Origin of the sequence: Streptomyces sp. NPDC002669, assembly GCF_042889165.1 — a bacterium.
Lineage (GTDB): Bacteria > Actinomycetota > Actinomycetes > Streptomycetales > Streptomycetaceae > Streptomyces.
Genome location: NZ_JBIAQQ010000003.1, coordinates 169,889 through 226,509, shown reverse-complemented (window position 1 = coordinate 226,509; position 56,621 = coordinate 169,889). Strand labels below are relative to the sequence as shown.

Sequence of the window (56,621 nt, the reverse complement as noted above, 5' to 3'; positions counted from 1 at the left end):
GCCGTCGCCCAGGGCTTCTGGCAGCCCGAACAGGCCGACCTCGTACGCGACTACGTGCCCCGCTTCTACCCCGAGGCCACCGCCCTCGCCGCCCGCCGGGGCCCCGCCATCGCGGAAGCCGCGGGACGCCACGCCTTCCCCGCGTACGCCATCGACACCGACAACCTCCGACTCGGCGAGCAGGCCCTCGACGACGAAGCCCTCACCCCCGCCCTGCGCCGCAAGCTCGTCGACCAGATCGACGACCTGCGCCGGGCCCTCACCGTACGCACCACCCACTGACCCACTGACCCACTGACCCGCCGGCCCCACCGGGGCATGGAGCGGTCGGGCCCCGGGCCGGACATTCCCCACCCGGCCCACGGACCCCACAACTTCACACCGGACCCACCCGTGCCCGGCGTCCCTCGTACAAGGAGACGCCGGGCACACCCATGTCCGACGACTCGATACCACCGAAACACCCGAGAGCAGCGCCAAACCCCCGCACCCGTCCCCCTTTCGGGTTCAGATCACCGAACCCCAGGCCGCGCACCGGAAAACCCGGACAGGCTGGCATGCCCACCCATGCCCAACCCCGCGCACCCGAAAGGGCCACCCCACCCATGCCCACCCCACCCCTCGCCGGATCCACCGACGGCCCCGCCGCACTGCGCCCCCTCCTCGACACCGTCCTCACCGCACTCCACGACGGAAACCGCCGCCGCGACGGCCCCCTCCCCGCCGGCGGACCCGACGCCGTGACCCCCCGCACCCGCGCCGCCACCCACCCCGTCATCCCCGACCACGGCACCGGCCCCCACGACGCCCTGCGCACCCTCGTCACCGCACTCGCCGAAGGCGCCGCAGACCCCGCACACCCCCTCTGCACCGCCCACCTCCACACCCCACCCCTCGCCCTCGCCGCCGCGGCCGACCTCGCCGCCAGCGCCCTCAACCCCTCCATGGACTCCTGGGACCAGGCCCCCGCCGCCTCCGCCCTCGAAGCCGACGTCACCGCCGCCCTCGCCGCCGAGATCTACCCCCACCGACCCACACCCGACGCCCTCATCACCACCGGCGGCACCGAAGCCAACCAACTCGCCCTCCTCCTCGCCCGCGAACGCAACGGCCCCGTACAGACCATCCACGCCACCAACGCACACCACAGCATCACCCGCGCCGCCTGGCTCCTCGGCCTCCCCCGACCCGTCGTCATCCCCGCCCCCACCGGCGTCATGGACCTCACCGCCCTCGACGAGGCCCTCACCCGACTTCAGCCACCCCTCCTCGTCACCGCCACCGCAGGCACCACAGACACCGGCCGCATCGACCCCCTCGCCGACATCGCCGACCTCTGCGACCACCACGGCGCCGAACTCCACATCGACGCCGCCTACGGCGGACCCCTCCTCCTCAGCCCCACCCACCGCGGCAAACTCCACGGCCTCGACCGCGCCCACAGCGTCACCCTCGACCTCCACAAAATCGGCTGGCAACCCGCCCCCGCCGGCATCCTCGCCGTCCCCCACCGCCACCACCTCGACCCACTCCACCACCACGCCCCCTACCTCAACGCCGACGACGACACCGAAGCCGGCCTCCCCGACCTCCTCGGCCGCTCCCTGCGCACCACCCGCCGCCCCGACGCACTCAAGATCGCCGTCACCCTCCGCGCCCTCGGCCGCACCGGACTCGCCCACCTCATCGACCACACCCTCACCACCGCCCACCACCTCGCCGACCTCATCACCAAAACCCCCACCCTCGACCTCTACGACCGCCCCACCATCAGCACCGTCCTCTTCCGCCCCACCGACGCCGACGACCACACCGTCGCCACCATCCGCCGCACCCTCCTCACCCGCGGCCAAGCCGTACTCGGCCGCGCCCACACCGACAACCGGCTCTGGCTCAAAGCCACCCTCCTCAACCCCCACACCACCCCCGACGACCTCCGCACCCTCCTCGACCTCGTCGACCGGCTCACCCACGACCTCGCGGAAGGCAACACCCCCCGATGACCGACCTCCCCACCCCCCGCCCCGACCAGCCGCACGACCTCGTCGGCGTCGGCATCGGCCCCTTCAACCTCTCCCTCGCCGCCCTCGCCCACAACACCCCCACCACCCACCCCCTCACCACCGCCTTCTACGAACAACGCCCCGCCTTCCACTGGCACCCCGGCCTCCTCATCGAAGGAGCCAGCCTCCAAGTCCCCTTCCTCGCCGACCTCGTCACCCTCGCCGACCCCACCAACCCCTGGACCTTCCTCAACTACCTCCGCAGCCGCGACCGGCTCTTCCCCTTCTACTTCGCCGAACGCTTCCACATCCAACGCGCCGAATACGACGCCTACTGCCGCTGGGTGACCCACCAACTCCCCACCCTCCACTTCAACCACCAGATCGACGCCATCCGCTGGAACCGACAACACCAACTCTTCGAAATCGACTTCACCCAACTCGACACCGACGGCGAAGCCGAAGCACTCGGCCGCACCCACGCCCGCAACATCGCCCTCGGCATCGGCACCGAACCCCACGTCCCCGAACCCCTCCGCCCCCTCGCCGAAGCCGAGAACACCCCCGTCATCCACTCCGCCGACTACCTCCACCACCGACAGAAACTCCTCGACGCCGAACACATCACCGTCATCGGCTCCGGACAATCCGGCGCCGAGATCTTCCTCGACCTCCTGCGCGCCCGCCCCCACGGCCACGAAAACCTCCACTGGCTCACCCGCACCCAGGCATTCGCCCCCATGGAGTACTCAAAACTCGGCCTCGAACACTTCACCCCCGACTACACCCACTACTTCCACGCCCTCCCCGAAGCCGTACGCGACGAACTCGTCCCCCGCCAATGGCAACTCCACAAGGGCATCGACACCGACACCATCACCGCCATCCACGACGAGCTCTACCACCGCACCCTCCACGGAGGCTGGCCCGACACCACCCTCACCCCCGGAGTCTCCGTACGCACCGCCGGACGCGTGGCCAACACCCGCATCGAACTCCACCTCGAACACACCCAACAGAACACCCGCACCCGCCTCACCACCGACGCCGTCATCCTCGCCACCGGCTACCGCGAACGCCCACTCGGCCGCATCCTCGCCGGACTCGAACCCCACCTGCGCCGCGACGCCTCCGAACGCCCCCGCATCGACGACCGCTTCCGCCTCGTCCTCGACCCCGCCATCACCGGCCACGTCTACGTACAGAACGCCGAACGCCACACCCACGGCGTCGGCGCCCCCGACCTCGGACTCGCCGCCTGGCGCAGCGCCACCATCCTCAACGACCTCACCGGCACCAACCCCTACCCCCTCCCCGAACGCACCGCCTTCACCACCTTCGGCCTCACCCCCCGAACCCCCCGCATCCCCACCCAGGACCCCGACCTCACCCCCCTCGCCCACGGCAACTGACCCCCCACACACACACGCAGAAGGCGGCCGCCCCCTCCACCAGGAGAGAACGGCCGCCCCACCACGAAACCACCCGGAACACCGGACCACACAGGACGCCGAAACGCCCGGAACGCCTAGAACACCGGCGTACCCTCACGCGTCAGGCGCCAGTCCACCGAAGCGAACTGCGCACTGTCCACCGAACCCTTCGCCTGCACCCAAGCAATGATCGTGTTCCGGATCTCCTCCGAATTCGCCCACAACTGCTTGGCACCCGCCACATGCGGGAAGTTCCCACCACCACTGGCCCGGTAATTGTTCACCGCCAGCACGAACTGCGCCGCCGGATCCACCGGCTTCCCCTCGAACGCCAGATTCACGATCCGCGAACCATTCGGCTTCGCAATATCGATCTCGTACGTCAGACCCGACACCGCGTCGTAGTTGTAATCCGGAGTGTTGTCCGCATTCGTCAACTTCGCCGTGTCCACCGGCGCACCCACCGGCGTCTGCACGTAATACCGCGCCGAGAACTCCAGGTAATCCCGCAACTGCGCACCCGTGAGCAACCGCGCCTCAAGCGTGTTCTCGAACGGATACAGACCCGCCGCGTCCCTGATCGTCACATCACCGGCCGGAATCTGCGCCGTACGCGAGAAACACGACGCCTGCGAGAGCACCGGAAGCGCCGCGTACTCACCACCCGCCAACGCCGCCTTCACGGTCTCCGCCTGGACGACATTGATCAGATCGATGATCGGCTCGTCCTTCCAGGCCGCCTCCGCCGTCGTCATCGCCGCCGTGGACGTACCGATCACCTGATTGACGTACGCCACGACCTTCTCGTGCTCGTCCGCCAGCAGCCCCGTGATCTTCGGGTCCTCCTCCACCGTGTTGGAGTTCAGCACCCGCGAACCCGCCTTCTCCACCACCCAGCGGCCCTTCTCCCACACCAGGTCGAAGTCGAACAGCGTCAGCCGCTGCCCCCACTTCAACGGCTCGGAGAGCACCACCTTCTTGCCCGTCCGCTTGTTCTCCACGAAGTACTCGGGAATCTCCTGGTGCGCATGCCCCACCAGAATCGCGTCGATACCCGGCACCTGCTCCGCCACCAGACCCGCCGCATTCTCCACGTACGGCAACTGGTCACCGTACGACGACGTACCACTGCTCCCCGAATGCGCCGAAACAATCACCACGTCCGCACCCATGGAACGAAGCCGCGGCACGAACTTCGCCGCCTGCTCCTCCAACCCCGGGAACACCATCTTCCCGCTCACATTCGCCTTGTCCCAGATCGCGATGCCCGGATTGGTCAGCCCCAGAATCGCGACCTTCACGTCCCGGCCGTGCGGAGTACGCATCCGCTTGATGACATACGGCGCGAACGCCGGCCGCAACGACTTCGCATCCAGCGCATTCGCACCCAGCAGCGGGAAATCACACTGCTCCTCGAACTTCCGCAGCACCGGAATACCGTAATTGAACTCGTGATTCCCCAGCGCCGCCGCGTCATAACCGATCGCGTTCATCGCCTGCGCCATCGGATGCACCGGACCACGCCGCGCCGTGATCGGGTCGACCTTGGCGTAGTAGTACGACAGCTGGGTCCCCTGGATCGTGTCACCCGCGTCGATCAGCAGCGTGTTGCCACGCCCCTTCTCCTCGCGCACCCGGTCCACCAACGTCGAGATCTTCGCCAGACCCACATCGTTGTGCGCCTTGTCGTCGAACTCCTTGTCCGTGAAGTAGTCCCAGTTGAAAACGTTTCCGTGCAGGTCCGTCGTCCCCATCACGGTGAACGAGTACCGCTTCGGCGGACGCCCGTGGCCGTGCCCATGGCCATGCCCATGAGCGGCGGCGGGCGCCGCGGAACCCCCCGCGATCGCCACACCCGCACCGGCGGCCGCCGATGCGCCCAGGAACGTCCTACGGTTCAGCGGCATTTCTTCTCCCACATCTCAGTTCTCGTGCGAAGCTCGGTACCCGTACGGCCCGACTCCCGCCCGACGCGGGGACAGACCGTACACAACGCGCGTAGATAATGACCCAGGAGCCACACCCGGCAACACCCCTCCCGGGTTTCGATCTGGTGACCAACCACTGTCACACCCCGGTGCGACAGTGGACCCATGACCGACACCCCCCTGTCCTACGGCACCCCCGAACACCCCCGCCTCGCCGTCCGCGGCGAAGCCCGCCTCGAATTCGACCCCGAAACCGCCCGCATCGGCATCACCGTCAGCGCCCGCGGCAAGGACCGCCGCAACGCCCTCGAAGACCTCACCCGCCGCAACGACCGCGTCCTCGAAATCGCACGCTCCTACGGGCAAGCCGTGGAAAAACTCGAAACCGGCGCATTCTCCATCACGCCCGAACTCGACCAACAGGGCCGCAACGAGAAAATCCGCGCATATCACGGCCGCGTCCACATCACCGCGGTCCTCAACGACTTCACCACCCTCGGCGAATTCACCACCCGCATCGCCGACCTCGAAATGACCCACATCAACGGCCCCTGGTGGAGCCTGCGCCCCGACTCACCCGCCCACGCCGAAGCCCGCCGCCAGGCCGTCCGCGAAGCCGTCCAACGCGCCCGCGAATACGCCGGCGCACTCGACACCCACCTCACCGCCCTCGTCGAACTCGCCGACATCGGCGCGGAGAACACCCCCACGGCCCTGCCCGCACCCCCCGGCGGCGCACGCACCGCCGCCTACGGCGCGGCAGCCCCCCAACCCCCCGCCCTCAACCTCGAACCACAACGCCAGACCGTCTACGCACGAGTGAACGCCCGCTTCATCATGGCGCCCCCGAAGCTCTAAAAGAATGCTCATCCGAGCACCCCGCCGCACAATTCAACAGTTGTCAATAACCCTTCACCCAAAGGTTGTTGAGCGGACATGGCGAGCGAAATAACTACCCGTAGGTAAGGCTTAGGGTCGAACCATGCGCCGAGCAAAAATCGTTTGCACCCTGGGCCCCGCCACCGACACATACGACCAGCTCAAGGCACTGGTCGAAGCCGGAATGGACATCGCCCGCCTCAACCTCAGCCACGGCACCTACGCCGAACACGAAGAGCGGTACCACCACGTACGCAAAGCCGCCGACGAAGCAGGACGAAGCGTCGGAGTCCTCGCCGACCTCCAAGGCCCGAAGATCCGACTCGGCCGCTTCCGCGAAGGACCCGTACTTCTCGAACGCGGCGACACCTTCACCATCACCGTCGAACCCATGGAGGGCGACCGCCACGGCTGCGGCACCACCTACGACGGACTCGCCACCGACGTCACCCCCGGCGAACGCATCCTCGTCGACGACGGCCGCGTCACCCTCGAAGTCACCGAAGTCGACGGCCCCCGCGTCCGCACCACCGTCATCGAAGGCGGCATGGTCTCCGACCACAAGGGCCTCAACCTCCCCGGCGTCGCCGTCTCCGTCCCCGCCCTCTCCGAGAAGGACGTCGAAGACCTCCGCTGGGCCCTGCGCACCGGTGCCGACATCATCGCCCTCTCCTTCGTCCGCAGCGGACGCGACATCGAGGACGTCCACCGCATCATGGACGAGGAGGGCCGCCGCCTCCCCGTCATCGCCAAGATCGAGAAGCCCCAGGCCGTCGAGAACATCGACGGCATCGTCGCCGCCTTCGACGGCATCATGGTCGCCCGCGGCGACCTCGGCGTCGAAATGCCCCTGGAACAGGTGCCGATCGTCCAGAAGCGCGCCGTCAAACTCGCCAAGCGCAACGCCAAACCGGTCATCGTCGCCACCCAGATGCTCGACTCGATGATCGACAACTCCCGCCCCACCCGCGCCGAGGCGTCCGACGTCGCCAACGCGGTCATCGACGGCACCGACGCGGTGATGCTCTCCGGCGAGACCAGCGTCGGCAAGTACCCCGTCGAGACGGTGCGCACCATGGCCCGCATCGTGGAGGCCGCCGAGGAGGACATCCTCACCAAGGGCCTCCCGCCCCTGACCGAGCGCAACAAGCCCCGCACCCAGGGCGGCGCGGTCGCCCGCGCGGCGGCCGAGATGGGCGACTTCCTGGGCGCGAAGTTCCTGGTCGCCTTCACCCAGAGCGGCGACACGGTCAGGCGCCTGTCCCGCTACCGCTCGCCCATCCCGCTCCTGGCCTTCACCCCGGACCCGGCCACCCGCTCCCAGCTGAACCTGACCTGGGGCGTCGAGACCTTCCTCGGCCCGCAGGTGGACTCGACGGACGCGATGGTGGCCCAGGTCGACGAGGAGCTGCTGCGGATCGGCCGCTGCGAGAAGGGCGACGTCGTGGTCATCACGGCCGGCTCCCCGCCGGGCGTCCCGGGCTCGACGAACCTGGTGCGGGTGCACCGCATCGGTGAGGACGACAGCCCGAAGTAGGCGATCGTCAGTACTTCGGCCCGACATGGGCGTCCATCAACGCGACGGACGCCCGTCGGGCGACGGAGATGTTCCGAGCGTTGGCCTGTTTCCACTCGACGCCCACGCGGTCCAGGGCTTCGGTGAAGAGCCCCAGGATGTCGGCCGACAGGTTGGTGAAGTAGTAACGCGGGTACTCGTAGCGCTTGCGCACCCCGCCGATCACCCGGGTCGTCCAGTTCGTGTTCCGGCAGCCGTCGGAGTGGATGAGACCGCGGACGAAGTCCCACGGGTGGGCGTCGACGATCCCCTGCTGCCAGGCGGCCAGGACGATGGGGCGCTCGTGCTTCTTGCCGGGGCCGTGCTGGGGGAAGAGACACGGCCAGTGCCGTCCGTAGCTGGTCACCATGACACAGCCCTGGCGTTGGAGCACGCAGATGCGATCCTCGGGGCGCACCCGGGCGATTGCGGTTCGGCAGCTCTCGATCAGACCGGGCCAGGCATCGGCGCACGCGATGCGCAGTTGATGGCCACCGCGCGGCTGGGGGCTGATGCATCCGTCACCGAGGTAGAGGCCCAGCAGATAGGCGTACGCGGCGGGGTCGTCCGGAACGCCAGGCACAGGTGAACACCGTGGGCATGGCTTGGCCTGCCCGAGCAGGCGGGGCAGTGGCTCGACGCGGCGTTGCCACTGTCGAAGTGCCCACCGGGATATGCCGGTCTGCTTGCTCACGGAGTTGAGGCTGTGGCCCTGGGCCACGAGGGCCAGTGCTCGCTCGCGGACTTCGATGCTGTACACGCGGCCGATTCTGCGCTGGCGTGCGGAGGCAATCGGCTGTACAGATCCCGTTCACGCGATGAGGTGAATGAGGCCGAAACTCTTGCAACCTTGGAATCTAAGGAAATGTGCCCCGGGTGGGACTCGAACCCACACTGTATGCTGTTTGAGAGCATCGCCTACTGCCAATTGGGCTACCGGGGCCCAATGAATCGAAGGTTTACCTCGACCCGCTGCGAGTCCACCATACCGCAGCTAGGTAGGCTCTTGGCAGCTGTACCTGCCTTTGAACGAGGAGCTTCCGTGGCCACCCCCGAGTCGCCCCAGCCCGCCGACGACGACAAGTCGCACATTCCGCCGCTGACGACCCGTGTCGTCATCGCCGAGGACGAGGCGCTCATCCGTCTCGACCTCAAGGAGATGCTGGAGGAAGAGGGCTACTCGGTCGTCGGTGAGGCCGGGGACGGGCAGCAGGCCGTCGAGCTGGCCCGGGAGCACCGGCCGGATCTGGTGATCCTCGATGTGAAGATGCCGGTCCTCGACGGGATCTCCGCCGCGGAGAAGATCGCCGAGGAGTCCATCGCGCCCGTGCTGATGCTCACCGCGTTCTCGCAGCGCGATCTCGTCGAGCGGGCGAGGGACGCCGGGGCGATGGCGTATCTGGTGAAGCCGTTCAGCAAGAGCGACGTGGTGCCGGCCATCGAGATGGCGGTGTCGCGGTTCGCGGAGCTGAAGGCGCTGGAGAGCGAGGTCGCGGACCTCGCGCAGCGGCTGGAGACGCGGAAGCTGGTGGACCGGGCGAAGAGCATTCTGCAGACGGACTACGGTCTGTCGGAGCCGGCGGCGTTCCGGTGGATCCAGAAGACGTCGATGGACCGGCGGCTGTCGATGCAGCAGCTGGCCGAGGCGTTGATCGCGGATGCCGAGGAGAAGAAGCGGGCGGCGGAGTAGCCGGTCCGTACGGGCACATGGTTGAGGCCCGCACCCCGGTCGACCGGGGTGCGGGCCTCAACCATGTGCGTGGGAGGGGGTCAGTCCTCGCCGAGGTAGGCCTTGCGGACGGACTCGTCGTGGAGGAGGTCCGCTCCGGTGCCGGAGAGGACGATCTTGCCGACCTCCATGACGTGGCCCTGGTCGGCGAGGGAGAGTGCCGCCTGGGCGTTCTGCTCGACGAGCAGGATGGTGGTGCCCTGGGCCTTGAGCTCGACGATGGTCGCCATGATCTTCTGCATCATGATCGGGGAGAGGCCCATGGAGGGTTCGTCGAGCATCAGGAGTTTGGGCTGGCACATGAGGGCCCTGCCCATGGCGAGCATCTGCTGCTCGCCGCCCGAGAGGGTTCCGGCGGCCTGCTTGCGGCGTTCCCCGAGGATGGGGAAGAGGTCGTAGGCGCGCTGGATGTCCTTCTCGATGCCGGCCTTGTCGCTGCGGAGGTATGCGCCGAGTTGGAGGTTCTCGGCGATCGTCAGCCGGGGGAAGATGTGGCGTCCCTCGGGGGAGTGGGCGAGGCCCAGGGAGACGACCTTGTGGGCGGGGACGTTGGCGAGTGGTTTGCCGTCGAAGACGATGCGGCCGCCGGCCGGTTTGAGGAGGCCGGAGAGGGTGCGCAGGGTGGTGGTCTTGCCGGCGCCGTTGGTGCCGATGAGCGTGACGACCTGGCCGGCTTCGACGGTGAAGGAGATGCCCTTGACGGCTTCGATCTTGCCGTAGGCGACGCGGAGGTCCTCGACCTCCAGAAGTGCGGTCATCGGGTGTCCTCCTCCTCGGTGCTGGTGGTGGCTGTTCTGGCGGCGTCGGCGTCCGCTTCGGCGGCTTCGACCTCGGCGGCCTCCTCGGCGCCGGGGGCGCCTTCGAAGGGGGTGCCGAGGTAGGCGGCGACGACGCGTTCGTCGCTCTGGACCTCGCCCGGGGTGCCTTCGACGAGTTTTTCGCCCTGGACGAGGCAGGCGACGCGGTCGCAGAGGTTGAAGATGAACCGCATGTCGTGCTCGATGACGAGGACGGCGATGCCCTGGTCCCGGATGGCGAAGATGAGTTCTTCGGTGACGCGGGTTTCCTGGGGGTTCATGCCGGCGGTGGGCTCGTCGAGGAGGAGGAGTCCGGGGTCGCTGGCGAGTGCGCGGGCGATTTCCAGCTTGCGCTGGTCTCCGTAGGGGAGGTTGCGCGCGAGGTGGTCCGCCTTGTTGGCCAGGCCGATGAACTCCAGGAGTTCCATGGCGCGTTCGCGGCTGGCGTTTTCGGCCTTGGTGAAGCCGGGGAGCCGCAGGAGGGCGGACCAGAGCCCTTCTTTGGTCCTGGTGTGGCGTCCGACGAGGACGTTCTCCAGGACGGTCATGTTGGCGAAGAGCCGGATGTTCTGGAAGGTGCGGGCGATGCCTGCCTGGGTGACGAGGTGGGGCTTGGGCGGCAGGACGGTGCCCTTGTAGCGGACCTTGCCCTCGGTGGGGACGTACAGGCCGGTGAGGCAGTTGAAGAAGGTGGTCTTGCCGGCTCCGTTGGGGCCGATGAGGCCGACGATCTCGCCCGCGTTGACGGTGAGGTCGACGCCGCGGACGGCGGTGAGGCCGCCGAAGCGCATGGTGACCCCGTTGGCGTCCAGGACGGTGGTGGCGGTTTTCGTGGTGGTCATGGTGGTCACGCCCCCGCCTTGGCGATGCCGGCGCCGGTTTCCTCGGACTGCCGTGGTTCGGGTACGTCGGGCTGGTCGTTCTCGTGGAATTCGAGCTGCTTCCTGCGGTCGGCGACCAGTCCTTCGGGGCGCATGCGCATCAGGAGGATGAGGGCGACGCCGAAGAGGAAGAGCTGGTAGTCCTGCATGAACTGCAGCTTGGCCGGGATGAGGTAGAGCAGTGCCGCGCCGACGAGGGGTCCGCTGAGGGTTCCCATGCCGCCGAGGATGACGGCGGCGAGGAGGAAGGCGGAGTTGGGCGGTACGGAGCCGGCGAACTGGTACTGCTCGGGCGTCACGGTGTAGTTGACGTGTGCCTGGACGGTTCCGGCGAGTCCGGCGAGGGTGGCGCCGAGGGCGAAGGCGATCAGCTTGAGGCGGAAGGCGTTGATGCCCATGGCGGTGGCTGCGGTCTCGTCCTCGCGGATGGCGACCCAGGCCCGGCCGATGCGGGATTCGCCGGAGCGGCGGAAGACGAGGACGACGACGGCGGTGAACAGGAGCATCAGCAGGTAGTAGTTTGCGGACCTGCCGAGGGTGAAGCCGAGGACGTCGTGCTTGGTCCCGAAGTCGAACCCGAAGAAGTTGAGGTCGGGGATGCTGGGGATGCCCTGGGAGCCGTTGGTGAGGTCGGGGCCGCTGTTGCCGTTGAGGTTGTTCACGGTGAGGCGGAAGATTTCACCGAAGCCGAGGGTGACGATGGCGAGGTAGTCGCCGCGCAGTCGTAGTGTCGGTGCGCCGATGAGGACGCCGAAGACGAGTGATGCGGCGGCTCCGGTGAGTACGGCGGCCCAGAAGGGGAACTCGACGCCGATGGCCGACATGGTGGAGCCGGAGACCAGGGCGGCGGCGTAGGCGCCGACGCCGAGGAAGGCCACGTAGCCGAGGTCGAGGAGGCCGGCGAGGCCGACGACGACGTTGAGGCCGAGGGCGACGGTGCCGAAGATGAGGATGTTGGCGCCGATGAGCGCGTATTCCTCTTTCTGCTGGGTGAAGGGGAAGCAGACGGCTGCGACGAGGGCCGCGGCGAGGGTGATGTTGCGGTGCTTCGTGGTCAGCGCGGTGAGGCGGGAGATGAGTCCGGCCCGGTGGAGTGCGGTGAAGGCGAAGCCGACGGTGATGAGGAAGCCGATGAAGAGTTCGGTGTATTCGGTGTCGATGCCGTAGGTGAAGACATGGAGGCCGATGCCGAACGCGGCGACGATGATGAGGATCTCGGTCCAGGAGGGCAGGGCGTTGGCGCGGGGGGCCGAGGGTGCGGCGAGGCCGTTGCGGAAGCGCTGCCAGGCGTTGGTCGAGGGTCCGGTGAGTGGCTGGTCGTCGGGGAGTCCGAGGGCGGCGACGGTGGCGAGGAGTGCGCCGATGCCGCTGACCCAGGCTCCGGGTTCCAGGTTGACGACGCCGCCGAGGTTGTAGGAGATGGCGCCGATGGTGTAGCCGGTGGTGCCGAGGGTGCCCAGTGCCAGGAGGCGGACGGGGCTGTTGGTGCCGCCGGGGGTGAGCCAGCGCAGTCCTCGGATGCCGTAGCCGGACAGGGCGAGGAGCAGGGTGAGTGCGGCGCTGGTGAGGGTGAGGACCTGGAGGCCGCCGGGGTAGCCGGTGACGGTGAGGTCGCCGGGGAATTCGGAGGTCCAGGTCCAGGCGAGGAAGGTGCCGGCGAGTGCGACGGCGGCGCCCGCGACGGTGCCGATGCGGGCCGCGGCGGCGGGGATCGGCAGGAGGGAGGTGGTGGGGTTGGTGGTCATCGGTATCACGCCCGATCCGCGACGCGTTCGCCGAGCAGGCCCTGGGGGCGTACCAGCAGGACGACGATGAGGAGGACGAAGGCCCATACGTCCTTCCAGGCGCCGCCGCCGAAGAGGTCCATGCCGGGGACGTTGCTCATGTAGCCGGTGGCGAGGGATTCGGCGATGCCGAGGACGACGCCGCCGAGCATGGCTCCGTAGATGTTGCCGATGCCGCCGAGCACGGCTGCGGTGAAGGCCTTGAGGCCCATGATGAAGCCCATTTTGAAGCCGATCTGGCCGTTTTTGAGCCCGTAGGCGACGGCGGCGACGGCTGCGAACGCGGCACCGATGGCGAAGGCCATGACGATGATGCGGTCGGTGTTGATGCCCATGAGCTTGGCGGTGTCGGGGTCCTGGCTGGTGGCCTGCATGCCGCGGCCGGTGCGCGTCTTGGAGACGAAGAGGCCGAGGGCGAGCATGCAGATGGGTGCGGTGATGAGGACGAAGAGGTCACCGCGCTGGATGTGGGCGCCGAAGATGTCGATCGCTTCGCCCTTGAACTGGGGGAAGGAGCGGTCCTTCTTGGCGTCGGGGTACCACTTCCAGATGGCCTGCTGGAGTGCGAGGGAGAGTCCGATCGCGGTGATCAGCGGGGCCAGTCGTGGGGCGGTGCGCAGGGGCCGGTAGGCGAAGCGTTCGGCGGCTGCGCTGACGGCGACGGAGCATATGACGCCGCCGATGATCATGATGGGGATGATCGCGAGGAGGGAGACGCCGGCCGGCATCCAGAGGTACACGGTGAGAGCTCCGAAGCCTCCGATCATGAAGATCTCGCCGTGGGCGAAGTTGATGAGCTGGATGATTCCGTAGACCATCGTGTAGCCGATCGCGATGAGTCCGTACATCGCGCCGAGGATGAGTCCATTGGCCAGCTGTTGCGGCAGTTCGTTCACCGCAGGGCCTCCGTGGAGTGGTTCGGATATGGCACCGCGCGGGAGCGCTGGTAGCGCTCCCGCGCGGTCTGGGTCAGGCTTGGGGGCCGGGAGGGCCGGTGGGGGTCAGGGCTTGTAGACCTCGCTGAGCTTGGAGGTCCACTTGCCGCCGTCGACCTGGTAGGCGGTCATCATGGTGTTGGTGGTGTCGCCGTACTGGTCGAAGGAGACGGGGCCGGTGACGCCGTCGAACTTGACCTTGGCCATGGCTTCGAGGACCTTGACGCGGCCTTCGTCCCCGCTGGGGAGCTTGCCGTCGTTCTCGGCGACGGCGAGCTTGACGGCCTCGATGATGGCCCAGGTGGCGTCGTAGGTGCCGCCGCCGTACGCCTCGTAGGCGTCCTTGTATCCGGCGGTCTTGTAGTCCGCGATGAACTTCTTGGCGGAGTCGAGTTCCTCGACGGGCTTGCCGACGGAGGTGGCGATGTCGCCCTGGGCCTTCTTGTTGAGCTTGATGAAGTCGGCGCTGTACATGCCGTCGCCGCCCATGAGGGGGATCTGGACGCTGTCCTTGAGCTGCTGGCTCAGGGGGGCGCCGGCGGGGTACTCGCCGCCGTAGTAGACGGCCTTGGCGCCGGACTTCTTGACCTTGGTGACGACGGCGTTGAAGTCGCGGTCGTCGGGGTTGACGTGGTCGGAGCCGACGATCTTGCCGCCGAGGGTGGTGAAGGTGTTCTTGAAGGAGGCGGCGAGACCGGCGCCGTAGGGCTTCTGGTCGTCGATGAGGTAGACCTGCTTGATCTTCGCGTTGTTGTAGAGGTACTTCGCGGCGAAGGCGCCCTGGATCTGGTCCGTGGTGGCGGTGCGGAAGTAGGTCTTGAAGGGGCGCTTCTTGTCGCCGGTCTTCCAGTTCTCGCCCTGGGTCAGCTCGGTGCCGGTGTTGGCGGGGGAGACCTGGGTGAGGTTGGCGTCGTTGAGCGGCTTCTGCATCGACTGGGAGACGCCGGAGTTCAGGGGGCCGACGACGCCGACGACGGTCTCGTCGTCGATGAACTTCTGGGCGTTCTGCTGGCCGACGGAGGGCTGTGCCTGGTCGTCGAGCGGCTTGACCTCGAATTTGATGCCGGGGACGGTCTTTTCCTTGTTGGCCGTCTTGACGGCGAGGTCGGCAGAGTTCTTGATGCCGAGGCCGAGGGCGGACAGGTCGCCGGTGATCGGCGCGTCGACGCCGATGACGACGGTCTGGGTGTCGCCTCCGCCGCCGCTGTTCTTGCTGTCGTCGCGCGACCCGCAGGCGGTGAGGGTCAGTGCTCCTGTGGTGAGCACTGTGGTGAGTATGAGCAAAGAACGGTGTCGCACGAAAGGTCCTTTCCCTGGCGCGGCCTCCTCTGCTGAGGTGCCGTGTCGTTCGCCGGGCCGTACTGGGGTGGTACAGGGCCGTGCTGCAGACGCGCCCGGCGGCGCGGTGACTGGCGGTGACTCTAGGCGCAGGTGAGGGAGTCCGGGATGGGTCCGCCGCAGGATGTGACTGTCTTGTTATGCCCTTGAGGAAGGCTTGAGGTGGCTGTGCGGACATGTACGGCTTTTTACCGGATGGAAAAGTGACCGCATTCTGAGAACGCGCAGCTCTGCTAAGGGGCTTGAGCCGATCTTGCTGCTGTCGCGTTTTGGGGGCCCGGCGGGGCGGGTGGGGGCGTGGCGAAGTGCCCGGCGGCCGCGGGGGGGCGGCCCGGGGTGTGGTGCGGGGGTGGGTGCGGACCGGTCGATGGTTACGCAGTGTTACGACGGGGGGAGTTGTGGTCGACGCGGTGTCGCGTACCCGAGGTGTGTGTGGGGTGCCGAGTTGGCCACACAACGGTGGTCGTGGTCAAGGGAGTTGCCGTATTCGGTTCCCAACTTCACTCGGTGTGGGGGTGGTTGTGGGTAGATATGGCACTGCCCGGACGGATGGTGATCCGGCCGGGCAGTGGGGTTCGGGGGTGTCGGTGCGTGTTCCGGTCCGTCAGGCGGCGTCGGGGCGCGGGGCGTCGCGGAGCATGCAGGTGAGGCGTGCGGTGCAGACCCGCTTGTCCTGTTCGTCCGTGATGGCGATCTCGTAGGTGGCGGTGGAGCGGCCGCGGTGCACGGGGGTGGCCACTCCCGTGACGAGGCCGCTGCGTACGCCGCGGTGATGGGTGCAGTTCAGATCGACACCCACAGCGAGCTTGGTGGCGCCGCCGTGGAGCATGGAGCCGATGGAGCCGAGGGTCTCGGCGAGGACGGCGGAGGCGCCGCCGTGCAGTAGTCCGTAGGGCTGGGTGTTGCCCTCGACGGGCATGGTGCCCACGACGCGGTCCGCGGATGCCTCGACGATCGTGACGCCCATGCGTTCGCCGAGGTGCCCGGCGGAGAAGAGGGCGGGCAGGTCCACGCCGAGTGCGGCGTACTCGTCGATGATCTCCTGGGGGAACGTGGGGGTGGTGTGCTCGCCCATGGGCCGGCTCCGATCGTCTGCGGTGGTTCACGGCGTCAGTGCTGTGTACATCGTTCTTATCAGACGGCTGAGCGGACGCTTAGGGCCGCTCGCGCAGTGCGCTGCCGGGTCCAGGCGCCGGGCTTCCAGGCCCGCGCGCGGTTCGGCCCCGGGCGGCTCAGGTCCGGGTCTTCTCGAAGCGGACGACGACGGACTTGCTGGCCGGGGTGTTGCTGGTGTCGGCGGTGGAGTCGAGGGGGACCAGCACATTGGTCTCGGGGTAGTAGGCGGCGGCGCAGCCCCGGGCGGTCGGGTAGTGGACGACGCGGAAGCCGGGGGCGCGGCGTTCCACGCCGTCCTTCCACTCGCTCACGAGGTCGGTGTACGCGCCGTCGGCCAGACCGAGGGCGTGGGCGTCCTCCGGGTTGACCAGGACGACGCGGCGGCCGTCCTTGATGCCGCGGTAGCGGTCGTCGAGGCCGTAGATCGTGGTGTTGTACTGGTCGTGCGAGCGCAGGGTCTGCAACAGGAGCCGGCCCTGCGGGAGTTCGGGGTACTCGACGGGGGCGGCGGTGAAGTTGGCCCGGCCGGTCGCGGTGGGGAAGCGGCGTTCGTCGCGCGGGGCGTGCGGGAGGGTGAAGCCGCCGGGGCGGGCGACGCGGGCGTTGAAGTCCTCGAAGCCGGGGACGACGCGGGAGATGCGGTCGCGGATCGTCGCGTAGTCCTTCTCGAACTCCTCCCAGGGCGTGGCCGATCCGGGGCCGAGGACGGCGCGGGCGAGCCGGGCGACGATGGCGGGTTCGGAGAGGAGGTGCGGGCTCGCGGGGGTGAGGTTGCCGCGCGAGGCGTGGACCATGCTCATGGAGTCCTCGACGGTGACGAACTGTTTGCCGCTCGCCTGGACGTCCTTGTCGGTGCGTCCCAGCGTGGGCAGGATCAGCGCGCGGGTGCCGGTCACGGCGTGCGAGCGGTTGAGCTTGGTGGAGACGTGGACGGTGAGGCGGGCGCGGCGCATGGCGGCCTCGGTGACGTCCGTGTCGGGGGTGGCCGCGACGAAGTTGCCGCCCATGGCGATGAAGACCTTGGCGTCGCCGTCGCGCAGGGCCCGGATGGAGCGGACGACGTCGTAGCCGTGGTGGCGCGGCGAGGTGATCCCGAATTCCTTGTCGAGGGCGTCGAGGAAGGCGGGGGAGGGGCGTTCGAAGATGCCCATGGTGCGGTCGCCCTGGACGTTGGAGTGGCCCCGGACGGGGCAGACCCCGGCGCCGGGCCGGCCCATGTTGCCGCGCAGCAGGAGGAAGTTGACCACTTCGCGGATGGTCGGCACGGAGTGCTTGTGCTGGGTGAGGCCCATGGCCCAGCAGACGATGGTGCGTTTCGAGGCGAGGACCATGGCCAGGGCCTTCTCGATGGTCTCGCGGTCGAGGCCGGTGGCGGTGAGGGTCTCCGACCAGTCGGCCTCGCGGGCGGCGGCCGCGAACTCCTCGAAGCCGTGGGTGTGTTCCCGTACGAAGGTCTCGTCGACGGCGCCCTCGGTCTGCAGGATCATCTTGTTGAGGAGGCGGAAGAGCGCCTGGTCGCCGCCGATGCGGATCTGCAGGAAGAGGTCGTTGAGCGCGGTGCCCCGGATCATGCCGAGGGGGGTCTGCGGGTTCTTGAAGCGCTCCAGGCCGGCTTCGGGGAGCGGGTTCACCGAGATGATCTTCGCTCCGGCGTTCTTGGCCTTCTCCAGGGCGGAGAGCATCCGGGGGTGGTTGGTGCCGGGGTTCTGCCCGGCGACGATGATCAGGTCGGCCCGGTGGAGGTCTTCGAGGGTGACGCTGCCCTTGCCGACGCCGATGGTCTCCGTCAGTGCCGAGCCGGAGGACTCGTGGCACATGTTGGAGCAGTCGGGGAGGTTGTTGGTGCCGAATTCGCGGGCGAACAGCTGGAACAGGAACGCGGCCTCGTTGCTCGTGCGGCCCGAGGTGTAGAAGAGGGCCTCGTCGGGGGAGTCGAGCGCGCGCAGCTCCTCGGCGATGATGTCGAAGGCGCGCTCCCAGTCGATCGCCTCGTACCGTTCGGCGCCCTCGGGGAGGTACATCGGCTGGGTGATCCGGCCCTGCTGGCCCAGCCAGTAGCCGCTGCGCGTGGCGAGGTCGGCGACGGGGTGCGCGGCGAAGAAGTCGGGGGTGACCCGGCGCAGCGTCGCCTCCTCGGCGACGGCCTTGGCGCCGTTCTCGCAGAATTCCGCCGTGTGCCGCTTGTCGCCCTCGGGCCAGGCGCAGCCGGGGCAGTCGAAGCCGTTCTTCTGGTTGACCTTGAGGAGGGTCTGCGCGGTGCGCCGCACCCCCATCTGCTGCCGGGCCACGAGCAGGCTGTGGGCGACGGCGGGCAGACCGGCGGCGGCGTGCTGCGCCTCGCCGACCTGCGGCGCGTCCTGGACCGGGTCACCTGTGGGCGGCTTGGTGGCCATTGCGTGCTCCCCTTCGAGCCGACTGCGAACCTGCGCGCACCGTACGCGCCGGTGCCGTGCGTGTTCCTCCCACGATCCTGTCACGCGGCACCGACAAGGGTGGGGGGAGCGGTGTCCGGTCGGGAATGTCAGTGGTCCGTGGCAGGATCGGGGGCGTGGCTGAGACGGCATCGAAGAAGACGGCAGACAACCGACCGCGCCTGCTCCTGATGGACGGGCACTCCTTGGCGTACCGGGCGTTCTTTGCGCTGCCCGCGGAGAATTTCACGACCGGGTCGGGGCAGCCGACGAACGCGGTGTACGGCTTCGCGTCGATGCTCGCGAACACCCTGCGTGACGAGGCGCCGACGCATTTCGCGGTGGCGTTCGACGTCTCCCGCAAGACCTGGCGCTCGGAGGAGTTTCCCGAGTACAAGGCGAACCGCTCGAAGACCCCGGACGAGTTCAAGGGGCAGGTCGAGCTGATCGGCGAGCTGCTGGACGCGATGCGCGTCGACCGGTTCGCGGTGGACGGCTTCGAGGCGGACGACGTCATCGCCACGCTGGCCACGCAGGCGGAGGCGGCCGGTTTCGAGGTTCTGATCGTCACCGGGGACCGGGATTCGTTCCAGCTGATCACGGACCACGTCACGGTGCTGTACCCGACCAAGGGCGTCTCGGAGCTGACCCGTTTCACCCCGGCGAAGGTCGAGGAGAAGTACGGGCTCACGCCGCAGCAGTACCCGGACTTCGCGGCGCTGCGCGGTGACCCGTCGGACAACCTCCCGGGCATTCCCGGCGTGGGGGAGAAGACCGCCGCGAAGTGGATCAACCAGTTCGGTTCGTTCGACGATCTGGTGGAGCGGGCCGAGGAGGTCAAGGGCAAGGCGGGCCAGAATTTCCGGGACCACCTGGACGCGGTGCGGCTGAACCGCCGGCTGACGGAGATGGTCCGTGACGTGGAGCTGCCGAAGGCCCCGCAGGACCTGGAGCGCGCGCCGTACGACCGCACGGCGGTGACGGGTGTGCTGGACGTGCTGGAGATCCGTAACCCGAGCCTGCGCGAGCGGCTGCTGGCCGTCGACCCGGGCGCGGCCGAGGACGAGGCCCCGGCGCCCGCCGCGGGCGTCGAGCTGGACGGTGCGGTGCTGGGCGCGGGCGACCTGGCGCCCTGGCTGGCCGAGCACGGCGACCGGCCGCTCGGCGTCGCGACGGTCGACACCTGGGCCCTGGGCAGTGGCGCGGTCACCGAGATCGCGCTCGCCGCGGCGGACGGTGCGGCGGCCTGGTTCGACCCGGCCGAGATCGACGGGGCCGACGAGCAGGCGTTCGCCGCGTGGATCGCGGATGCGGCCCGGCCCAAGGTGATGCACAACGCGAAGAGCGCGATGCGGGTCTTCCCGGAGCACGGCTGGCGGGTCGACGGCGTCACGATGGACACGGCGCTGGCCGCCTACCTGGTCAAGCCGGGGCGCCGTTCCTTCGCGCTGGACGCGCTGGCGGTGGAGTACCTGGGCCGGGAGCTGGCGCCCGCCGCCGCGTCCGAGGGGCAGCTGGCCTTCGGCGCGGAGGACCAGGCGGAGGCCGAGGCGCTGATGGCGCAGGCCCGCGCGATCCTGGACCTGGGCGAGGCGTTCACCGCACGGCTGGCCGAGGTCGGCGCGGAGCGGCTGCTGCACGACATGGAGCTGCCGACGTCCGCCCTGCTGGCCCGGATGGAGCGGTACGGCATCGCCGCCGACCGGGCCCATCTGGAGGGGATGGAGCAGCAGTTCGCCGGTGCGGTGCAGCAGGCGGTGAAGGAGGCGCACGCCGCGGTCGGCCGCGAGTTCAACCTCGGTTCGCCCAAGCAGCTCCAGGAAGTCCTCTTCGGCGAGCTGGGCCTGCCGAAGACGAAGAAGACCAAGACCGGGTACACGACGGACGCCGACGCCCTGGCCTGGCTCGCCGGGCAGACGGAGCACGAGCTGCCGGTGATCATGCTGCGCCACCGCGAGCAGGCCAAGCTGCGGGTCACGGTCGAGGGCCTGGTCAAGACGGTCGCGACGGACGGCCGCATCCACACCACGTTCAACCAGACGGTGGCGGCGACGGGCCGGCTCTCCTCCACCGACCCCAATCTGCAGAACATCCCCGTCCGTACGGACGAGGGCCGGGCCATCCGCCGGGGCTTCGTCGTCGGCGAGGGCTTCGAGACGCTGATGACGGCCGACTACAGCCAGATCGAACTGCGGGTGATGGCCCACCTGTCCGAGGACGAGGGCCTGATCGAGGCGTTCACCTCCGGCGAGGACCTGCACACCACGGTCGCATCCCAGGTCTTCGGCGTCGACAAGTCGGCCGTCGACCCGGAGATGCGCCGCAAGATCAAGGCCATGAGCTACGGGCTGGCGTACGGGCTCTCCGCGTTCGGCCTCTCCCAGCAGCTGAACATCGAGGCGGGCGAGGCGCGCGGCCTGATGGACACCTACTTCGAGCGGTTCGGCGGAGTGCGCGACTACCTGCACCGGGTGGTGGAGGAGGCCAGGGCCACCGGCTACACGGAAACGGTCTTCGGCCGCCGCCGTTACCTCCCCGACCTCAACAGCGACAACCGCCAGCGCCGTGAGATGGCCGAGCGGATGGCGCTCAACGCACCGATCCAGGGCACGGCCGCGGACATCGTCAAGGTCGCCATGCTCCAGGTCGACCGGGCGCTGACCGAGGCGGAGCTGAAGTCGCGGATGCTGCTCCAGGTCCATGACGAAATCGTCCTGGAGATCGCCGGGGGCGAGCGTGCCCGGGTGGAGGAGATCCTCCGCCACGAGATGTCCACGGCGGTGCAGTTGCGCGCCCCGCTGGACGTCTCGGTGGGCGTCGGAGCGGACTGGGAGTCCGCGGCGCACTGACGATCCGACCGTGCCGAACGGCCCGGGGCCCGTGCGGGCTCCGGGCCGTCCGTGCGCCGAGGGGGAGGCCGTGCCCGAACGGCCGCCCGCGCACCGAGGGGCCCGTCCGCGCGTCGGGCGGAAGGCTGTTCGTGCCGTCGTGCCGTTCCGTTGCGTCAGGGGCGGGCGGGGTCCCGGTCGTCCGTCCGGCGGCCGGAGGGCGCGGCCGGGCGGGGACGGCGCAGCCGCATCCACACCCCGTACGGCACCAGGCCCACCGCCAGCCCCGCCCCCGCCCCGAAGCAGATGGTCGGGATGATGTCCAGCGGGCTGTCGACCCGCCCGAAGTACGCGTACCAGCGCACGCACCGGTGGGCCACGCCGCCCAGTACGCAGACACCCAGCAGCGCCCCCGCCGCCCACCGCTCACGACGGCTCAGCACCGGCACGGACGGCGGGATCGGCCGCGCCCCGGCGGCGCGCAGCCCCGACACGGCGAACCGGGCGAGCAGCACCAGGGCCACGGCCGAACTGCCGTACTGCACCAGCTGGAACACCGGATGGCCGGCCACGCTCCCGGACAGCACCGGTACCAGGCGCACCCCCCACCGGTCGTGGTGGGTGAAGGCGTCCCAGCCGACATGGGTGGCCGCCCCGATGGCCGCCGACAGGGCGAACCACCAGCAGTCCCGGGGGCGCCAGGGCCCGTGCCGCCCCCTCAGGAACGTGTGCACCCGCCCCTGCCAGGCCGTCGGCAGCAGCGCCACCAGCGGTTCGCGCAACAGCAGCCACAGCGCGACCACGGCCGCGGTGATCAGCACGTCGACGGTGAGCACGCCCCACACCGCGTGGGTGACCTGTCCGAACTCCATGGCGCCGGGAACCGCGGTGTCCGCGTAGTACGTCATGTCGGGTGCGAACGAACCCGCCACGAGGGCGGACGCGAGGAGCGGGCCGCGCGCCGTCCCGTTCCGCCGCAGCACCGGCAGCACGGCGGCGGCATGACTGAGTGTGAAGGGCATGGCGGCAAGTATGCGTGAACGGTGAAGACCGTTCGCGGGTGCGTGGCCGCGGTGACCACCGCCGTACGGCCGCCGCCGTCACCTGCGGGCTCACCGCCGTACAACTTGCTGTCGGGAACGTGAAAAACAGGTAAGAACCGGTCGGCACGCGGTGTTCCGGCGGTACGAGTTGCCGTAGGGTCGCCTGAGTCCTGCCGCTGGGGGCGCGGACAGTCGTCGAAGGGGAGGGGCCAGAGGTATGGCAGCGCAGTTCGGTCGCCGGCTTCGCAAGGGAGCGACCACGACAGCCGTGGCCGCCGCCGTGGTGGCGGCACTCTCCGCCTCGGGGGCTCCCGGCTCGCCACTGGTCTCCGGGAGCGGCGACCAGCAGGCCGCCGGAACGACCCCCTCGCCCGACGAGAGCGCGGCCACCGGCAATTCGCCGTACTACACGGAACTGCCCCCGCTGAACACGCCCGACAAGCCGGGGACCAGCACCCGACTGCCCCTCGTCGGCGGTTCGGAGGCCGGCATACCGGCCTCGATCCTGGCCGCGTACAAGAAGGCCGAGCGGGAGATCTCCACGAGCGACGCCGCCTGCCGGCTGCCGTGGCAACTGCTCGCCGCGATCGGCAAGGTCGAGTCCGGCCAGGCGCGCGGCGGCCGGGTCGACGCGAACGGCACCACGTTCTCGCCGATCCTCGGCCCGGTCCTCGACGGCCGGGGCTTCGCCATGATCAAGGACACCGACAACGGGGCGTACGACGGGGACAGCACCCACGACCGCGCCGTCGGTCCGATGCAGTTCATCCCGTCCACCTGGGCGACCTGGGGTCAGGACGGCAACGACGACGGCCGCAAGGACCCCAACAACATCTATGACGCGGCGCTCGCCGCCGGGCGCTACCTCTGCGCCGGTTCCCGCGACCTGTCCCTGGCCGGGGACCTCGACCGGGCGGTCCTGAGCTACAACCACTCGAACGCCTATCTCCGTACGGTGCGTTCCTGGTTCGACTACTACGGGCGCGGCACCCACGAGATCCCCGACGGCACCGGCGCCCTGCCGCCCGGCCTCGGCGGCGGCACGACCCCGGACCGGACGGGCCCCGGCCCCTCGCCGTCCGGCTCCGCCAAGCCGAAGCCCGGGAACACGCCGAAGCCGGACCCGAAGCCGGGCGACGGCACGGGCAGCCCCAAGCCCGACCCCAAGCCGTCCGAGACCCTCGCGGCCGTGAAGAACGCCGGCACCGGCCCGCTGGCCGCCACCGCGGGCGAGGCATTCGCCGAGCGGATCAAGGTGCGGGCCGAGAACGGCCGCGGCGGGCCGCTCGCCAAGGTCTCCGTGACCTTCACGATCACCGGCGAGACGGACGCGGCGTTCGCCGACGGGAAGAAGTCGGCCACCCTCACCACCGGGACCGACGGCACCGTCACCGCCCCGGTGCTGCGGGCGGGCGAGAAGACGGGCACGTTCACGGTGCGGGCCGCCGCCACCGGCCGCTCGGTGTCCCCCGTCACCTACAAGGCGACCGTCACCGCCCGCCGGGCCGACGCGATCGCCAGGACCGACAGCAAGGCGCTGACCGCGGCGCCCGGCGCCGAGTTCGCCGACACCGTCGAGGCCAAGGCGACCTACAAGGGCAAGGCCGCGGCCGGGGTCGCCGTCACCGCCACCATGATCACCGACGCCGAGAAGCCGGCCGAGAACGACAAGGGCCCGTACTTCAAGGGCGAGGACGGCAAGGCGGTCCGCACCCTGGCGGGCCTGCGGACCGGCGCCGACGGCACCCTGAAGCTCCCGAAGATCTACGCCGACGGCACGGCGGGCACGTACCGACTGCGGCTCACCACCGAGGGCGGGGCCACCGTCGTCATCGAGCTGAAGGTCGAGGCGTCCGACCCCTCCGGGACGCCGGACCCCTCCGGGACCCCGGAGCCGTCCACGAGCCCCGAGCCGTCCACGAGCCCGGAGCCGTCCACGAGCCCCGAGCCCTCCGGGAGCACCGCCGCCTGACCGGCCGGCCGGCCGCGCACCCCGACAGCCCCTTCGCCACCGCGGCGGAGGGGCTGTTGCACGTGTTCTCATCTCGCGCCCGGATTGCTACGGTGCCCCAACCCTGACGGCCCATCAGATCGATGTTCTCCGGGAGGACCGGCATGCGTGCCCTCGTCGCCGCCGCCATCGGGCTGGCCGCAGCCCTCGCGCTCGTCTTCACCGTCGCCGCGATCGGCGCCCCGCCCGGGGAGACCTCGCCCGAACCCCTCCTGACCACCGTGCCGGGCCCCAAGAAGTAGCCACCGGAAGAAGCAACAGAAGCTGAGGGAGGGCACCACCATGCGCCGCCGAGCCAGCCTCGTACTCCTGGCCTTCGCCGTCTTCTTCGCCGCCATGTCGCCACTGCTGCGCTGGTACGCCTTCCCGAGGCTGGCGAAGATCCCGCCCAGCCAGTACCAGGAGACGGTGCTGGAGGCGAAGCCCGCCACCCTCCTCGACTACAACGACGGCATGAAGGTGAAGACGGTCCCCCGGGTCACCATCGTGCAGACCCTCAAGGGCAACGTGGAGGAGTCCGAACGGATCGAGCGCACCGCAGGCCGCGACGTCGTCGTCTGGGACGCCCTCAGCTTCGTGGCCGGACCGGACGGCAAGATGGTCTCCCAGATCCCCGAGCGGTACATCTTCGACGCGCACAGCCAGGCCCCCGTCCACGCCACCGGCGAATCCGTCGACGGCGACCCGGTCAGGCGCGAGGGCATCGAGTTCAAGTGGCCCTTCCTCACCGAGAAGCGCGACTACGAGTACTTCGACGCGCAGACCCGCACCAGCTCGCCCATCCACTACCGGGGCACCCGCACCTTCCACGGCATGGAGGTCTACTACTTCGAGCAGACCATCCCGTGGACCGAGGTCCCGATGCCGAAGAAGATGCCGATCGCGATCACCCCGGAACAGATCGCGAAGACCGGCCTGACCCGCTGGTACACCACCAGGCGGATGTTCTGGGTGGACCCGGTCACCGGAGCGCCCGTCAACGGTGAGGAGGTCCACCGGGAGGAGCTGCGCAACGCCAAGTCGCTGGGCCTGTCCGAGGAGACCGTCACCGTGTTCGCCGGACACGTGAAGATGCGCCCGGACTACGTCGACTCGGTCGTCGCCCTGGTCAAGTCCCAGCGGCTGCTGGTCCTGCTGCTCACCTCGTACCTGCCCGTGGGCTCCCTGGTCCTCGGCGTCGCGCTGTTCGGGCTCGCCCTGTGGCTGGAGGCCCGCTCCCGGCGGCCGGACGGGACACCGGACCCCGCCCCTATCCCTGCTGCCCCTGCTCCCGCCTGAGCCGTGACGTCGTGAACCGGGTCGCCGCCATCGTCGTCGGGTCCTCCGGCCACGGATGCCTCGGGTACCGGCCGCGCAGCTCCGCCCGGACCGCCCGGTAGCCGTCCCGCCAGAACGAGGCCAGATCGGCGGTGACCGCGGCGGGACGCCCGGCCGGGGACAGCAGGTGGACCAGGACCGGCACCCCGGCCAGCCGCGGGCTCTCCGTCAGGCCGAACATCTCCTGGAGCTTCACCGCGAGCACCGGCTGGGCCCCGCCGTACTCCACCCGGACGCGCGAACCGCTCGGCACCTCGATCCGCTCCGGCGCCAGCTCGTCCAGCCGGGCCGCCTCCCCCGTCGCCCACGGCAGCAACCGCCGCAGCGCCTGCCCGGCGTCGATCCGGCCCAGGTCGAGGCGGCGCCGGGCCCGGGACAGCTCGGGCTCCAGCCACTGCTCCGTACGGTCCAGCAACGCCCCGTCCGCCACGTCCGGCCAGGGCGCGCCCAGCTCCCGGTGGAGAAAGGCCAGCCGCTCCCGCAACTGCTCCGAATCCCGTGTCCAGCGCAGCAGTCCGAGCCCTTCCCGCCGCAGCCCCTCGACCAGCGCCCCGCGCACCGCCTCCGGCGCCGGTGCCTTCAGCGGGCGCACCGACAGCTCCACGGCGCCCAGCCGCTCCACCCGGCGGGCCACCACGTCGCCGTCCGCCCAGCCGACCTCCTCGCCGTTCCGGAGCAGGTGCCCGGCCGCCGCCCGCGCCGTGTCCTCGTCGATCACCGCGGCCAGCCGCACCCGCGCGGACGCCGCGTGCGCCGGCCGGTCGGCCACCGCGACCGCCAGCCAGGGCGCGCCCCGCAGCCCCGAGCCCTCCCCGGTTTCCGCACCCGTCCCCGACACCATCAAGAACGCCCCCTCGCCGCGGGCCCGCGCCACCCGCTCCGGGAAGGCCAGCGCGGCCACCAGGCCCGCGGCCGCGTCGTCCGGCCCCGAACCCCCGCCCGCGTCCGCGACGAAGGAGGACAGCCGCCGCACCTCCTGCCGCCACCGCGCCGCGTAGCCGTCCCCGCCCCGCCGCGCGGTCCGCAGCGCGGCGGCCAGGTCGTCCCCGTACTCCCGGGGCGGCTCCTCGCTCAGCAGCGCCACCACCTCGGCCGTCCGCCGCCCGCCCACCTCGGGCGCACCGTCCAGCAGCGCCCGGGCCAGCCGCGGGTGCAGGCCGAGCCGGGACATCCGGACACCCCGGCCGGTCACCCGCCCGTCCGCGTCCACCGCGCCGACCGCCGTCAGCACCTCGCGCGCCGCGCCCATCGCACCCGCGGGCGGCGGGTCGAGCAGCGCGAGGCCCGAGGCGTCCGGATCGCCCCAGCACGCCGCCTGGAGGGCGAACGCGGTCAGGTCTGCGACCCGGATCTCCGGGGACGGGAACGGGGCGAGCCGCCCGTCCTCCGCCTGCGCCCAGCACCGGTACACCGTCCCCGGCGCCTCCCGTCCGGCCCGGCCCGCCCGCTGCCGGCCCGCCGCCCGCGAGGCCCGTACGGTGGTGAGCGCGCCCAGCCCCCGGGCGTGGTCGGTGCGCGGCTCCCGGGCCAGCCCCGAGTCGACCACCACCCGCACGCCGGGCACCGTCAGGGACGACTCCGCCACCGAGGTCGCCAGCACCACCCGCCGGCCCTCCGAGGACCCGGCCAGCACCGCGTCCTGCACCGCCGCCGGGGCCCGCCCGTGCACCTGGAGCACCTCGGCGGCCACGCCCGCCAGCAGGCCCGCCACGCGCCCGATCTCACCGACACCGGGCAGGAAGCACAGCACGTCGCCGGCCCGTTCGGCCAGCGCCCGGCGCACCGTCGCGGCGACGTGCGCCAGCAGCGCCGGATCGACCCGCATCCCGTGCGGCGGGCGGACCGGCGCCGGGGGCGGCGCCCAGACCGTCTCCACCGGATGTGACACGCCCGACGCCTCGATCACCGGGGCGTCGCCCAGCAGCCGGGCCCAGCCCTGCGCGTCCGTCGTCGCGGAGGCCGCGACCAGCCGCAGGTCGGGGCGGAGCGCCTCGCGCACGTCGAGCAGGAACGCGGCGACGGTGTCCGCGTCCAGGTGCCGCTCGTGGCACTCGTCGATGATCACCGCGTCGATCCCGGCCAGCTCCTGGTCGCGCTGGAGCCGCTGGAGCAGCACCCCGGTGGTGACCACCTCCACCACCGTGCCGGGGCCCACCAGCCGCTCCCCGCGGACCGTGAAGCCGACCCGTCCGCCGGCCCGCTCCCCGAGGAGCCACGCCATCCGCCGCGCCGCCGCCCGGGCCGCGATCCGCCGCGGCTCGGCGACCACCACCCGGCGCACCGGGCCGCCGCCGGTCAGACCGGCCAGGACCAGCGGCACGAGGGTGGTCTTGCCGGTGCCGGGTGGCGCGCACAGCACCGCGACACCGCGGTCGTCGAGCGCCCGCTCCAGGGCGGGCACGGCGGTGCGGACGGGCAGTCGGTCCAGGGCGTCGGTACGGATCACGCCCCCAGTCTCGTACGGGCCGCCCCGCCCGCCGCACCCCGGGACCGGCCGCGCCCCCGCGGTCCCGTGTCCGCGCGGGCCGTCAGTCCCGCACGCAGACGAAGATCGCCGTGCCGGGGATCAGGTTGCCGCGCAGCGGGGACCAGCCGCCCCACTCCTGGGTGTTCCAGGCGGGCCACTCCGGTTCGACGAGGTCGACCAGCCGGAAGCCGCCGGCCACCACGTCGCGCACCCGGTCGCCGAGCGTGCGGTGGTGCTCGACGTAGACCGCGTCGCCTTGTTCGTCCTGCTCGACGTAGGGGGTGCGGTCGAAGTAGGAGGCCGCGACCGAGAGCCCCTCGGGCCCCGGCTCGTCCGGGAACGCCCAGCGGACCGGGTGCGTCACCGAGAAGACCCAGCGGCCGCCGGGGCGCAGCACGCGGTGCACCTCGCGGAACACCCGCACGGGGTCGGCGACGAACGGCACCGCGCCGTAGGCGGAGCACGCCAGGTCGAACGAGCCGTCGCGGAACGGCAGCGCCCCGGCGTCCGCCTCCACCAGCGGGACCCCGCCGCCGATCCGCAGCGCGTGCTGGAGCTGCCGGTGCGAGAGGTCCAGGGCCACCGGGCGGGCGCCCCTGGCGGCGAGCCAGCGCGAGCACTGCGCGGCGCCCGCGCCGATCTCCAGGACGGCCAGGCCGTCCAGCGAAGCCGCGGGGCCGAGCAGGCCGGCCTCGGCCTCGTCGAGCCCCTCCGGGCCCCAGACGAACCGGTCGTCGCCCAGGAAGGCGCCGTGGTCGCTCTGGTACTCGTCGGCGTTCCGGTCCCACCAGCCGCGACTGGCCCGGCTGCTCTCGGTCTCCGACGCCTGGCGACGGGTCGCTTCGGGTTCGGCCGCGTAGATCTCTTGGCTCATCGTGTCCGTCGTTGTAGTTTGCCTTCACCCCGCCGCACGCGGTACGTACTCGGGGGTATCCATGAGGGCGTTCCGTGCGCCCGGAGCGTCTCCCGGTGCCGAGGCGGCCCCGGGGGAACACGAGTTGTGCCGGATATGGGCCCTTGCGCCCCCGGTGTGCGCCTTCGCGCATTGACCGTGCCCGGCTGCCCCCGTATGCTACAAGTTGCGCTGCGAGCCTGTGCGCCTCAGACCTAGCAGGCCGCGCTCGCATCTGTTGTATGTCCCCTCGGTTCACGAGGCGCCTCCCGCCCGGCGGGTTCGGCACTTCCCGAGCTGTCCGGCTTCTGCAGAAGTGATAAGGGCTCCCGGCGTAGCAGTACCTACGACTCACTGTCCGTACCGGAGCCCTTTCCCACATGACGAGCAGCACCGAGACCACCGCCACCACCCCGCAGGTAGCGGTCAACGACATCGGTAACGAGGAAGCCTTCCTCGCCGCGATCGACGAGACGATCAAGTACTTCAACGACGGCGACATCGTCGACGGCGTCATCGTGAAGGTCGACCGGGACGAGGTCCTGCTCGACATCGGTTACAAGACCGAAGGCGTCATCCCCTCCCGCGAGCTCTCGATCAAGCACGACGTCGACCCGAACGAGGTCGTCAAGGTCGGCGACGAGATCGAGGCCCTGGTTCTCCAGAAGGAGGACAAGGAAGGCCGCCTCATCCTGTCCAAGAAGCGCGCTCAGTACGAGCGTGCCTGGGGCACGATCGAGAAGATCAAGGAAGAGGACGGCATCGTCACCGGTACCGTCATCGAGGTCGTCAAGGGTGGTCTCATCCTCGACATCGGCCTCCGTGGCTTCCTGCCGGCCTCCCTCGTCGAGATGCGCCGCGTCCGCGACCTCCAGCCCTACGTGGGCAAGGAGCTCGAGGCCAAGATCATCGAGCTGGACAAGAACCGCAACAACGTGGTCCTGTCCCGCCGTGCCTGGCTGGAGCAGACCCAGAGCGAGGTCCGCCAGACGTTCCTCACGACCCTGCAGAAGGGCCAGGTCCGCTCCGGCGTCGTCTCCTCGATCGTCAACTTCGGTGCGTTCGTGGACCTCGGCGGCGTCGACGGTCTCGTGCACGTCTCCGAGCTGTCCTGGAAGCACATCGACCACCCCTCCGAGGTCGTCGAGGTCGGCCAGGAGGTCACGGTCGAGGTCCTCGACGTCGACATGGACCGCGAGCGCGTCTCCCTGTCGCTCAAGGCGACGCAGGAAGACCCGTGGCAGCAGTTCGCCCGCACGCACCAGATCGGGCAGGTCGTTCCCGGTAAGGTCACCAAGCTCGTTCCGTTCGGTGCGTTCGTGCGCGTCGACGAGGGCATCGAGGGTCTGGTCCACATCTCCGAGCTGGCCGAGCGCCACGTGGAGATCCCGGAGCAGGTCGTCCAGGTCAACGACGAGATCTTCGTCAAGGTCATCGACATCGACCTCGAGCGTCGTCGCATCAGCCTCTCGCTGAAGCAGGCCAACGAGTCCTTCGGTGCCGACCCGGCCTCGGTCGAGTTCGACCCGACCCTGTACGGCATGGCCGCGTCCTACGACGACCAGGGCAACTACATCTACCCCGAGGGCTTCGACCCCGAGACCAACGACTGGCTCGAGGGCTACGAGGCTCAGCGCGAGGCGTGGGAGACGCAGTACGCCGAGGCGCAGCAGCGCTTCGAGCAGCACCAGGCCCAGGTCATCAAGTCCCGCGAGGCCGACGAGGCCGCTGCTGCCGAGGGCGCTGCCGCCCCGGCCGGTGGCGCCCCGGCTGCCTCCGGCGGCAGCGGTGGCGGCTCGTACTCCTCGGAGTCCGCGGACAACTCCGGCGCCCTGGCGTCGGACGAGGCCCTGGCTGCCCTGCGCGAGAAGCTGGCGGGCGGCCAGAGCTGACGCTCCGGTCCTCCGGTCGGTGACCGATCGCAGTAGCTGAAAGTGAGGCCCGCTCCCTTCGGGGAGCGGGCCTCACTCATGTCCGCGGCCGTCCCGCGCGAGCGGTCACGGCGTGACGGGAATGTTGGTCAGTCCCTTGCCGCCGGTCACCGTGTTACTGGCGTGGACCGTGGTCGGGCAGCTCTTGCCGTGGTTGGTGATGTTGAACGCGAGCTGCTTGTCCCCGGTGGCGCCGGTCAGGTCCGAGACGTTGTCGCGGAAGACGGTGCCGCAGCCCCAGCCGCTCTGCTGGGTGTGGGTCTCGTAGCCGTTGTTGGTGGTGCGGGAGCCCCGGTTGCCCTCGACCAGCACGTCGTTGCCCTTCACGTCGACCCAGGAGTCGTCGTAGTTGGCACCGGTCAGTCCGCCGCCGTCGAAGGTGTTGCCGATGATCCGCGCCCCGGTGGTGCCTTCCTTGATGTCGATGTTCTCGCCGCCCACGCCCGGTCCGATGGTGTTGTCCAGGATCTGCACCCGGTCGCTGCGGTCGGAGAGGTCGTTGGCCGTGCCGACGTAGACGCCCTCGCCCATGCCCCGGCCGTCGTGCCCGGTGTCGTAGATCCGGGAGTTCCTGAGGATGCCGTCCTTGCTGGACTTGCGGAAGTGGACGCCCTCCATGTCCAGGTCGTGGACGGTCACCGCATCGATGACGACGCCGGTGGCGGCGTCGGCCATGATGCCCTTCTGGCCGCCGGTGACGGTGATGCCCTCGACGGTCCAGTAGGAGGCGCCGTTGAGATGCAGTCCGTAGCCGCCGCCGGCCTCGAGGACCGCCCCGGCCGAACCGGTGAGGGTGATCCGGGCGGCGGCGGTGCCCGGGACGGTCGCCTTGAAGTTGCCGGTGTACGTGCCGTCGGCGAGCCGGATCGTGTCCCCCGGGGCCGCGGCGGCGAGGGCGGACTTGAGCTGGGCGGCGGTGCTCACGTCGACGACTTCGGCCGCGCCCGCGGTGGGGGCGGCGGCGAGGGCGGGGCCGCCGGTGGCGAGCGCGGTGACCAGCAGGGCGGGGAGCAGCGTGCGGGTGCGCATGGGGGGTGCCTTCCCGTCGAAGGAGTTCGAGGTTCTCGTACATGAATGTGGGGCGAGTCTCTGAACTTGCTGCCCAGAAACGCTAGGGACGGGGCCTGGCCGTGTCAATGTCTGGACCAATGTTCGGGTACGTGTACGGGGGCCTGCGCGCGGTGTGGGCGGGAGCATGGCTCCGTGGCAGTGGGGCGCGATGCGTGCGGCTCCGATGCGAGCGATCCCGGCAACGGGGAACGGGGGCGGTGTGGTGCGGTGCCGGTGCGAAGGACGATGCCGGGCTCCCGCTTCCGCGCAGATCCGGAGACTTGGATTCCGCACGAGGCGGGGCATGAACGGCCGGTCGAACGGGCACCGTTCGGGAATGCCCGTGCCCTGCCGGACGTTCTTGTGCAGGAATACGAGGAGGAGCGGTAACGGTGTCTGACCCGCAGAGTTTGTACGAATGGGAGCCGAAGGGCCTGGCCGTCGTCGACATGGCGCTCGCCCAGGAATCGGCCGGCCTGGTCATGCTCTACCACTTCGACGGATACATCGACGCGGGTGAGACCGGCGAGCAGATCGTGGACGGACTGCTCGAAACGCTGCCGCACCAGGTCGTCGCCCGCTTCGACCACGACCGGCTCATCGACTACCGCGCGCGGCGCCCGCTGCTGACCTTCCGGCGCGACCGCTGGAGCGCCTACGAGACCCCGACCCTGGCCGTCCGGGTCGTCCAGGATGCCACCGGGGCGCCGTTCCTGCTGCTGTCCGGGCCCGAGCCGGACGTGGAGTGGGAGCGCTTCGCCTCCGCCGTCGAGCAGATCGTGGAGCGCCTCGGCGTCCGCCTCGCGGTGAATTTCCACGGCATCCCGATGGGCGTCCCGCACACCCGCCCCGTCGGCATCACCCCGCACGGCAACCGCACGGACCTCATGCCCGGCCACCGCAGCCCGTTCGACGAGGCGCAGGTGCCCGGCTCCGCGGAGTCCCTGGTCGAGTACCGGCTGATGGAGGCCGGGCACGACGTCCTGGGCGTCGCCGCCCACGTACCGCACTACGTCGCCCGCTCCGCGTACCCGGACGCGGCGCTCACCGCCCTGGAGGCGATCACGGCGGCGACCGGTCTGGTCCTGCCGACCATCGCCCATGCGCTGCGCACCGAGGCCCACCGCACCCAGACCGAGATCGAGCGGCAGATCGGCCAGGGCGACGAGGAGCTGGTCTCGCTCGTCGAGGGGCTGGAGCACCAGTACGACGCGGTCGCCGGATCCGAGACCCGGGGCAATCTGGTCGCCGAGCCGGTGGACCTGCCGTCCGCCGACGAGATCGGCCTGGAATTCGAGCGGTTCCTCGCGGAGCGCGAAGGGGACGCCTGACCTCCGTCGGCCTTCCCGGCGGATCGTCCCGCCCCGCCCGGGGCCGTTCCACCGGACAGGCCCTAAGCTGCCGGTCATGCTGAAAGTTGGCCTGACCGGCGGGATCGGCGCCGGCAAGAGTGAAGTGTCACGGCTGCTCGTCGAGTACGGGGCCGTGCTGATCGACGCGGACCGGATCGCCCGCGAGGTCGTCGAGCCGGGCACGCCCGGGCTCGCGGCCGTCGTCGACGCGTTCGGGCCGGACGTCCTCACCGCCGACGGCACCCTGGACCGGCCGAAGCTGGGCGCGATCGTCTTCTCCGACGCCGACCGGCTCGCCGCCCTCAACGCGATCGTCCACCCGCTGGTCGGTGCCCGCTCGGCCGAGCTGGAACGGGCCGCGGGCCCCGAATCGGTCGTCGTCCACGACGTCCCCCTGCTCACCGAGAACGGCCTCGCGCCGCTGTACGACCTGGTCGTCGTCGTGGACGCGAGCCCCGGGACGCAGCTCGACCGGCTCGTGCGGCTGCGCGGCATGACCGAGGCCGACGCCCGCGCCCGGATGGCCGCCCAGGCCACGCGGGAGCAGCGGCGTGCCGTGGCCGACCTGATCATCGACAACGACGGGCCGCTGGAGGAGCTGGAGCCGCAGGTCCGCAAGGTCTGGTCGGAGCTGGCCCGGCGGGCCGCGGCCGGCTGATCCCCGTACCGCCCCGTCGGTCCACCGGCCCGCCCGCCTGCCGGTGGACCGGTCCGTGGCGGCGGCGGACCGGTGCGGAATACCGTTCCCCGGGCGGGCGTTGAGAGCTCCGGTAGCGAAGGGAAGGAAGCGAACGTGCCCGAGAGGACCCCGGAGACCGACGTCATCGACTTCCGCGCGGCCGAACGCCTGCTGGACGCGCGCGATCCCCGTGGTGCGGTGAAGCTGCTGGACTCGGTGATCGCGGCCCACCCCGAGAACACGGCGGCGCGGCTGCTGCGCGCCCGTGCCTTCTTCGCCGCCGCCCAGCTGCGTCCCGCCGAGCTCGAATTCGAGCTCGTCCTGGAGCGCGAACCGGACAACGCGTTCGCGCACTTCGCGCTGGCCCGCACCTTCGAGCGCTCCGGACGCTCCGACCGCGCCTCCCGGCACTTCCGGCTGGCGGCCGCGCTCGACCCGAACCCGGAGTATCTGAAGGCGGCCCGCTTCCCCGCGCAGGACTGAGCCCGCTGCCGGGCAGGGGCCCGTCTCGTGCTCCTGCCCCGGGCGGGCCCGGCTCAGTGCCCGTACCGGCCGCGCCCGTACCCGTGGTGTTCGTACCTGCCCGGTGCGTATCCGCCGCGTCCGCCCCGGTCGGGTTCGTACGGCGGGATGTCGCGGCCCGGCTGGTAGTGCGGTCCCTGGTGGATGTGGTGGACGATCACCGCCAGGTCCACCAGGACCAGCAGGAGCAGCAGGCCGCAGGCTACGGCCCAGCCCGGCCGGTCGGTCAGGGCGAAGGCGGTCACGCCGAAGACGGCCCAGGCCAGCCCCCATAGACTCAGCCCGAGCCGCAGTCGCAGAGCACTGCGGGCAGTCGTCGGTTCATTGCCGGTACGCATGGCGATCGCCTCTCCTACCAGGATGGACCACGACGGCGTTTCGGGACATGTCGAACGGATCGAGGGGATCGCGCGTGAACGGCGCATCGTGGAATGACCGCACCGGCCGCAGGGCGAGGGTCCGGGGCTGTCTGCTGGGCGGGGCGATCGGGGACGCGCTGGGCAACCCGGTGGAGTTCCTCTCCCTGGCCGGCATCCGCCGCGCCCACGGCGAGCACGGGGTGCAGGGGCTCCTCCCGGACGAGGAGGGGGTGGTCGGCCGGGTCACGGACGACACGCAGATGACGCTGTTCACGGCCGAGGGGCTGATCAGGGCCCATTCCCGGGAGAGGTCGAAGGGGGCGGGCGGCGCCGAGACCGCGCTCGTGCGGAACGCCTATCTCCGCTGGCTGGACACCCAGAACCACCCCGCCCCGCCCGCCGCGGGCGGCGACAACACGATCCGGACCGGCTGGCTCAGGCAGCAGCCCTGGCTGTACGCGCGCCGGGCCCCCGGCAACGCCTGTCTGACCGGGCTCGCCACCGGTCACGTCCCCGAGCCGGCCGACCGGCTGGGCACGCCGGGACCGGTGAACACCGGGTCCAAGGGGTGCGGCACGGTGATGCGCTCGGCGCCCTTCGGTCTGACGGGACAGGACGCCTCGGTGGGCTTCCGGCTCGCCCACTGGTGCGCCCAGATCACCCACGGCCACCCGACCGGCGCGTACGCGGCGGCGGCCCTCGCCGCGATCGTCGCCCACCTCCTGGAGGGCGACTCGATGCCCGGCGCGGTGCTGCGGGCCATGGACCTGCTGGGCCGCCACCCGGGGCACGAGGAGACCACGGCGGCGCTGCGGGCGGCCGTCGACCTGGCCGCGCAGGGCGCGCCGACCGGCGAGAAGGTGGAGACGCTGGGCGCGGGCTGGGTGGCCGAGGAGGCCCTCGCCATCGCGGTGTACTGCGCCCTCGTGCTGCCCGGCGCCGACCAGGTGGCGCAGGCGCTGCTGCTCTCGGTCAACCACTCGGGCGACAGCGACTCCACCGGCGCGATCTGCGGAAATCTGCTCGGCGCGCGCCACGGCGACGTGTGCCTCCCGGCGTCCTGGCTGGTGGCGACCGAGGGCCGGGCCGTGATCACCGAGGTGGCCGACGACCTGTGCGTGGAGTTCGAGCACGGGGTGGACTGGCCGGCCGGGCGGTACCCGGCGTGCTGACGGGCGGCCGCCCGCCGATGGACGGCGGGGGCACCACCCGTCGGCACACCGGGTGCTGACGGGTGGTCAGGCCGTCAGCAGCTTGGCGCGCAGCTTGGCCACCGTCGCGTCGTCGATCCGCAGGCCCTCGCGGACGTAGCTGTCGAAGTCGCCGTACAACTTGTCCACCTGGTTGAACGCGGCGTGCAGCCAGCTCAGTTCGACGGCCTTCGGGTTGCCCAGGTACTGGTTGCTGGCGAGGAAGTCCGCCTCGACGGTCTCGCGCGGGACGCCGAGCAGGGTGAGGAGGACGGCGGTGCTCCAGCCGGTGCGGTCCTTGCCCGAGCTGCAGTGGTAGACCGTCGAACCGGAGTCGTTGTTCGCGACGGCGGTGACCAGGTCGTGGAAGGCGTAGTCGGCGCCGATGAAGTTGACCATGAACGGGTAGCCGATGGACTGGCCGAGGTCGGACGAGCCGGAGAACAGCCCGGCCGCGATGGCCTCGGCCAGCGTCATCAGCGCCGAGTCGTGGAAACGGATGCCGTGGTCGAACGACACCACGTCGGCGACCTGGTACTTCACACCCGCGGGCAGCTTGTCGGGGGCCTCGTACCGCTCCACCGCGTTGCGCAGGTCGATGTCGAGGGTGAGCCGCTGGGCCAGCAGTCGCTGCTGCTCGGCATCGGTCAGCTTGTTGATCTTGTTGGAGCGGTAGACCAGGCCGGGCTTCACCCAGCGCCCGTCGGTGGTGCGGTAGCCGCCGATGTCCCGGAAGTTGCGGGCGGAGTCGATGCCGAGCGAGCGGTCGGCGACGACGAGCGGGGAACCGCTGTCCGGCACCAGCCGGAAGTACCAGCGTCCCGCCCCGTCGAGGGTTCCGGCGGGGACGGTCAGCGAGCCGGTGCCGGCGGCGGTGCCCACCGGGGTGCCGGTGGTGGCGTCGGGGGAGGTGACGGCGGTGACGGTCACCGATCCGGCGGGGGAGGACCAGGAGACCGTGTAGCCGCCGTCGGCGGCGCGCAGGGCGGTGGCCGCGGTGAACGGCACGGCGGCGGCCCGCGCGCCGACCGTGGCGCTCGCCGCGGGCGTGGGGGCGGGCGTGGCGGCGATGGCGGGCGGGACGAGGACCGTACCGGCGAGCAGGGCGGCCGCGACGGCTGCCTGGGTGATGCGGTGCGTGCGCATGGTGCTCCTTGTCTGCATCCCTGTCGGGGGGTGGGGGGTGTCAGGAGGTGGGGGCGGCGGTGCACGGCGTGGTGCCGCAGACATTGATGACACGGCCGGTGGTCAGGAAGGTGGCCTTCTGCTGACGGGCGGCCGACGAGTTGCGGGGGTCCGAGTGCGGGTCGTGGCCGTAGTCCGGCCCGGTGGGCGGGGTGTTGGTGAGCGGCGGGGCGGGCGTGCCGCTGTCCCACACCGTCATCGCGGAGCCCCGGTACGGCAGCCGGTCGCGCGCCACGGTCCTGATGCCCCAGTACGGGACGGTGTCCGGGCTGCGGCCCGGCGCCAGCGCGGGGGCGACCAGCCGGGCGCCGATGGTGCGCGCCTCCACGTCGGCCGCCGCGTTCGCGACCTGGTGGTCCCCGTACGCGATGTGCATCAGTACCTGGTGACGGTCGGTCAGGTGGTTCGCGTACGCGTTGGTCTCGCCCCGGTCCCACACCATCTGAAACAGCTGGAGGACGATCTGCTGGCGCAGCTTGTCCGGGTAGGAGCGGTCCAGGACCTGCTGGAACGGGGCGAAGTCGACGCTGCGGTTGAGGAGCAGGCCGTAGTTCATGCCGGTGACGCCGAGGACGCCGCGGCGGATGTCGGGCGAGGCGGCCACCAGGGCGCCGCCGAGGATTCCGCCCTGGCTGTTGCCGTCGTACCCGATGCCGTGCCGGATGTCGACGAGCGGGCGGCCGTCCGCGTCGCGGAAGGCCGCGTCGGTGGTCAGGCCGTCGGCGTGGATCAGGGCGCGGGCGAGGAGGAGGGCGTTCAGCATGCCCTGCTCGCTGCGTTCGGGTACGGCGGGGAAGAGGTTCGGATCGGCGAGCGCGCCGAGCACCGCGGGGATGTCCTCCTCGGCCATCCCGATCCAGTCCGTCGCGCAGAACGTGAAGTTGTGCTCCGCCGCCATCGCCTTGACGTTGCCCGCGCCGACCTCGGCCCGGCGGCCGAGGAGGCCGTGCCCGTAGAGGGCGGGGTGCGAGGGGGTGCGGAAGGCGGAGCGCGGTATCTCGCAGCGGAACGTGGCGAGCAGGGTGCTCCCGGGAAGCCGTCGTGGCAGGCCGTCGGGGCCGCGGTGCAGCACGGAGCCGGGGGGCCCGCCGGGCCGGTCCAGGTATCCGGGCACGCTGATCCGGCCGGTCACCTCCCGGGCGATCCGGGGGTCCTGCTCGGCCGTGAAGTCGGTGACGTCGGTGACGTCGAACGCGGGCGGGCGGCCGCCGAGCCGGCGGAACGCGTCGTCGCGGACGGTGAAGAGGTCGCCGGTGAGACCACGGGTGCTCGCGACGGTGAAGTCCCAGGCGAGGTACAGCCCTTCGGACCGCACCCCGGCCCGGTGCAGCGCCTTCAGCGCCGGGCGGAGCCGGTGCTGCCGGGCGCGCAGCGGATGCCCGGCGGGCAGCGGCTTCCCGGCGACGGCGGCGAACGGCGCGGCGGCCGGGATCGTGCGCCCGTCCCCGCCCTTGAGGTTCCGCAGGGCGACGGCGTAGTGGTGGCCGTCGCGGAAGTTGCGCGCGGGATGGATCAGCAGGGCGCGGCGGGCGGGGTCGGTGGCGTTGGCGTCGGGCTCGGCCCAGTACGGCCATCGCTCGCCGGTCCCGGTGTCCAGCAGCACGACGGGGGCGTCCGGGGCGAGGGAGCGGCCGATGTCGGTGAGCGGGGCCGCGCCGGTCGCCGCCGGGTCCAGGCCGGGGACGTGCGCGATCAGGGTCGAGCCGGGGGAGAAGCCGTCGGAGCGGTTCCAGGCCGTCGGGTCGATGGTCCGGCCGCTCGCGGTGGGCGGCAGTGCGGTGGCGTCGAAGGAGACCCGGCGGCCGGTGTCGGTGCCCGGGTCGGGCCGGGTGTACCAGTCGTTCGGGAACGGCAGCAGGCACTCGGTGGGGGCCAGCGGGTCGCAGCCGGCCCCGGACGCCCCGGCGGCACGGGCCGCCGGGGCGTCCGGGGCGAGCAGGACGGCGGCGCCGAGCGCCGCCGCCAGCAGCCCGCGCAGCAATCGGTGCCGCAACGCCGGTCAGCTCCCCTGGATGTGTGCGCCGATGATGGCGGCGTAGTTCGCCTCGCCGTTGCGGTTGGGGTGCAGCGGGGCGGCGAGCGAGGTCGGCACGTAGCCCTCGACCCACTTGTCCGACGGGGACTGGCAGGAGTCGTGGCCCTTGCTGGGCGTGGCGAGGTCGATGTACTCGGCGCCGTGCGCGGCGCTCTGCTGGGCGATCACCGCGTTCATCCGGTCGACGCTGCCCTGGAGGAAGTCGGCGTCCACCGGAAGCACCGGCTGCAGCGGCCAGCAGCCACCGGGCTTGATGTACAGGCCGTACCCCGTGACGACCACCCGGGCGTGCGGCGAGCGCTGGTGGATCGTGTCCAGGACGACGCCCAGCTTCGGCGCGAACTCCGCGATGCGCTGCCCCACCTGGTCCACGCCGCCCTCGTTGTACTTCTCCTTGCACGGGGTGGCGTTCGGGTCGAGGGTGGTGCACTTCTGCGCGATGCCGACCAGCCCGGCGTCGTTGCCGCCGATGGTCAGCGTCACCAGGTCGGTGTCCGGGCGCAGCGCGTCGAACTGCGGCGGCGCCGAACCCATCGGGATGTCGAGCAGCGACAGCGACTGCTTCTCGGTCATGTGCTTGGAGGCGGCGCCGCTGCACGTGACGTCGGTCAGCGACGCACCGAGGCGCGAGGCGAGCTCGTGCGGGTAGTTGTGCGTGGAACGGCCGCAGGCCAGCGGGCCCGTGATGTCCGGGACGAGCGGTCCGGAGGCCATGGAGTCGCCGAGCGCGACGTAGGACGTGGTGTCGTCCTCGGCGGTGGCGGATGCCGGGACGGCGCCGGCCCCCACGGCCAGACCGGCCAGGGCGAGCGAGCCCGCAATGGTCCTGACGGAACGACAGAAGCCCTTGTTCTGCGGCAGGTTCACGAAATCCTCCGACGGTGGGGGGCGGAACGCGGCGTGGCGCGTGACGCCGGTCATCATGCAGACTCAACTGCCGTCGTTTAACTGGTGGGTAACGCAGACTTCCGCGGGGGAACTTGTGACGCGTGACAACCGTCCACCGGTCGTCGAGGGGGACCGCGCTGCTTTCCGGGGCCCGAGGGACCGGCCGCTGTCCATCGCTGGGCGCCCGGTGGCCGCCCAACTGCGGGCTCGCGTACCGGCTCTGACGGTCCGTGTGGTCGACCGGCTCCTGGCCGACCTGCCGGTCTACGCCGAGCTCCCGCACGAGGAGATCTCCGGCGACATCGCCGACATCGTCCAGCACAACCTGCGGCTCTTCGCGGACGTTGTCGAGCACCGCCGCCCCGCCACGGACGCCGAACTCGCCCAGCAGCGGGACTCGGCGGCCCAGCGCGCGGAGGAGGGCGTGCCGCTGGACGCGATCCTCACCGCCTACCAGGTCGGCACGGCGATGTGCTGGCAGGAGACCGCGAAGGGGGCGCGGCCCGACGACCTCGCCACCGTCCTGGAGATCATGGACCGCATCATGGTGCTCCAGCAGCAGCTGACCTCGGCCGTCAGCAGCGCGTACCTGGAGGCCCGGCAGATCCTCGACAGCCAGGAGCACGGCGGCCGGCACGCCCTGATGGCCGCCCTGCTGACCGGCGAGCCCCTGGACCGCTTCGCCCACCGCACCGGACTGCGCCCGGCCGCCCGCTACCTCACGATGACGCTCGCGCTGGCCCCGCACCCCGACGAGTCGAACCAGTCACCGGGGCCGGGATCCGGCATCGCGGCCCGGCGCAAGATCCGCCGCGTCCGCACGGTCCTCGACCACTTCGCCGGTACGCCGACGCTCACCGCCCTCGACACCTCCGGCGGCACGGTGCTGCTGCCCCTCGCCGACGCGCCGCCGCCGTGGCGCGGGCCGGACGGCCTGTGCGCGCTGATCGAGGAGGCGGCCCGCGCGGCGGGCGTTCCGGTCACCGCGGCCGCGGAGACCGCCGAACCGGAGGAGGTGCCGGCCGCGGTGGCGCGCAACGCCGAGATCGTCGACCTGGTCGCCCGCACCGGCCGGCCGCCCGGCCTGTACCGACTGGCCGACGTCCTGCTCGAATACCAGCTCAGCCGGCCCAGCGAGGCCCTGCGCGGGCTCGCCCGGCTGCTGGGGCCGCTGGAGGCGAAGCCGGACCTGCTGCGCACCCTGGAGACGTACCTCGAACTGGGGCTGGACCGGCGGGCCACCGCCGCGGCCCTGCACATCCACCCCAACACCGTGGACTACCGCATACGCCGCATCGACCGGCTGACCGGCCTCTCCCCGGCCCGCCCGGCCGACCTCCAGCACATCAGCGCGGCCCTGGTCGCCCGCCGCTCGGTGTGAGGGGAACGGCGGGGGGCCGGGGCCGCGCGGTCGGTCAGTGGATCGTGCTGAAGCTGCGCCAGGGCAGGACGCCGGGGGGATTGAAGTCGCTGAGGCCGGTCGCGAGGTACGTCGTGCCCGGGCCGGTGCAGTCGAAGGTGCGGTACAGGACGATGTCGATCAGGGTCTCGTTGAACACGGCCTTGGCGCCCGAGGGGGCGAGGCGGTGGCAGCCCTTCACCGGCGGGCTGTTCACCGCGATGTCGACGTTCCGCTGGGTCGTGTAGACGATCGGCCCGACCGCGGTCCGGCCGAGGCCGGAGCAGCCTGCGACGGTGAGGGTCAGGAGCGCGGTCCCTGCGGCGATGCCGAGGCGGCGGCGTCGGTGATCGGTCACGGGCATGGGCGGGTCCTCGTCTGTCTCGTCCGGGCTGGTCCGTCGGCAGTGGTGCCGCGTGTGCCACGGAGTACGTGCTGACGCTGGTCACCCTGCCCGCTCCCCGCGGGCCCGGCACCCGGGGCGCGGCCGGGCGGGCGACAGTCGCGAGGACGGAGGCCCGAGCCGTGTTCATATCGGTTGATACTGGGCATACCGTGGTAATAGCGGCTGGCTTGCTCGGGTCAGATCGTTTCCGTTCTTCAGGGGGCCGTCATGGTCCAGGATCTCGTAATCGCGCTGGTGGCGGCGGCTTCGGCGGGCACGCTCTACCTGGCGGCGGCCGCCAAGATCGTCAAGCAGTACGAACGGGGCGTCGTGCTGCGGCTGGGCAGGCTCCGTGACGAGGTGCGCGGGCCCGGCTTCACCATGGTGGTCCCCGGCATCGAGCGGCTGCGCAAGGTCAACATGCAGATCGTGACGATGCCGGTGCCCGCCCAGGACGGGATCACCCGGGACAACGTGACGGTACGGGTGGACGCGGTCATCTACTTCAAGGTCGTCGACGCGGCGAGCGCCGTGATCCAGGTGGAGGACTACCGGTTCGCGGTGTCGCAGATGGCGCAGACCTCGCTGCGGTCGATCATCGGCAAGAGCGATCTGGACGACCTGCTGTCCAACCGCGAGAAGCTGAACCAGGGGCTCGAGCTGATGATCGACAGCCCCGCGGTCGGCTGGGGCGTGCAGATCGACCGGGTGGAGATCAAGGACGTCTCGCTCCCGGAGACGATGAAGCGCTCCATGGCGCGCCAGGCCGAGGCCGACCGTGAGCGGCGGGCCCGGGTCATCAACGCGGACGCCGAGCTCCAGGCATCGAAGAAGCTGGCCGAGGCGGCGGGGGAGATGTCTGCCCAGCCGGCCGCGCTCCAGCTGCGTCTGTTGCAGACGGTGGTGGCGGTGGCGGCGGAGAAGAACTCCACGCTGGTGCTGCCGTTCCCGGTGGAGCTGCTCCGCTTCCTGGAGCGGGCGCAGCAGTCCGCACCGCAGCAGTCGGCAACGCAGCCGTCCGCGCTGCAGCAGTCCGAGCCGCAGCAGGTGTCGCCGCCGCAGACGCAGCAGCAGTCGCAACCCCAGCAGCCGCAACAACAGCAGCCGCCGCAACAACAGCCCCAGCCGTCGCAGCCCCAGCCGTCGCAGGCGTCGGCCGTTCCCGCGCGGCCCAGCCGTTCGAAGCCGCTGGCCCGGCACTGAGCGCCGAGGTGTCGAGCCGCCGGACGGCCTCGTTCCGCTTCCCTTGTTCCCTGGCTTCCGTCCCGTACCGGCCGAGCCGGACCGTTATCAGCCATGTGGCTCTTGACCTGCTGAGACATGGGTGCGCGGCCGGTTGTCACACCCCCCGCCTAGACTCGGCGGGAGTCGTAAGGATCAAGGTGCCCATGAGGGTCGGAGCGGGAGGGGAGGGAACGGATGGCCACGCCACGAAGCCGGCAGGACGGCGCCGTCGTCCGTCTCCTGCGGTGCGCCGCGGTGTTCCTGCCCGCCTCGTTGCCGAGGGACGGACGCGTCGCCTTCTGGGATCCGGACGGCGGGTCGCTCCCGGAGCCGGGTGACGTCTGCGGACCTCCCGCGGAGCCCGGAGGGCCGGCGCCCGCCCCGAGCGCGTCCGAGATCGACGTCGTCCGCGGGGACGGCCCGCGGGGCGACGTCCGCCGGCACACGGTGCCCGCGGTGCTGCTGTCCGTGGCCGACGCCCTGCCCCTGCTGGTCCGGGGCAGGCACCAGGAGTCCGCCCACGCCGCCACGCGGTGCTGGGGCGCCGCCGCGCTCCAGGCGCTCAACCTGGTGGCGCGCGGCAGACTGCTCCCCGGGCTGACGGGTGACGACCACGACGCCTGGCGGGCCGGCCCGCGCGACGCCGAGGACATCGCCCACCTCCGGGCGATCGCCGCCGCCCTGCCGCCCGAGGGCCACGCCGTCCCGCTCCCGGACCGCGCACCGCTCCGGGTCCCCGACCCCGAGTGGCTGATCGGGGCGTTCCTCGACGCGGTGGCCGACACCCTGCCCCGTACGCCCGCCGCCGCGCACGCGATGGGGGCGCCCTTCGCGGCCCGCGAGGCCCAGCACCTGCCGGACGCGCGGGACTGGGCGGTCGAGGTCGCGTCCGGGCTCGACGCGGGGGTGCGGATCTCGCTGCGCCTGGACCTCTCGACGTACGAACTCTTCGACACGCATGCCCCGGCCGACACGTACGACCGGCCCGACGTGCAGGCCCATGCCGGTCCGCATCACCCGGCCGACGCGCACGGCCGCTCCGGTGGTGTGCGGCGCGCCGCCGCGGCCGTCGTCCAGGTGCACAGCCTCGCCGACCCCACGCACGTCACCGACGCCGCCGCGCTGTGGAACGGCGGGGCGGGCGAGCCGTTCGGCCCGCGGGCCAGGGTCGACGCCGTACTGGCCCTGCGCCGCGCCGCCCGCGTCTGGGCGCCGCTGGAACGCCTCCTGGACCAGCCGGTGCCCGATGTCCTGGCCATCGGGGAGGAGGAGCTGTACGAGCTGCTCGGCGATGCCGGGCCCCGGCTGGCGGCGGCCGGGGTCGGCGTCCACTGGCCCAGGGAGCTGGTCCGTTCCCTCACGGCCTCCGCCGTCGTACGGCCCGCCCCCGGATCGGCCACCGACGGCACCTCGTTCTTCGACGCCGAGCACCTCTTCTCGTTCCACTGGCAGCTGGCGCTGGGCGACGAACAGCTCACCGAGAAGGAGATGGACCTGCTCGCGGAGGCCCATCGGCCGGTGGTGCGGCTGCGGGACCGGTGGGTCGTCGTCGATCCCGCGCTGGTGCGCAAGGCACGCAAGCGGGAGCTCGGACTGCTCGACCCGGTCGACGCCCTCGCCGTGGCCCTGACCGGCAGCGCCGAGGTCGACGGCGAACGGGTCGAGGCGGTGCCCGTGGGGGCGCTCGCCGCACTCCGGGAACGCATCACCGCCGACGCCACCGCCGTCGCCCCGCCGCCCGGCCTGGACGCCACGCTCCGCGACTACCAACTGCGCGGCCTCGCCTGGCTGGACCGGATGACCTCGCTCGGCCTCGGCGGCTGCCTCGCCGACGACATGGGCCTGGGCAAGACGGTCACCCTCATCGCCCTCCACCTGCGCCGTGCCCACCCCGCGCCCACCCTGGTGATCTGCCCCGCCTCCCTGCTGGGCAACTGGCACCGGGAGATCAACCGGTTCGCCCCCGGCGTCCCCGTACGCCGTTTCCACGGCACCGACCGCACGCTCACCGGGACCGACGGCGGCTTCGTCCTCACCACGTACGGCACGATGCGGTCGAGCGCCGCCCGGCTCGCCGACCACGGCTGGGGGATGATCGTCGCCGACGAGGCCCAGCACGTGAAGAACCCCCACTCCTCCACCGCGAAGGCGCTGCGCACCATCCCGGCCCCCGCCCGGGTCGCCCTCACCGGTACCCCCGTGGAGAACAACCTCTCCGAGCTGTGGGCCCTGCTCGACTGGACCACCCCCGGGCTGCTCGGCCCCCTCAAGGCGTTCCGGGCCCGGTACGCCCGCACCGTCGAGAACACCGGTACGGCCGCCGGGCCCGAGGACGACGAAGCGGTCGAACGGCTCGCCCGGCTGGTGCGCCCCTTCCTCCTGCGCCGCAGGAAGTCCGACCCGGGGATCGCCCCCGAGCTGCCGTCCAAGACGGAGACCGACCACCCCGTCTTCCTCACCCGCGAGCAGGCCACGCTCTACGAGGCGACGGTCCGCGAGACGATGGCGTTCATCGAGGCGTCGGAGGGCATCGCCCGGCGCGGCCTGATCATGAAGCTGCTGGCCTCGCTCAAGCAGATCTGCAACCACCCGGCGCAGTACCTGAAGGAGGAGCCGACCCGCCTCGTCGACCGGTCGGGGAAGCTCGCCCTGCTCGACGAACTCCTCGACACGATCCTCGCCGAGAACGGCTCCGTCCTCGTCTTCACCCAGTACGTGACCATGGCCCGGCTCCTCTCCGCCCACCTCACCTCACGCGCCGTCCCCTCCCAGCTCCTGCACGGCGGCACGCCGGTCGCCGAGCGGGAACGGATGGTGGACCGCTTCCAGTCCGGCGAGGTCCCGGTCTTCCTGCTCTCCCTCAAGGCGGCGGGCACCGGGCTGAACCTCACCAGGGCCGCCCACGTCATCCACTACGACCGCTGGTGGAACCCGGCCGTCGAGGAACAGGCCACGGACCGGGCGTACCGCATCGGCCAGACCCAGCCCGTGCAGGTGCACCGGCTGATCGCGGAAGGCACCGTCGAGGACCGGATCGGCGAACTGCTGGAGGCGAAGCGGGCCCTGGCCGACACGGTCCTCGGCACCGGCGAGGCCGCCCTCACCGAGCTCAGCGACCGCGATCTGGCCCACCTCGTCTCGCTCCGGAGGCCGGCGTGAACCCCCGGCCGGAGAACCCTCCGCGCACCGGCCCCTCCCCGCGCACCGGCCGGGGAGCCGTGCGCACCGGGACCCGGGGGCCCGCCGCCCCCGCCGCTTCCCGGACCGCGGTGCGCCCGCGCCCCGGCCCCGACGACCTGCGGCGCACCTTCGAGGCCGTGCCGCCCCGCACCTGCGACGACGACCGGCCCTTCGCGGACAGCTGGTGGGGCCGCGCCTGGGTGGACGCGCTGGAGTCCCTGTCGATGGACGAGGGACGGCTCTCCCGCGGCCGTACGTACGCGGACAGCGGCAAGGTCGCCGCCATCACCGTCACCCCCGGCCGGGTCGTCGCCTACGTCCACGGCAGCCGCCCCCGCCCCTACCGCTGCGAACTGCGGCTGCGGACCCTCGCCGACCCCGACTGGGACACCTTCCTCGACGAGGTCGCCGCCCGGCCCGGCCACCTCGCCGCGCTGCTCGCCAAGGAGATGCCGCACTCGCTGGTCGACACCGCCGCCGCCGCGGGCATCGGGCTGCTGCCCGCCGCCGACGACCTCGACCCCGACTGCACCTGCCCCGACCACGGCTGGCCCTGCAAACACGTGGCCGCCCTCTGCTACCAGATGGCCCGGCTCCTGGACGCCGACCCGTTCGTCCTGCTGCTGCTGCGCGGCCGGGGCGAGCGGGAACTCCTCGAAGAGCTGGGCCGCCGCAACGCCGCGCACTCCGCCAAGGAGCGCCCGGCGAAGCCCGACACCCCCTCCCTGCCGGCCGACGAGGTCCTGACCCGGCGTTTCCTCCCGCCGCTCCCCGCCCCGCTGCCCGTGCTGCCGCATCCCGCGCAACCGCCGTCGTACCCCGGCCCGCCCGGTGCCCGTGATCCGCTCGCCCTGGACCACCTCGCCACGGATGCGGCGGCCCGCGCGCACGCGCTCCTCACCACCGGCCTCGACCCGCTCGCCGGACTCACGACCTGGCAGGACGCGGTACGGCTGGCCGCGTCCCGCCCCACCGCCGGGCTCACCGCGACCACCCGCGCCCTCTACCGCGAACTCGCCTACGCCACCGGCCGCACCACCACCGACCTGGCCCGGGCGGTCGCCGCCTGGCGCCAGGGCGGAGCCGAGGGGCTGGCCGTCCTCGAAACCCCCTGGGACCCTCCGGCCGGCCCCTTCGACCGGGCCCGCCCCGCGCTCGCGGCCGCCGGCTTCCCCCGCTTCCACCCCTGGCACAACCACCTCACGCACCCCGGCGGCACGCTCCAGCTCCGCTTCGGCCACGACGGACGCTGGTACGGCTACGAGTCCGAGCCCGGGGAGGACGACTGGTGGCCCCGTGCCGCCCCGGACTCCGACCCGGTGAGCGCACTCATGGAGCTCGGCGGCTGACCCCTGCCGCGCGGCGCGGCAACCCGGCGGGCCCGCTCCGGTCAGCGGGGCAGCACGGCGTCGACGACGTCCCGGGCGAAGTCCGGCGGCACCGGCTCGCGGCGGAGCAGCACCCGCATCCAGACGGCCCCGGCGATCAGGTCCAGCAGCAGCATCGGGTCGGCGTCCGCGGGGAGTTCGCCGCGGGCACCGGCACGGGCGAAGACCGGCTGCTCGCGGGAGAACCGGTCGGCGAAGAAGTCACGGGTGAGGGCGGCGAGTTCGTCGTCGGGCAGGCCGGTGCCCGAGGTCAGGGCGCGGGCGACGGGTTCGGTGCGCCCGTTGGTGAGCAGGCCGATGACCTGTTCCACGAGGGCGATCAGGTCGCCGCGGAGGCTGCCCGTGTCGGGGATGTCGACGTCGAGCACCCGGGCATGGATGAGCGCCGCCCGCAGCAGGGCCGGTTTCGAGGGCCACCAGCGGTAGATCGTCGTCTTGTTGACCCCGGCGTCCTGGGCGACGGACTCGATGGTGAGCCGGGCGTACCCGCGCTCCGCGAGATGGCGCAACGTGGTGTCGAAGATCGCTTGGGCGGCGCGGGGCCCCTTGCCCGGACGGCGGTTCACGATCGGGTCGGGCATGAGCACTCCAGAGAAAAGCAACGCAACGTTGCGTTGCATTATAGAGTGAGGTCACTTCACTACGAGATCACGGGGGTCCGGCATGGCGGAGACGACGGTTTCCAAGACGGTGACCTGGGGGCTGTTCGCCGCCTGGGTGGCCAATGACCTGGAGGAGCTGGTCACCATGGCCCGCTGGGCGCGGTCCGCCCGACCGCGGCTCCAGGAGCGGTTCCCGGCGGTGCCCGAACGGATCTGGGAGCGGATGGAGCTCTCGCAGCGCGATGCCGCCGTCGCGATCGGGCTCATGGGCGGGATCGTGGCGGCGGCGTCGGCGGACGGGGCGCGCACCGGCGGCCGCAGCCCGTTCTTCCGGTCGGTGCTGGTCGGCTTCGGGTGGCACGGCGCCGTGCACATGGCGCAGACACTGGCGTACCGCGGCTACACACCGGGGGTCCTCACGGCGCCGACGGTCGTCGTCCCGTACTCGGTCTGGGCCGTGCGGAAACTGAAGGAGGCCGGTATCCGGACCGACGGCGGCGCCGGGGCGGCCGCGGCGACCGCGGTGCTCTTCCCGGCGGCCGTCATCGGCGTCCACGCGCTGGCGCACCGGATCAACCGGCCGCGCGGCCGCGACGGGGCGCGACGGAGTGCCCCGCTGTTCCGGGGACGGCTGCCCCGGACGGGCCGTCCGGGCGCGTGAGGAGCCGGGGAATCCCGGTGCGGTCGGGTGGGCGAGGGACGGGCGCCCGGCCGGAGGGACCGTCCGGGCACCCGGGATCGCGGGGTCAGAAGTCGGCGGTCGTGCGCTCTTCGAGCCGGGCCACCGAGTCCTGCGCGTATGCCTTCTCGTAGGCGTCGCGGATCCGCTCGATCTGGGAGTCGCGCACCCGGGCCTCGGACGCGGGGTAGAGCAGGGTCAGTTCGTAGCTGCGCTCCCGCTCGATGACCCCGTTGGAGTCCCGCCACTGTCCCCGGCCGTCCTGAACGGTCAGCCCGTTGGGGAAGCGCGGGGTGACTTCCTCGTCGATGAACGCCATGAACTGGCCGTCGGTCACGTCCGGTCCGCCGTCGGGCCGTTCGGTGCCGAAGAAGAGCCGGGTCTCGATGTAGTCCTTGCCGCGCGTGGCGCCGGCCGCCGCCGCGGAACGCGCGGCCGAGGAGGGTTCGCCGCCGAGGGTGGCGTAGGCGACGGGGGTTCCCACCGCCAGTACGGCCACCGCGACGGTCGCCGCGGTGAGCGCGCCGCGCCGTTTCGGACCGGTGTGCCGGTCGGTCCCGACGCGCGGCTCGGCTTCGACGAGCAGGTCGGGGGCGGCGGACCGGTCGGGGGCGGTGGACCGCTCAAGGGTGAGGTGCTGCCGGGAGCCGGTGTGCGGTGCCGGGGCGGAGGGGCGGTTCGGGCCGGTGGGGCGGGGGAAGCGGGACAAGGCGGGCCCTTCGTTCGGCGCCCGTGGGGGCGGTGTCCGTACGGGAACGGGGGAGCCGCGCCCGGCCGGGCGGTGGCGGGCGCGGTGCGCGGGGGCCGGCGTCGCGGACGCGCGGGCCCACTGTGGCAAGCAGTCCCCGCCGGGCGGCGGCAGGACATGGACAACCGGCGGAAACCACCCGTACGGGTCGGCCGGGCGGCCCTGCCGGAATCCCGTGGCACCCCGGTGCCCGGCCGGGCAGAATCGCCCCCATGACCGAGAGGATCAGCCGGATCAATCCGGACGGAATGCATTCCACCCCCGGCTATCACCACATCACCGTGGTGGAGGCGGGCCGGACCGCCCACCTGGCCGGGCAGTGCCCCCTCGACCGTTCCGGCACCCTGGTGGGTCCGGGCGACCTCGATGCCCAGATCGATCAGATCGCGGCCAACGCCCTCGTCGCGCTCACGGCGGTGGGAGCCGAACCGGCCCATGTCGTCCGGTCGGTGATCTACGTGGTCAGCGACGGGACCACGGCCCTTGGGCCGGCCTGGCGACGGCTCACCGGCTCGGTCATCGGGCCCGCGTTCACCACCGCGAGCACCCTGCTCGGCGTCGTACAGCTGGGTTTCACCGGGCAGTTGGTCGAGGTCGACCTCACCGTGGCGCTGCCCGGCTGACTTCCCGCGGCCCTTCCGCCGTGCGGCCGGAGGACACCAAAATCGTTGGCCAAGGCCAGAACGGCACTGTTAGGTTCCTCGACGTGGCGAAACTCAATCAGATCATCGCAGTGGAGAAGGGCGTCAAGTCCAAGGCCCACCAGGACCTGACGGCGGCGCATCACGGCCTCCAGAAGACCGGGCTGCTCGCCGGGATCTCCCGGACGTACCAGCCGAAGGACGAGGAGGGCGAGCAGCTGCCGCCCGAGTCGACACTGGTGCAGATCAAGGCCGAGGACGTGCTGCGGGACACCGCGGTGACCCTGACCCGGCTCTTCGATGTGACCGCCACGAAGGACTGGGCGAACTGCTCGGCCCGCGCGGACGTGAAGGTCGACGGCCGGGTGATCGTGGGCGACGTGCCGGTCTCGTACCTGCTCTTCCTGGAGAAGCAGCTCACCGACCTCAACACCTTCGTCCGCAAGCTGCCGGTGCTGGACGCCGCCGAGGCATGGGTCCAGGACCCGTCGACGGACTCCTGGAAGACCGAGCCGGTACGGACCCTCCGTACGAAGAAGGTGCCCCGCAACCACGTGAAGGCGGAGGCCACCGACAAGCACCCGGCGCAGGTCGAGGTGTACTACGAGGACGTCCCGATCGGGTACTGGACGACGGTGAAGTTCTCCGGGGCCCTTCCCGCGCGCCGCGTCAACGAACTGCTGGACCGGGTCGAGAAGCTCCAGCAGGCCGTGAAGTTCGCCCGCGAGGAGGCCAACGGAGTGGACGTCACCGACCAGCGGGTGGGTGATGCGGTATTCGGTTACCTCTTCGGGTGACCGACCATTGACTCCCCGGCCGTCACTTACGGCCGGGGTGCGCGAGGAGCGCAAGCTGAAACTGAAGCTTGTCGTGAACGACGCGGTTCCGGTGGAGGTTCGAGTCCTCCCCCCGGCACTCGGGGTGCTTCCCAGCACCCCCACGGGCCGGGGTGGCCCAAATGGTAGAGGCGACCGCGATCAATCTCAGACTCTTGCTCCAGACTCAGCATTCGCCACCGATCGCCGAATCAAACGGGCCCGTGCCCATGGGCGTCGAGATGCCGGTTCGACTCCGGCCCGCAGAGCTTCGATCTGCGGTCGTCTAAAGGCAGGACGCGGCGACATAAACCTGACACGGGTCCTTAAAAGTGTCGGCGTGCCGAATGGGTGGCACTCCAGGGCTCGGGGGCCGGCTACGCCCCCGGGCCCGCTCCCGTTCTCCGGCCCGATTCCGTTCTCCGGCCCGCGGGTCACTGGCGGTACCCGGTCAGGAAGCGGCCGATGCGGCTGATCGCCGCGTCGAGGTCGTCGGCGTGCGGAAGCGTCAGGATCCGGAAGTGGTCGGGGCGCGGCCAGTTGAAACCGGTGCCCTGCACGACCTGGATCTTCTCCCGCAGCAGCAGGTCGAGGACGAACTTCTCGTCGTCGACGATGCGGTGCACCTTCGGGTCGAGGCGCGGGAACGCGTACAGCGCGCCCTTCGGCTTCACGCACGACACCCCCGGGATCTCGTTCAGCCGCTCCCAGGCCCGGTCGCGCTGCTCGCGCAGCCTGCCGCCCGGTGCGACAAGTTCCCGGATCGACTGCCGGCCGCCGAGCGCGGCCTGGATGGCGTACTGCGCGGGCGCGTTGGGGCACAGCCGCATGGAGGCGAGCGTGGTCAGCCCCTCCAGGTAGCTCCGGGCGTGCTGCTGCGGACCGGAGACGACCAGCCAGCCGGAGCGGAAGCCCGCCACGCGGTACGTCTTCGACAGCCCGCTGAACGTGAGGCACAGCAGATCGGGGGCGAGCGCCGCCACGCTGTGGTGCTCGGCGTCGTCGTACAGCACCTGGTCGTAGATCTCGTCGGCGAACACCATCAGACCGTGCCGGCGCGCCAGGGCGAGGATGCCTTCGAGGACCTCGCGCGGATAGACGGCACCGGTCGGGTTGTTGGGGTTGATGATCACGACGGCCCTGGTCCGGTCGGTGATCTTCGACGCCATGTCCGCGAGGTCCGGATTCCAGTCCGCGGCCTCGTCGCAGACGTAGTGCACGGCCCTGCCGCCCGCCAGCGTCGTCACCGCGGTCCACAACGGGTAGTCGGGGGACGGTACGAGCACCTCGTCGCCGTCCTCCAGCAGCGCCTGTACGGCCATCGAGATCAGCTCGGAGACGCCGTTGCCGAGGAAGACGTCGTCGACCCCGACGTCGGTCAGCCCCATCGCCTGATAGCGCTGCGCGACGGCCCGCCGGGCGGAGAGGACGCCGCGCGAATCGGTGTAGCCGTGGGCCTGCGGAAGCATCCGGATCATGTCCTGGACGATCTCCTCCGGCGCCTCGAAACCGAAGAGCGCGGGGTTGCCCGTGTTGAGGCGGAGCACGCTGTGGCCCGCCTCCTCCAGGGCGTTGGCGTGCTCGATGACCGGGCCCCGGATCTCGTAACAGACCTCGTCGAGCTTGCTGGACTGCCGGAACTCCATGCGTGGCCTCCCCGACCTGATTGCGATACTTGGTTTTACCAAGTTCGAGCTTGGAAAGTCCAACAACATGTCTAGACTGCGTCGCATGCCACGTCAGCAACAGCCCGCAACGCGCCCGGCCCGCCGCCGGAGCTACGACCAGTTCTGCGCCGCCGCGCGTGCCCTCGACTCCGTCGGCGACCGGTGGACCCTGCTGATCGTCCGTGAACTGCTGGCGGGCCCCCGCCGCTACACCGACCTCCACGCCGACCTGCCGGGGGTCAGCACGGACGTCCTCGCCTCCCGGCTCAAGGACATGGAGCAGGGCGGCCTCGTCACCCGCCGCCGGCTTCCGCCGCCCGCCGCGGCCTCGGTGTACGAACTGACCGGACGGGGCCGGGGGTTGCTGCCGGTGCTCGCGGCGCTCGCCGAATGGGGCGCGCCCGCCCTGGCCGAGCGGCGGCCCACCGACGCGGTGCGGGCGCACTGGTTCGCGCTCGTGCTGCTGCGCGCGCTGGAGGGGACGGCCCACGAGGGAATCGTGGAAGTCCACCTGGACGAGGGCGAGTTCCACGTGCGCGCCGGGGGCGCGAAGGGCGACGGGATCGTCTACGGGGACGGCCCCGCCGCCCGTGCCGACGCGCGCCTCGCGCTCGACGCCGAGGTCTGCCTCGCGCTGGGGCAGGGGGAGTTGACGCTTGCCGAGGCGGTCGGGGCCGGGCGCGTGGAGGTGTCGGGGGACGGGCCGCTCGCCGCCGAGCTGCGCGGCGAGTGACCACGCCCCCCGCGACGGCCGCACCGATGGTGGCGGTCGGGCGCCGGGTGTCGTGCGACGGGCGGCGGCCGCCGCCCGTCAGTTGGCGAGCTTCTCGCCGTACGCCCCGAAGCCGGAGATCACCAGGCCGTCGCGGAAGATCAGCACCTCGCTGACCCGGCCGCCGATCTGGTTGCGGTAGTCGATCACCAGGGCGTGCACGCTCACCCGGACGTCCACCAGCTCGAACCGCAGCTCGGGGATGCGCTCCAGGCCCGCGGCCCAGTAGGCGCGCAGTGCCTCCTTGCCGTGCACCGTGCCGGACGCGTCGCCGGTCATCTGCGCGATGACGGGCGAGCTGAACGTCACGTCCTCGTGATAGTGCGTCAGAATGCGTTCCAGATCATGGGAGTTCCAGCCGTCCAGCCACTCCGCGGCGAATGTGCGGGCGAATTCGAGATCCATGGGGAAGAGCGTAGGACGGACCTGTCCCGGGCGGGGCGCCGCGTTCGTGCGGGCGTCGCATCGCGTCGCCGCGGGGCGATGATGGTCGGGTGCGTTTTGAAGCGATCACCTGGGAACGGCTGGCCGAAGCCTTCGCCGTACGCGCGGACGCCCTGGAGCCGGCCGACGGCGGTCCCTGGCTGAGGACCGCCGTCGACGGCGCCCCGGCGGCCCGTACCGGGGAGTTCGCCGAGCGGGTCGCCCAGGCCCTGCGGGTCCGGGGCCGCGCGGTGCTCGTGGTGTCCACCGAGGGGTTCCTGCGACCCGCCAGCCTCCGGTACGAGTACGGCAAGGAGGACCCCGACTCGTACTACGGCAGCTGGTTCGACACGGGCGCGCTGTGGCGCGAGGTCTTCGGGCCGCTGGAGCCCGGCGGGAGCGGCCGGGTGCTGCCGGACCTCTGGGACCCGGTGACCGACCGGGCCACCCGCAGCCCGTACCGGCTCCTGCCCGAGGGCGGGGTGCTGGTGGTGCACGGCCCGCTGCTGCTCGGCCACTGGTTCCCGTTCGACCTGAGCGTCCACCTGCGGCTGTCGCCGGGCGCGCTGCGGCGGCGCACCGAGGACGGCGGGCACTGGACGCTGCCCGCCTTCGCGCGGTACGAGGAGGAGGCGGAGCCCGCGAGCCGCGCGGACGCGGTCGTGCGCGCCGACGATCCGCGGCATCCGGCGTGGACGGGGTGGGAGCGGGACGGGTGACGGGCCGACCGGGGGCTCCCGCCCCGAAACGGCCGACCGGACCCCGGCCCGGCCCGGCCCGGCCGGACCGGGCCGGTGCGACTGATCCTGTCCCGGTGAGGCCGACCCGGTGGGTGCGGCCGGGGCGTCACGGGCCGGGCCGGCCGCCCACGGTCGTGACCGCCTCCGCCCCGGCCCGGCAGCCCGCGGCCACGGCCGAGGCGTCGTCCGCCCCGGCCAGGTGGGCCGCCAGGAAACCGCCGGTGAACGCGTCGCCCGCACCCGTCGAGTCCACGGCGCCGCCCGCCCGGACGCCCGGGACGTGCCGGATCACCGCACCGGCGGCGGCCAGCAGCGCCCCGTCCGCGCCGAGCGTGACGACCACCCGGCCGGCCAGGAGGCTCAACTTGGCCGCGGCGTCCGCCGGTTCGGGCAGACCGGTGAGGAACCGGGCCTCGTCCGCGTTGGGCAGCAGCAGATCGACACCCTCCACCGCCGTCAGGAACCGGTCGGCACCCAGTTCGGCGAGGAAGCCGGCCGAGGCCGGGTCGACGCTCACCGGCACCCGGCGCCGCCGGGCCTCCCGCAGGGCGAGCAGCGCCGTCGACCGGCTCGTCGCGGCGAAGAGGAGGTACCCGGAGAGGTGGAGGTGGGCCACGCCGTCCAGCAGCGACGGCGACCAGTCGTCGGGGGAGAGGCGGAGCACCGCGCCGCTGTCGGTGAGGAAGGTGCGCTCGGCGGCGGAATCGACGAGGGCGACGACGGTGGCGGTCGGCTCCTCGTCGTCCACGGCCAGCAGGCAGCGCACCCCCGCCCGTTGCAGCGCGTCCCGGTGCCAGTCCGCGCTGTCGGCGCCGACCCGGGCCAGCAACCGCACGTCGCGGCAGCCCGAACGGGCCGCCCAGCACGCGACGTTGGCCCCCGCGCCGCCGGGGAGGGTGCGGATGCGGGCCGGGGTGTCCGTGCCGTGGACCAGCGCCGTCGCGTGCCGGGCCACCACATCCGTGACCACGTCCCCGATGACGAGCAGCCCGCCGCCGGTCATCGCCCGGCCGCCGGGTCCGAGTGCGATGCCGGGTTTCGTACGGTGGCCGCCCACGCGCCGGAGATCCGTGCGGCGAGCGAGACGTTCCCCCGTACGGCCGCCAGATTGGCCTCCAGCGAGGCGCCCCCGGTCCCGCGCACCAGGCGCTCCAGGAGGAAGGGGGTGACGGCCTGCCCCTCGATGCCGCGCTCCCGGCACTCCTCCAGGGCCTCGGCCAGCACCCGGTCGTGGAGCTCCGGATCCAGCTGTTCCGCCACGGGCACGGGGTTGGCGACCACGAGCGCGGTCCCGGGACCGCCGAGCGCGTCCTGCGCCCGCATCACGTCCGCGACCTCCCCGGGCGACCGCACCGTCCAGTCGACCGGCTCGCCCGAGCTGTTGAGGTAGAAGCCGGGGAAACGGTCGGTGCCGTAACCG

48 protein-coding genes, 1 tRNA gene and 1 pseudogene (2 of these 50 running past the window's edge) are annotated in these 56,621 nt (G+C 71.6%); 25 read left to right on the top strand and 25 right to left on the bottom strand.

Annotation, left to right across the window (positions count from 1 at the left end; genetic code table 11):
- The 3 genes from pepN to ACFYW1_RS05830 form a co-directional block, all read left to right on the top strand.
- Window positions 1-282, top strand: the final stretch of a protein-coding gene (gene pepN / locus ACFYW1_RS05840; protein WP_388987547.1) for an aminopeptidase N. 2,229 nt of this gene lie to the left of the window's left edge; 282 of the gene's 2,511 nt are visible here — the last part of the coding sequence; its start codon lies off the left edge, out of view; the stop codon is at window positions 280-282.
- Between the two features lie 323 nt (window positions 283-605).
- Window positions 606-2,003, top strand: coding sequence for a pyridoxal phosphate-dependent decarboxylase family protein (locus ACFYW1_RS05835; protein WP_388987544.1), 1,398 nt, complete (start codon window positions 606-608; stop codon window positions 2,001-2,003).
- The gene (locus ACFYW1_RS05830; RefSeq protein ID WP_388987541.1) at window positions 2,000-3,415 is read left to right on the top strand and encodes a lysine N(6)-hydroxylase/L-ornithine N(5)-oxygenase family protein; all 1,416 of its coding nucleotides are present in this window, start codon (window positions 2,000-2,002) and stop codon (window positions 3,413-3,415) included. Before ACFYW1_RS05835 ends, ACFYW1_RS05830 begins: the two co-directional genes overlap by 4 nt.
- Before the next feature lie 116 nt (window positions 3,416-3,531).
- On the opposite strand, the gene ACFYW1_RS05825 is transcribed toward ACFYW1_RS05830, so the two are convergent.
- Window positions 3,532-5,343, bottom strand: a complete 1,812-nt coding sequence (locus ACFYW1_RS05825) for a bifunctional metallophosphatase/5'-nucleotidase (RefSeq protein WP_388987538.1) — start codon at window positions 5,341-5,343, stop codon at window positions 3,532-3,534.
- A 186-nt stretch (window positions 5,344-5,529) separates the two neighbouring features.
- On the opposite strand from ACFYW1_RS05825, the gene ACFYW1_RS05820 reads away from it, so the two are divergent.
- Both ACFYW1_RS05820 and pyk read left to right on the top strand, forming a co-directional pair.
- Window positions 5,530-6,222 carry an SIMPL domain-containing protein gene (locus tag ACFYW1_RS05820; protein WP_388987535.1) on the top strand — a complete coding sequence of 231 codons (693 nt, stop codon included), beginning with the start codon at window positions 5,530-5,532 and terminating at the stop codon, window positions 6,220-6,222.
- Window positions 6,223-6,346: 124 nt separating this feature from the next.
- Window positions 6,347-7,780: a pyruvate kinase gene (pyk, locus tag ACFYW1_RS05815; RefSeq protein WP_388987532.1), complete on the top strand. Its 1,434-nt coding sequence runs from the start codon at window positions 6,347-6,349 to the stop codon at window positions 7,778-7,780.
- A 7-nt stretch (window positions 7,781-7,787) separates the two neighbouring features.
- Here pyk and ACFYW1_RS05810 read toward each other — a convergent pair whose 3' ends face one another.
- Entirely contained in the window at window positions 7,788-8,558 is a 771-nt protein-coding gene (locus tag ACFYW1_RS05810; protein ID WP_388987529.1) for a helix-turn-helix domain-containing protein, read from the bottom strand.
- Window positions 8,559-8,666: 108 nt separating this feature from the next.
- Window positions 8,667-8,741 (bottom strand) — tRNA-Leu (locus tag ACFYW1_RS05805).
- A gap of 99 nt (window positions 8,742-8,840) precedes the next feature.
- On the opposite strand from ACFYW1_RS05805, the gene ACFYW1_RS05800 reads away from it, so the two are divergent.
- Entirely contained in the window at window positions 8,841-9,488 is a 648-nt protein-coding gene (locus ACFYW1_RS05800) for an ANTAR domain-containing response regulator (protein WP_388987527.1), read from the top strand.
- 80 nt (window positions 9,489-9,568) lie between these two features.
- Here ACFYW1_RS05800 and ACFYW1_RS05795 read toward each other — a convergent pair whose 3' ends face one another.
- From ACFYW1_RS05795 to ACFYW1_RS05765, 7 genes are all read right to left on the bottom strand, one after another.
- Window positions 9,569-10,285 (bottom strand): ABC transporter ATP-binding protein, encoded by a 717-nt coding sequence (locus tag ACFYW1_RS05795; protein WP_384230734.1) that lies wholly within the window; start codon window positions 10,283-10,285, stop codon window positions 9,569-9,571.
- Window positions 10,282-11,175, bottom strand: a complete 894-nt coding sequence (locus ACFYW1_RS05790; protein ID WP_388987523.1) for an ABC transporter ATP-binding protein — start codon at window positions 11,173-11,175, stop codon at window positions 10,282-10,284. The genes ACFYW1_RS05795 and ACFYW1_RS05790 overlap by 4 nt, the downstream gene beginning before the upstream one ends.
- Window positions 11,172-12,950: a branched-chain amino acid ABC transporter permease gene (locus tag ACFYW1_RS05785; protein ID WP_388987520.1), complete on the bottom strand. Its 1,779-nt coding sequence runs from the start codon at window positions 12,948-12,950 to the stop codon at window positions 11,172-11,174. The genes ACFYW1_RS05790 and ACFYW1_RS05785 overlap by 4 nt, the downstream gene beginning before the upstream one ends.
- A gap of 5 nt (window positions 12,951-12,955) precedes the next feature.
- Window positions 12,956-13,885 carry a branched-chain amino acid ABC transporter permease gene (locus ACFYW1_RS05780; protein WP_388987518.1) on the bottom strand — a complete coding sequence of 310 codons (930 nt, stop codon included), beginning with the start codon at window positions 13,883-13,885 and terminating at the stop codon, window positions 12,956-12,958.
- Between the two features lie 105 nt (window positions 13,886-13,990).
- Window positions 13,991-15,208, bottom strand: coding sequence for a branched-chain amino acid ABC transporter substrate-binding protein (locus ACFYW1_RS05775; protein ID WP_388988157.1), 1,218 nt, complete (start codon window positions 15,206-15,208; stop codon window positions 13,991-13,993).
- A 658-nt stretch (window positions 15,209-15,866) separates the two neighbouring features.
- Complete coding sequence (locus tag ACFYW1_RS05770) at window positions 15,867-16,337, bottom strand: PaaI family thioesterase (protein WP_388987515.1); 471 nt, start codon at window positions 16,335-16,337, stop codon at window positions 15,867-15,869.
- 157 nt (window positions 16,338-16,494) lie between these two features.
- Entirely contained in the window at window positions 16,495-18,771 is a 2,277-nt protein-coding gene (locus tag ACFYW1_RS05765) for an FdhF/YdeP family oxidoreductase (RefSeq protein ID WP_388987512.1), read from the bottom strand.
- Window positions 18,772-18,926: 155 nt separating this feature from the next.
- Between ACFYW1_RS05765 and polA the strand changes: the two genes are divergently transcribed.
- Window positions 18,927-21,638, top strand: a complete 2,712-nt coding sequence (polA, locus tag ACFYW1_RS05760) for a DNA polymerase I (RefSeq protein ID WP_388987509.1) — start codon at window positions 18,927-18,929, stop codon at window positions 21,636-21,638.
- A gap of 155 nt (window positions 21,639-21,793) precedes the next feature.
- Here polA and ACFYW1_RS05755 read toward each other — a convergent pair whose 3' ends face one another.
- Complete coding sequence (locus ACFYW1_RS05755) at window positions 21,794-22,639, bottom strand: DUF4184 family protein (protein WP_388987506.1); 846 nt, start codon at window positions 22,637-22,639, stop codon at window positions 21,794-21,796.
- A 238-nt stretch (window positions 22,640-22,877) separates the two neighbouring features.
- Between ACFYW1_RS05755 and ACFYW1_RS05750 the strand changes: the two genes are divergently transcribed.
- The 3 genes from ACFYW1_RS05750 to ACFYW1_RS05740 all read left to right on the top strand — a co-directional run bounded on the left by ACFYW1_RS05750 (window position 22,878) and on the right by ACFYW1_RS05740 (window position 25,949).
- The gene (locus ACFYW1_RS05750; protein WP_388987504.1) at window positions 22,878-24,632 is read left to right on the top strand and encodes a lytic murein transglycosylase; all 1,755 of its coding nucleotides are present in this window, start codon (window positions 22,878-22,880) and stop codon (window positions 24,630-24,632) included.
- 143 nt (window positions 24,633-24,775) lie between these two features.
- Complete coding sequence (locus tag ACFYW1_RS05745; protein ID WP_148834237.1) at window positions 24,776-24,913, top strand: SPW_0924 family protein; 138 nt, start codon at window positions 24,776-24,778, stop codon at window positions 24,911-24,913.
- A 40-nt stretch (window positions 24,914-24,953) separates the two neighbouring features.
- Window positions 24,954-25,949, top strand: coding sequence for a DUF3068 domain-containing protein (locus ACFYW1_RS05740; protein WP_388987501.1), 996 nt, complete (start codon window positions 24,954-24,956; stop codon window positions 25,947-25,949).
- On the opposite strand, the gene hrpB is transcribed toward ACFYW1_RS05740, so the two are convergent.
- Together hrpB and ACFYW1_RS05730 are read right to left on the bottom strand one after the other, a co-directional pair.
- A complete protein-coding gene (gene hrpB / locus ACFYW1_RS05735; protein ID WP_388987498.1) occupies window positions 25,921-28,434 on the bottom strand; it encodes an ATP-dependent helicase HrpB in 2,514 nt (837 codons plus the stop codon). The two genes, ACFYW1_RS05740 and hrpB, sit on opposite strands and share 29 nt — an antisense overlap.
- An 82-nt stretch (window positions 28,435-28,516) precedes the next feature.
- Window positions 28,517-29,329, bottom strand: coding sequence for a class I SAM-dependent methyltransferase (locus ACFYW1_RS05730; RefSeq protein WP_388987495.1), 813 nt, complete (start codon window positions 29,327-29,329; stop codon window positions 28,517-28,519).
- Between the two features lie 398 nt (window positions 29,330-29,727).
- On the opposite strand from ACFYW1_RS05730, the gene rpsA reads away from it, so the two are divergent.
- On the top strand, window positions 29,728-31,239 hold the full coding sequence (gene rpsA, locus ACFYW1_RS05725; protein ID WP_148834231.1) for a 30S ribosomal protein S1: 1,512 nt from the start codon (window positions 29,728-29,730) through the stop codon (window positions 31,237-31,239).
- Between the two features lie 105 nt (window positions 31,240-31,344).
- On the opposite strand, the gene ACFYW1_RS05720 is transcribed toward rpsA, so the two are convergent.
- Window positions 31,345-32,307, bottom strand: a complete 963-nt coding sequence (locus ACFYW1_RS05720) for a right-handed parallel beta-helix repeat-containing protein (protein ID WP_388987492.1) — start codon at window positions 32,305-32,307, stop codon at window positions 31,345-31,347.
- A gap of 413 nt (window positions 32,308-32,720) precedes the next feature.
- Here ACFYW1_RS05720 and ACFYW1_RS05715 point away from each other — a divergent pair, with 413 nt between their 5' ends.
- From ACFYW1_RS05715 to ACFYW1_RS05705, 3 genes are all read left to right on the top strand, one after another.
- Complete coding sequence (locus ACFYW1_RS05715; protein ID WP_388987489.1) at window positions 32,721-33,659, top strand: PAC2 family protein; 939 nt, start codon at window positions 32,721-32,723, stop codon at window positions 33,657-33,659.
- Between the two features lie 76 nt (window positions 33,660-33,735).
- Entirely contained in the window at window positions 33,736-34,338 is a 603-nt protein-coding gene (gene coaE / locus ACFYW1_RS05710) for a dephospho-CoA kinase (protein WP_388987486.1), read from the top strand.
- A gap of 135 nt (window positions 34,339-34,473) precedes the next feature.
- Window positions 34,474-34,842: a tetratricopeptide repeat protein gene (locus tag ACFYW1_RS05705; RefSeq protein WP_148834225.1), complete on the top strand. Its 369-nt coding sequence runs from the start codon at window positions 34,474-34,476 to the stop codon at window positions 34,840-34,842.
- Window positions 34,843-34,895: 53 nt separating this feature from the next.
- On the opposite strand, the gene ACFYW1_RS05700 is transcribed toward ACFYW1_RS05705, so the two are convergent.
- Window positions 34,896-35,219 (bottom strand): DUF6343 family protein, encoded by a 324-nt coding sequence (locus ACFYW1_RS05700; protein ID WP_388987482.1) that lies wholly within the window; start codon window positions 35,217-35,219, stop codon window positions 34,896-34,898.
- A gap of 74 nt (window positions 35,220-35,293) precedes the next feature.
- On the opposite strand from ACFYW1_RS05700, the gene ACFYW1_RS05695 reads away from it, so the two are divergent.
- Window positions 35,294-36,412 (top strand): ADP-ribosylglycohydrolase family protein, encoded by a 1,119-nt coding sequence (locus tag ACFYW1_RS05695; RefSeq protein ID WP_388987479.1) that lies wholly within the window; start codon window positions 35,294-35,296, stop codon window positions 36,410-36,412.
- A 66-nt stretch (window positions 36,413-36,478) separates the two neighbouring features.
- Here ACFYW1_RS05695 and ACFYW1_RS05690 read toward each other — a convergent pair whose 3' ends face one another.
- From ACFYW1_RS05690 to ACFYW1_RS05680, 3 genes are read right to left on the bottom strand one after another with little or no spacing between them, the layout of a single operon-like run.
- Window positions 36,479-37,576: a tyrosine-protein phosphatase gene (locus tag ACFYW1_RS05690; protein WP_388987476.1), complete on the bottom strand. Its 1,098-nt coding sequence runs from the start codon at window positions 37,574-37,576 to the stop codon at window positions 36,479-36,481.
- A gap of 40 nt (window positions 37,577-37,616) precedes the next feature.
- The gene (locus ACFYW1_RS05685; RefSeq protein WP_388987473.1) at window positions 37,617-39,608 is read right to left on the bottom strand and encodes a hypothetical protein; all 1,992 of its coding nucleotides are present in this window, start codon (window positions 39,606-39,608) and stop codon (window positions 37,617-37,619) included.
- Window positions 39,609-39,614: 6 nt separating this feature from the next.
- Window positions 39,615-40,517: an SGNH/GDSL hydrolase family protein gene (locus tag ACFYW1_RS05680; RefSeq protein ID WP_388987470.1), complete on the bottom strand. Its 903-nt coding sequence runs from the start codon at window positions 40,515-40,517 to the stop codon at window positions 39,615-39,617.
- 187 nt (window positions 40,518-40,704) lie between these two features.
- On the opposite strand from ACFYW1_RS05680, the gene ACFYW1_RS05675 reads away from it, so the two are divergent.
- Window positions 40,705-41,919, top strand: coding sequence for a PucR family transcriptional regulator (locus ACFYW1_RS05675; RefSeq protein WP_388988154.1), 1,215 nt, complete (start codon window positions 40,705-40,707; stop codon window positions 41,917-41,919).
- 34 nt (window positions 41,920-41,953) lie between these two features.
- Here the strand turns inward: ACFYW1_RS05675 and ACFYW1_RS05670 are convergent, their stop codons facing one another.
- Window positions 41,954-42,301, bottom strand: a complete 348-nt coding sequence (locus ACFYW1_RS05670; RefSeq protein WP_388987467.1) for a hypothetical protein — start codon at window positions 42,299-42,301, stop codon at window positions 41,954-41,956.
- A 249-nt stretch (window positions 42,302-42,550) separates the two neighbouring features.
- Here ACFYW1_RS05670 and ACFYW1_RS05665 point away from each other — a divergent pair, with 249 nt between their 5' ends.
- The 3 genes from ACFYW1_RS05665 to ACFYW1_RS05655 all read left to right on the top strand — a co-directional run bounded on the left by ACFYW1_RS05665 (window position 42,551) and on the right by ACFYW1_RS05655 (window position 48,075).
- The gene (locus tag ACFYW1_RS05665) at window positions 42,551-43,525 is read left to right on the top strand and encodes a slipin family protein (protein ID WP_388987464.1); all 975 of its coding nucleotides are present in this window, start codon (window positions 42,551-42,553) and stop codon (window positions 43,523-43,525) included.
- A 216-nt stretch (window positions 43,526-43,741) separates the two neighbouring features.
- Window positions 43,742-46,705 carry an SNF2-related protein gene (locus ACFYW1_RS05660; RefSeq protein ID WP_388987462.1) on the top strand — a complete coding sequence of 988 codons (2,964 nt, stop codon included), beginning with the start codon at window positions 43,742-43,744 and terminating at the stop codon, window positions 46,703-46,705.
- 59 nt (window positions 46,706-46,764) lie between these two features.
- Window positions 46,765-48,075, top strand: coding sequence for an SWIM zinc finger family protein (locus ACFYW1_RS05655; protein WP_388988151.1), 1,311 nt, complete (start codon window positions 46,765-46,767; stop codon window positions 48,073-48,075).
- Window positions 48,076-48,116: 41 nt separating this feature from the next.
- Here the strand turns inward: ACFYW1_RS05655 and ACFYW1_RS05650 are convergent, their stop codons facing one another.
- The gene (locus tag ACFYW1_RS05650; RefSeq protein WP_388987459.1) at window positions 48,117-48,695 is read right to left on the bottom strand and encodes a TetR/AcrR family transcriptional regulator; all 579 of its coding nucleotides are present in this window, start codon (window positions 48,693-48,695) and stop codon (window positions 48,117-48,119) included.
- A gap of 82 nt (window positions 48,696-48,777) precedes the next feature.
- Here ACFYW1_RS05650 and ACFYW1_RS05645 point away from each other — a divergent pair, with 82 nt between their 5' ends.
- The gene (locus ACFYW1_RS05645; protein WP_388987457.1) at window positions 48,778-49,377 is read left to right on the top strand and encodes an HXXEE domain-containing protein; all 600 of its coding nucleotides are present in this window, start codon (window positions 48,778-48,780) and stop codon (window positions 49,375-49,377) included.
- 85 nt (window positions 49,378-49,462) lie between these two features.
- On the opposite strand, the gene ACFYW1_RS05640 is transcribed toward ACFYW1_RS05645, so the two are convergent.
- Window positions 49,463-49,894: a DUF3574 domain-containing protein gene (locus tag ACFYW1_RS05640; protein ID WP_388988148.1), complete on the bottom strand. Its 432-nt coding sequence runs from the start codon at window positions 49,892-49,894 to the stop codon at window positions 49,463-49,465.
- A gap of 461 nt (window positions 49,895-50,355) precedes the next feature.
- Here ACFYW1_RS05640 and ACFYW1_RS05635 point away from each other — a divergent pair, with 461 nt between their 5' ends.
- The 3 genes and pseudogenes from ACFYW1_RS05635 to ACFYW1_RS05625 all read left to right on the top strand — a co-directional run bounded on the left by ACFYW1_RS05635 (window position 50,356) and on the right by ACFYW1_RS05625 (window position 51,699).
- Window positions 50,356-50,766: a RidA family protein gene (locus tag ACFYW1_RS05635; protein ID WP_388987455.1), complete on the top strand. Its 411-nt coding sequence runs from the start codon at window positions 50,356-50,358 to the stop codon at window positions 50,764-50,766.
- An 83-nt stretch (window positions 50,767-50,849) separates the two neighbouring features.
- Entirely contained in the window at window positions 50,850-51,581 is a 732-nt protein-coding gene (locus tag ACFYW1_RS05630; RefSeq protein ID WP_388987452.1) for a hypothetical protein, read from the top strand.
- A gap of 31 nt (window positions 51,582-51,612) precedes the next feature.
- Window positions 51,613-51,699 (top strand): annotated as a pseudogene (locus ACFYW1_RS05625).
- Between the two features lie 334 nt (window positions 51,700-52,033).
- Here ACFYW1_RS05625 and ACFYW1_RS05620 read toward each other — a convergent pair.
- Window positions 52,034-53,245, bottom strand: a complete 1,212-nt coding sequence (locus ACFYW1_RS05620) for a pyridoxal phosphate-dependent aminotransferase (protein ID WP_388987449.1) — start codon at window positions 53,243-53,245, stop codon at window positions 52,034-52,036.
- An 85-nt stretch (window positions 53,246-53,330) separates the two neighbouring features.
- On the opposite strand from ACFYW1_RS05620, the gene ACFYW1_RS05615 reads away from it, so the two are divergent.
- On the top strand, window positions 53,331-53,999 hold the full coding sequence (locus tag ACFYW1_RS05615; protein ID WP_388987446.1) for a winged helix-turn-helix transcriptional regulator: 669 nt from the start codon (window positions 53,331-53,333) through the stop codon (window positions 53,997-53,999).
- 78 nt (window positions 54,000-54,077) lie between these two features.
- On the opposite strand, the gene ACFYW1_RS05610 is transcribed toward ACFYW1_RS05615, so the two are convergent.
- Window positions 54,078-54,443, bottom strand: coding sequence for a nuclear transport factor 2 family protein (locus ACFYW1_RS05610; RefSeq protein ID WP_388987443.1), 366 nt, complete (start codon window positions 54,441-54,443; stop codon window positions 54,078-54,080).
- An 89-nt stretch (window positions 54,444-54,532) separates the two neighbouring features.
- On the opposite strand from ACFYW1_RS05610, the gene ACFYW1_RS05605 reads away from it, so the two are divergent.
- Complete coding sequence (locus tag ACFYW1_RS05605; protein ID WP_388987440.1) at window positions 54,533-55,180, top strand: uridine kinase; 648 nt, start codon at window positions 54,533-54,535, stop codon at window positions 55,178-55,180.
- 127 nt (window positions 55,181-55,307) lie between these two features.
- On the opposite strand, the gene ACFYW1_RS05600 is transcribed toward ACFYW1_RS05605, so the two are convergent.
- Both ACFYW1_RS05600 and ACFYW1_RS05595 read right to left on the bottom strand, forming a co-directional pair.
- The gene (locus ACFYW1_RS05600; RefSeq protein ID WP_388988145.1) at window positions 55,308-56,204 is read right to left on the bottom strand and encodes a carbohydrate kinase family protein; all 897 of its coding nucleotides are present in this window, start codon (window positions 56,202-56,204) and stop codon (window positions 55,308-55,310) included.
- Window positions 56,201-56,621: the 3' end of a pseudouridine-5'-phosphate glycosidase gene (locus ACFYW1_RS05595; RefSeq protein WP_388987438.1), read on the bottom strand. 563 nt of this gene lie beyond the right edge of the window; only the last 421 of its 984 coding nucleotides appear in the window; its start codon lies off the right edge, out of view; the stop codon is at window positions 56,201-56,203. Before ACFYW1_RS05595 ends, ACFYW1_RS05600 begins: the two co-directional genes overlap by 4 nt.

Excerpts from the sequence above, each read along its gene's own strand:
- ACFYW1_RS05645 (WP_388987457.1), top strand. The coding sequence starts at position 48,778 with ATGGCGGAGACGACGGTTTCCAAGACGGTGACCTGGGGGCTGTTCGCC.
- ACFYW1_RS05795 (WP_384230734.1), bottom strand. The coding sequence starts at position 10,285 with ATGACCGCACTTCTGGAGGTCGAGGACCTCCGCGTCGCCTACGGCAAG.
- coaE (WP_388987486.1), top strand. The coding sequence starts at position 33,736 with ATGCTGAAAGTTGGCCTGACCGGCGGGATCGGCGCCGGCAAGAGTGAA.
- ACFYW1_RS05750 (WP_388987504.1), top strand. The coding sequence starts at position 22,878 with ATGGCAGCGCAGTTCGGTCGCCGGCTTCGCAAGGGAGCGACCACGACA.
- ACFYW1_RS05670 (WP_388987467.1), bottom strand. The coding sequence starts at position 42,301 with ATGCCCGTGACCGATCACCGACGCCGCCGCCTCGGCATCGCCGCAGGG.
- ACFYW1_RS05600 (WP_388988145.1), bottom strand. The coding sequence starts at position 56,204 with ATGACCGGCGGCGGGCTGCTCGTCATCGGGGACGTGGTCACGGATGTG.
- ACFYW1_RS05665 (WP_388987464.1), top strand. The coding sequence starts at position 42,551 with ATGGTCCAGGATCTCGTAATCGCGCTGGTGGCGGCGGCTTCGGCGGGC.
- ACFYW1_RS05720 (WP_388987492.1), bottom strand. The coding sequence starts at position 32,307 with ATGCGCACCCGCACGCTGCTCCCCGCCCTGCTGGTCACCGCGCTCGCC.
- ACFYW1_RS05610 (WP_388987443.1), bottom strand. The coding sequence starts at position 54,443 with ATGGATCTCGAATTCGCCCGCACATTCGCCGCGGAGTGGCTGGACGGC.
- ACFYW1_RS05635 (WP_388987455.1), top strand. The coding sequence starts at position 50,356 with ATGACCGAGAGGATCAGCCGGATCAATCCGGACGGAATGCATTCCACC.
- ACFYW1_RS05745 (WP_148834237.1), top strand. The coding sequence starts at position 24,776 with ATGCGTGCCCTCGTCGCCGCCGCCATCGGGCTGGCCGCAGCCCTCGCG.
- ACFYW1_RS05765 (WP_388987512.1), bottom strand. The coding sequence starts at position 18,771 with ATGGCCACCAAGCCGCCCACAGGTGACCCGGTCCAGGACGCGCCGCAG.
- ACFYW1_RS05785 (WP_388987520.1), bottom strand. The coding sequence starts at position 12,950 with ATGACCACCAACCCCACCACCTCCCTCCTGCCGATCCCCGCCGCCGCG.
- ACFYW1_RS05835 (WP_388987544.1), top strand. The coding sequence starts at position 606 with ATGCCCACCCCACCCCTCGCCGGATCCACCGACGGCCCCGCCGCACTG.
- ACFYW1_RS05770 (WP_388987515.1), bottom strand. The coding sequence starts at position 16,337 with ATGGGCGAGCACACCACCCCCACGTTCCCCCAGGAGATCATCGACGAG.
- pyk (WP_388987532.1), top strand. The coding sequence starts at position 6,347 with ATGCGCCGAGCAAAAATCGTTTGCACCCTGGGCCCCGCCACCGACACA.
- ACFYW1_RS05620 (WP_388987449.1), bottom strand. The coding sequence starts at position 53,245 with ATGGAGTTCCGGCAGTCCAGCAAGCTCGACGAGGTCTGTTACGAGATC.
- ACFYW1_RS05740 (WP_388987501.1), top strand. The coding sequence starts at position 24,954 with ATGCGCCGCCGAGCCAGCCTCGTACTCCTGGCCTTCGCCGTCTTCTTC.
- ACFYW1_RS05690 (WP_388987476.1), bottom strand. The coding sequence starts at position 37,576 with ATGCGCACGCACCGCATCACCCAGGCAGCCGTCGCGGCCGCCCTGCTC.
- ACFYW1_RS05650 (WP_388987459.1), bottom strand. The coding sequence starts at position 48,695 with ATGCCCGACCCGATCGTGAACCGCCGTCCGGGCAAGGGGCCCCGCGCC.
- ACFYW1_RS05700 (WP_388987482.1), bottom strand. The coding sequence starts at position 35,219 with ATGCGTACCGGCAATGAACCGACGACTGCCCGCAGTGCTCTGCGACTG.
- ACFYW1_RS05730 (WP_388987495.1), bottom strand. The coding sequence starts at position 29,329 with ATGAGCCAAGAGATCTACGCGGCCGAACCCGAAGCGACCCGTCGCCAG.
- ACFYW1_RS05820 (WP_388987535.1), top strand. The coding sequence starts at position 5,530 with ATGACCGACACCCCCCTGTCCTACGGCACCCCCGAACACCCCCGCCTC.
- ACFYW1_RS05830 (WP_388987541.1), top strand. The coding sequence starts at position 2,000 with ATGACCGACCTCCCCACCCCCCGCCCCGACCAGCCGCACGACCTCGTC.
- rpsA (WP_148834231.1), top strand. The coding sequence starts at position 29,728 with ATGACGAGCAGCACCGAGACCACCGCCACCACCCCGCAGGTAGCGGTC.
- ACFYW1_RS05825 (WP_388987538.1), bottom strand. The coding sequence starts at position 5,343 with ATGCCGCTGAACCGTAGGACGTTCCTGGGCGCATCGGCGGCCGCCGGT.
- ACFYW1_RS05660 (WP_388987462.1), top strand. The coding sequence starts at position 43,742 with ATGGCCACGCCACGAAGCCGGCAGGACGGCGCCGTCGTCCGTCTCCTG.
- ACFYW1_RS05755 (WP_388987506.1), bottom strand. The coding sequence starts at position 22,639 with ATGCCCTTCACACTCAGTCATGCCGCCGCCGTGCTGCCGGTGCTGCGG.
- ACFYW1_RS05615 (WP_388987446.1), top strand. The coding sequence starts at position 53,331 with ATGCCACGTCAGCAACAGCCCGCAACGCGCCCGGCCCGCCGCCGGAGC.